General features: G+C 60.6%; 53 protein-coding genes, 3 tRNA genes and 1 other RNA gene (1 of these 57 cut by a window edge). 31 read left to right on the plus strand and 26 right to left on the minus strand.

The window, feature by feature from the left end; all coding sequences use genetic code 11:
- The 3 genes from ACZ5RT_RS07075 to ACZ5RT_RS07085 all read right to left on the minus strand — a co-directional run.
- Positions 1-251 carry the start of a TRAP transporter large permease gene (locus ACZ5RT_RS07075; protein WP_464454005.1) on the minus strand. Its footprint begins 1,549 nt before the window's first position, so only the first 251 of its 1,800 coding nucleotides appear in the window; its start codon is at positions 249-251; its stop codon lies beyond the left edge, outside the window.
- Positions 251-841: a TRAP transporter small permease subunit gene (locus tag ACZ5RT_RS07080; protein ID WP_464454006.1), complete on the minus strand. Its 591-nt coding sequence runs from the start codon at positions 839-841 to the stop codon at positions 251-253. The genes ACZ5RT_RS07075 and ACZ5RT_RS07080 overlap by 1 nt, the downstream gene beginning before the upstream one ends.
- A gap of 148 nt (positions 842-989) precedes the next feature.
- Positions 990-2,078 carry a substrate-binding domain-containing protein gene (locus tag ACZ5RT_RS07085; protein WP_464454007.1) on the minus strand — a complete coding sequence of 363 codons (1,089 nt, stop codon included), beginning with the start codon at positions 2,076-2,078 and terminating at the stop codon, positions 990-992.
- Positions 2,079-2,175: 97 nt separating this feature from the next.
- Between ACZ5RT_RS07085 and ACZ5RT_RS07090 the strand changes: the two genes are divergently transcribed.
- From ACZ5RT_RS07090 to ACZ5RT_RS07100, 3 genes are read left to right on the plus strand one after another with little or no spacing between them, the layout of a single operon-like run.
- Positions 2,176-2,919 (plus strand): ABC transporter permease, encoded by a 744-nt coding sequence (locus tag ACZ5RT_RS07090; RefSeq protein WP_464454008.1) that lies wholly within the window; start codon positions 2,176-2,178, stop codon positions 2,917-2,919.
- The gene (locus ACZ5RT_RS07095; RefSeq protein WP_464454009.1) at positions 2,916-3,638 is read left to right on the plus strand and encodes an ATP-binding cassette domain-containing protein; all 723 of its coding nucleotides are present in this window, start codon (positions 2,916-2,918) and stop codon (positions 3,636-3,638) included. Before ACZ5RT_RS07090 ends, ACZ5RT_RS07095 begins: the two co-directional genes overlap by 4 nt.
- Positions 3,635-4,450 (plus strand): ABC transporter substrate-binding protein, encoded by an 816-nt coding sequence (locus ACZ5RT_RS07100; RefSeq protein ID WP_464454010.1) that lies wholly within the window; start codon positions 3,635-3,637, stop codon positions 4,448-4,450. Before ACZ5RT_RS07095 ends, ACZ5RT_RS07100 begins: the two co-directional genes overlap by 4 nt.
- On the opposite strand, the gene ACZ5RT_RS07105 is transcribed toward ACZ5RT_RS07100, so the two are convergent.
- On the minus strand, positions 4,451-5,569 hold the full coding sequence (locus tag ACZ5RT_RS07105) for a helix-turn-helix domain-containing protein (protein ID WP_464454011.1): 1,119 nt from the start codon (positions 5,567-5,569) through the stop codon (positions 4,451-4,453). It abuts the gene before it with no gap.
- 159 nt (positions 5,570-5,728) lie between these two features.
- Between ACZ5RT_RS07105 and ACZ5RT_RS07110 the strand changes: the two genes are divergently transcribed.
- The 5 genes from ACZ5RT_RS07110 (at position 5,729) to ACZ5RT_RS07130 (ending at position 10,124) form a co-directional block, all read left to right on the plus strand.
- The gene (locus ACZ5RT_RS07110; protein WP_108427664.1) at positions 5,729-6,205 is read left to right on the plus strand and encodes a 4Fe-4S dicluster domain-containing protein; all 477 of its coding nucleotides are present in this window, start codon (positions 5,729-5,731) and stop codon (positions 6,203-6,205) included.
- Positions 6,206-6,230: 25 nt separating this feature from the next.
- Entirely contained in the window at positions 6,231-8,078 is a 1,848-nt protein-coding gene (locus tag ACZ5RT_RS07115; protein WP_464454012.1) for an aldehyde ferredoxin oxidoreductase family protein, read from the plus strand.
- 112 nt (positions 8,079-8,190) lie between these two features.
- Entirely contained in the window at positions 8,191-9,531 is a 1,341-nt protein-coding gene (locus tag ACZ5RT_RS07120; RefSeq protein ID WP_464454013.1) for an NAD(P)/FAD-dependent oxidoreductase, read from the plus strand.
- A gap of 30 nt (positions 9,532-9,561) precedes the next feature.
- On the plus strand, positions 9,562-9,816 hold the full coding sequence (thiS, locus tag ACZ5RT_RS07125; protein ID WP_464454014.1) for a sulfur carrier protein ThiS: 255 nt from the start codon (positions 9,562-9,564) through the stop codon (positions 9,814-9,816).
- An 8-nt stretch (positions 9,817-9,824) separates the two neighbouring features.
- Positions 9,825-10,124, plus strand: coding sequence for a hypothetical protein (locus ACZ5RT_RS07130; RefSeq protein WP_464454015.1), 300 nt, complete (start codon positions 9,825-9,827; stop codon positions 10,122-10,124).
- A gap of 4 nt (positions 10,125-10,128) precedes the next feature.
- Here the strand turns inward: ACZ5RT_RS07130 and crcB are convergent, their stop codons facing one another.
- From crcB to ACZ5RT_RS07155, 5 genes are all read right to left on the minus strand, one after another.
- Positions 10,129-10,518: a fluoride efflux transporter CrcB gene (gene crcB, locus ACZ5RT_RS07135; RefSeq protein ID WP_291929758.1), complete on the minus strand. Its 390-nt coding sequence runs from the start codon at positions 10,516-10,518 to the stop codon at positions 10,129-10,131.
- A 33-nt stretch (positions 10,519-10,551) separates the two neighbouring features.
- Complete coding sequence (locus tag ACZ5RT_RS07140) at positions 10,552-11,556, minus strand: recombination-associated protein RdgC (RefSeq protein ID WP_464454016.1); 1,005 nt, start codon at positions 11,554-11,556, stop codon at positions 10,552-10,554.
- A gap of 79 nt (positions 11,557-11,635) precedes the next feature.
- Positions 11,636-12,937 carry a TRAP transporter large permease gene (locus ACZ5RT_RS07145; protein WP_416560595.1) on the minus strand — a complete coding sequence of 434 codons (1,302 nt, stop codon included), beginning with the start codon at positions 12,935-12,937 and terminating at the stop codon, positions 11,636-11,638.
- A 6-nt stretch (positions 12,938-12,943) separates the two neighbouring features.
- The gene (locus ACZ5RT_RS07150; RefSeq protein WP_422172065.1) at positions 12,944-13,453 is read right to left on the minus strand and encodes a TRAP transporter small permease; all 510 of its coding nucleotides are present in this window, start codon (positions 13,451-13,453) and stop codon (positions 12,944-12,946) included.
- A gap of 4 nt (positions 13,454-13,457) precedes the next feature.
- Positions 13,458-14,432: a TRAP transporter substrate-binding protein gene (locus ACZ5RT_RS07155; RefSeq protein WP_464454017.1), complete on the minus strand. Its 975-nt coding sequence runs from the start codon at positions 14,430-14,432 to the stop codon at positions 13,458-13,460.
- A gap of 205 nt (positions 14,433-14,637) precedes the next feature.
- On the opposite strand from ACZ5RT_RS07155, the gene ACZ5RT_RS07160 reads away from it, so the two are divergent.
- Together ACZ5RT_RS07160 and ACZ5RT_RS07165 are read left to right on the plus strand one after the other, a co-directional pair.
- The gene (locus ACZ5RT_RS07160; protein WP_291927367.1) at positions 14,638-15,180 is read left to right on the plus strand and encodes a winged helix DNA-binding protein; all 543 of its coding nucleotides are present in this window, start codon (positions 14,638-14,640) and stop codon (positions 15,178-15,180) included.
- Between the two features lie 34 nt (positions 15,181-15,214).
- The gene (locus ACZ5RT_RS07165; RefSeq protein ID WP_464454018.1) at positions 15,215-18,895 is read left to right on the plus strand and encodes a hydantoinase B/oxoprolinase family protein; all 3,681 of its coding nucleotides are present in this window, start codon (positions 15,215-15,217) and stop codon (positions 18,893-18,895) included.
- 3 nt (positions 18,896-18,898) lie between these two features.
- Here the strand turns inward: ACZ5RT_RS07165 and ACZ5RT_RS07170 are convergent, their stop codons facing one another.
- From ACZ5RT_RS07170 to gyrA, 10 genes are all read right to left on the minus strand, one after another.
- Entirely contained in the window at positions 18,899-19,198 is a 300-nt protein-coding gene (locus ACZ5RT_RS07170) for a ComEA family DNA-binding protein (RefSeq protein ID WP_108427675.1), read from the minus strand.
- Positions 19,199-19,320: 122 nt separating this feature from the next.
- Positions 19,321-20,478 carry a lipopolysaccharide assembly protein LapB gene (gene lapB, locus ACZ5RT_RS07175; protein ID WP_291927358.1) on the minus strand — a complete coding sequence of 386 codons (1,158 nt, stop codon included), beginning with the start codon at positions 20,476-20,478 and terminating at the stop codon, positions 19,321-19,323.
- Positions 20,468-20,755 (minus strand): lipopolysaccharide assembly protein LapA domain-containing protein, encoded by a 288-nt coding sequence (locus tag ACZ5RT_RS07180; protein ID WP_416560601.1) that lies wholly within the window; start codon positions 20,753-20,755, stop codon positions 20,468-20,470. The genes lapB and ACZ5RT_RS07180 overlap by 11 nt, the downstream gene beginning before the upstream one ends.
- Before the next feature lie 108 nt (positions 20,756-20,863).
- Positions 20,864-21,178 (minus strand): integration host factor subunit beta, encoded by a 315-nt coding sequence (locus ACZ5RT_RS07185; RefSeq protein WP_108427678.1) that lies wholly within the window; start codon positions 21,176-21,178, stop codon positions 20,864-20,866.
- A gap of 112 nt (positions 21,179-21,290) precedes the next feature.
- Positions 21,291-22,970: a 30S ribosomal protein S1 gene (gene rpsA, locus ACZ5RT_RS07190; RefSeq protein ID WP_291940444.1), complete on the minus strand. Its 1,680-nt coding sequence runs from the start codon at positions 22,968-22,970 to the stop codon at positions 21,291-21,293.
- A gap of 177 nt (positions 22,971-23,147) precedes the next feature.
- Entirely contained in the window at positions 23,148-25,157 is a 2,010-nt protein-coding gene (locus ACZ5RT_RS07195) for a bifunctional 3-phosphoshikimate 1-carboxyvinyltransferase/cytidylate kinase (protein WP_464454019.1), read from the minus strand.
- Between the two features lie 3 nt (positions 25,158-25,160).
- Positions 25,161-26,057 carry a prephenate dehydrogenase gene (locus ACZ5RT_RS07200; protein ID WP_464454020.1) on the minus strand — a complete coding sequence of 299 codons (897 nt, stop codon included), beginning with the start codon at positions 26,055-26,057 and terminating at the stop codon, positions 25,161-25,163.
- A gap of 7 nt (positions 26,058-26,064) precedes the next feature.
- Entirely contained in the window at positions 26,065-27,165 is a 1,101-nt protein-coding gene (gene pheA, locus ACZ5RT_RS07205) for a prephenate dehydratase (RefSeq protein WP_291924429.1), read from the minus strand.
- A 36-nt stretch (positions 27,166-27,201) separates the two neighbouring features.
- A complete protein-coding gene (gene serC / locus ACZ5RT_RS07210; RefSeq protein WP_464454021.1) occupies positions 27,202-28,293 on the minus strand; it encodes a 3-phosphoserine/phosphohydroxythreonine transaminase in 1,092 nt (363 codons plus the stop codon).
- A 3-nt stretch (positions 28,294-28,296) separates the two neighbouring features.
- Positions 28,297-30,939: a DNA gyrase subunit A gene (gene gyrA / locus ACZ5RT_RS07215; RefSeq protein WP_464454022.1), complete on the minus strand. Its 2,643-nt coding sequence runs from the start codon at positions 30,937-30,939 to the stop codon at positions 28,297-28,299.
- Between the two features lie 236 nt (positions 30,940-31,175).
- On the opposite strand from gyrA, the gene ompA reads away from it, so the two are divergent.
- The 4 genes from ompA to ssrA all read left to right on the plus strand — a co-directional run bounded on the left by ompA (position 31,176) and on the right by ssrA (position 33,699).
- Positions 31,176-31,817, plus strand: a complete 642-nt coding sequence (ompA, locus tag ACZ5RT_RS07220; RefSeq protein WP_464454023.1) for an outer membrane protein OmpA — start codon at positions 31,176-31,178, stop codon at positions 31,815-31,817.
- Between the two features lie 92 nt (positions 31,818-31,909).
- Positions 31,910-32,629: a bifunctional 2-polyprenyl-6-hydroxyphenol methylase/3-demethylubiquinol 3-O-methyltransferase UbiG gene (gene ubiG / locus ACZ5RT_RS07225; protein WP_464454024.1), complete on the plus strand. Its 720-nt coding sequence runs from the start codon at positions 31,910-31,912 to the stop codon at positions 32,627-32,629.
- 2 nt (positions 32,630-32,631) lie between these two features.
- On the plus strand, positions 32,632-33,297 hold the full coding sequence (locus ACZ5RT_RS07230; RefSeq protein WP_291924418.1) for an HAD-IA family hydrolase: 666 nt from the start codon (positions 32,632-32,634) through the stop codon (positions 33,295-33,297).
- 13 nt (positions 33,298-33,310) lie between these two features.
- Positions 33,311-33,699, plus strand: a transfer-messenger RNA (tmRNA) gene (gene ssrA / locus ACZ5RT_RS07235).
- A 79-nt stretch (positions 33,700-33,778) separates the two neighbouring features.
- On the opposite strand, the gene ACZ5RT_RS07240 is transcribed toward ssrA, so the two are convergent.
- Positions 33,779-34,429 (minus strand): response regulator, encoded by a 651-nt coding sequence (locus ACZ5RT_RS07240; protein WP_108427688.1) that lies wholly within the window; start codon positions 34,427-34,429, stop codon positions 33,779-33,781.
- A gap of 237 nt (positions 34,430-34,666) precedes the next feature.
- Here ACZ5RT_RS07240 and ACZ5RT_RS07245 point away from each other — a divergent pair, with 237 nt between their 5' ends.
- The 4 genes from ACZ5RT_RS07245 to ACZ5RT_RS07260 all read left to right on the plus strand — a co-directional run bounded on the left by ACZ5RT_RS07245 (position 34,667) and on the right by ACZ5RT_RS07260 (position 39,297).
- Positions 34,667-36,382: a long-chain fatty acid--CoA ligase gene (locus ACZ5RT_RS07245; protein WP_464454025.1), complete on the plus strand. Its 1,716-nt coding sequence runs from the start codon at positions 34,667-34,669 to the stop codon at positions 36,380-36,382.
- Between the two features lie 43 nt (positions 36,383-36,425).
- Positions 36,426-37,445 carry an LLM class flavin-dependent oxidoreductase gene (locus ACZ5RT_RS07250; RefSeq protein WP_464454026.1) on the plus strand — a complete coding sequence of 340 codons (1,020 nt, stop codon included), beginning with the start codon at positions 36,426-36,428 and terminating at the stop codon, positions 37,443-37,445.
- Positions 37,446-37,469: 24 nt separating this feature from the next.
- Positions 37,470-38,489, plus strand: coding sequence for a methionine synthase (locus tag ACZ5RT_RS07255; RefSeq protein ID WP_464454027.1), 1,020 nt, complete (start codon positions 37,470-37,472; stop codon positions 38,487-38,489).
- A gap of 61 nt (positions 38,490-38,550) precedes the next feature.
- Positions 38,551-39,297 carry a 2OG-Fe dioxygenase family protein gene (locus tag ACZ5RT_RS07260; RefSeq protein ID WP_291925373.1) on the plus strand — a complete coding sequence of 249 codons (747 nt, stop codon included), beginning with the start codon at positions 38,551-38,553 and terminating at the stop codon, positions 39,295-39,297.
- Positions 39,298-39,319: 22 nt separating this feature from the next.
- Here the strand turns inward: ACZ5RT_RS07260 and ACZ5RT_RS07265 are convergent, their stop codons facing one another.
- Positions 39,320-39,805 carry a YajQ family cyclic di-GMP-binding protein gene (locus ACZ5RT_RS07265; protein ID WP_108427692.1) on the minus strand — a complete coding sequence of 162 codons (486 nt, stop codon included), beginning with the start codon at positions 39,803-39,805 and terminating at the stop codon, positions 39,320-39,322.
- Positions 39,806-39,845: 40 nt separating this feature from the next.
- Here ACZ5RT_RS07265 and murB point away from each other — a divergent pair, with 40 nt between their 5' ends.
- Positions 39,846-40,898: a UDP-N-acetylmuramate dehydrogenase gene (murB, locus tag ACZ5RT_RS07270; RefSeq protein ID WP_464454028.1), complete on the plus strand. Its 1,053-nt coding sequence runs from the start codon at positions 39,846-39,848 to the stop codon at positions 40,896-40,898.
- A 314-nt stretch (positions 40,899-41,212) separates the two neighbouring features.
- On the opposite strand, the gene argG is transcribed toward murB, so the two are convergent.
- From argG to ACZ5RT_RS07285, 3 genes are all read right to left on the minus strand, one after another.
- Entirely contained in the window at positions 41,213-42,553 is a 1,341-nt protein-coding gene (gene argG, locus ACZ5RT_RS07275; protein WP_464454029.1) for an argininosuccinate synthase, read from the minus strand.
- A gap of 13 nt (positions 42,554-42,566) precedes the next feature.
- Positions 42,567-42,884, minus strand: coding sequence for a pyrimidine/purine nucleoside phosphorylase (gene ppnP / locus ACZ5RT_RS07280; protein WP_353245425.1), 318 nt, complete (start codon positions 42,882-42,884; stop codon positions 42,567-42,569).
- A 264-nt stretch (positions 42,885-43,148) separates the two neighbouring features.
- Positions 43,149-43,493 carry an ArsC family reductase gene (locus ACZ5RT_RS07285; RefSeq protein WP_464454030.1) on the minus strand — a complete coding sequence of 115 codons (345 nt, stop codon included), beginning with the start codon at positions 43,491-43,493 and terminating at the stop codon, positions 43,149-43,151.
- Positions 43,494-43,543: 50 nt separating this feature from the next.
- Between ACZ5RT_RS07285 and folC the strand changes: the two genes are divergently transcribed.
- The 10 genes from folC to ACZ5RT_RS07335 all read left to right on the plus strand — a co-directional run bounded on the left by folC (position 43,544) and on the right by ACZ5RT_RS07335 (position 52,515).
- Entirely contained in the window at positions 43,544-44,833 is a 1,290-nt protein-coding gene (gene folC / locus ACZ5RT_RS07290; RefSeq protein ID WP_464454031.1) for a bifunctional tetrahydrofolate synthase/dihydrofolate synthase, read from the plus strand.
- 10 nt (positions 44,834-44,843) lie between these two features.
- Positions 44,844-45,632, plus strand: coding sequence for an SPOR domain-containing protein (locus ACZ5RT_RS07295; RefSeq protein ID WP_464454032.1), 789 nt, complete (start codon positions 44,844-44,846; stop codon positions 45,630-45,632).
- A gap of 1 nt (position 45,633) precedes the next feature.
- Positions 45,634-46,128 carry a CvpA family protein gene (locus ACZ5RT_RS07300; RefSeq protein WP_422169513.1) on the plus strand — a complete coding sequence of 165 codons (495 nt, stop codon included), beginning with the start codon at positions 45,634-45,636 and terminating at the stop codon, positions 46,126-46,128.
- A gap of 39 nt (positions 46,129-46,167) precedes the next feature.
- Positions 46,168-47,682, plus strand: coding sequence for an amidophosphoribosyltransferase (gene purF / locus ACZ5RT_RS07305; protein WP_464454033.1), 1,515 nt, complete (start codon positions 46,168-46,170; stop codon positions 47,680-47,682).
- A gap of 8 nt (positions 47,683-47,690) precedes the next feature.
- Complete coding sequence (locus ACZ5RT_RS07310; protein ID WP_464454034.1) at positions 47,691-48,902, plus strand: O-succinylhomoserine sulfhydrylase; 1,212 nt, start codon at positions 47,691-47,693, stop codon at positions 48,900-48,902.
- A 1-nt stretch (position 48,903) separates the two neighbouring features.
- Positions 48,904-50,298, plus strand: a complete 1,395-nt coding sequence (gene gltX / locus ACZ5RT_RS07315; RefSeq protein ID WP_464454035.1) for a glutamate--tRNA ligase — start codon at positions 48,904-48,906, stop codon at positions 50,296-50,298.
- A gap of 75 nt (positions 50,299-50,373) precedes the next feature.
- A tRNA-Ala gene (locus ACZ5RT_RS07320) sits at positions 50,374-50,449 on the plus strand.
- Between the two features lie 53 nt (positions 50,450-50,502).
- Positions 50,503-50,578, plus strand: a tRNA-Glu gene (locus tag ACZ5RT_RS07325).
- Positions 50,579-50,634: 56 nt separating this feature from the next.
- Positions 50,635-50,711: transfer RNA gene (locus tag ACZ5RT_RS07330), tRNA-Asp, on the plus strand.
- A 94-nt stretch (positions 50,712-50,805) separates the two neighbouring features.
- Positions 50,806-52,515, plus strand: coding sequence for a site-specific integrase (locus ACZ5RT_RS07335; RefSeq protein WP_464454036.1), 1,710 nt, complete (start codon positions 50,806-50,808; stop codon positions 52,513-52,515).
- Between the two features lie 30 nt (positions 52,516-52,545).
- On the opposite strand, the gene ACZ5RT_RS07340 is transcribed toward ACZ5RT_RS07335, so the two are convergent.
- Entirely contained in the window at positions 52,546-52,902 is a 357-nt protein-coding gene (locus ACZ5RT_RS07340) for a hypothetical protein (protein WP_464454037.1), read from the minus strand.
- A gap of 401 nt (positions 52,903-53,303) precedes the next feature.
- On the opposite strand from ACZ5RT_RS07340, the gene ACZ5RT_RS07345 reads away from it, so the two are divergent.
- Both ACZ5RT_RS07345 and qac read left to right on the plus strand, forming a co-directional pair.
- On the plus strand, positions 53,304-53,837 hold the full coding sequence (locus ACZ5RT_RS07345) for a TetR/AcrR family transcriptional regulator (protein ID WP_043008328.1): 534 nt from the start codon (positions 53,304-53,306) through the stop codon (positions 53,835-53,837).
- The gene (gene qac / locus ACZ5RT_RS07350) at positions 53,838-54,170 is read left to right on the plus strand and encodes a Qac-pB8 family quaternary ammonium compound efflux SMR transporter (protein WP_043008326.1); all 333 of its coding nucleotides are present in this window, start codon (positions 53,838-53,840) and stop codon (positions 54,168-54,170) included.
- A gap of 445 nt (positions 54,171-54,615) precedes the next feature.
- Here qac and ACZ5RT_RS07355 read toward each other — a convergent pair whose 3' ends face one another.
- Positions 54,616-55,359, minus strand: coding sequence for a hypothetical protein (locus ACZ5RT_RS07355; RefSeq protein ID WP_089957680.1), 744 nt, complete (start codon positions 55,357-55,359; stop codon positions 54,616-54,618).
- Positions 55,360-55,790 lie beyond the last annotated feature (431 nt).

Raw genomic sequence — 55,790 nt, forward strand, 5'->3', positions numbered from 1 at the left:
TCCAGCAAGATGCCCATGAAGGTGAAGAAGGGAATGGCCAGCAAGGTGTCGTTTTGCATGATGCCGAAGATGCGCAGGGGCAGGGCCTGGAACATGGTGGCTGGAAAGAGACCCGCCTCCATGCCGATGAAGCCAAACCCGAGACCGCATGCGGCCAGGGCAAACGCCACCGGAAAGCCGGTGATCAACAAGGCCAGCAGGCCCGCAAACATCAGGGGTACAAAGTTTTGCACCAGAAAAGAGGCTTCCATCATCGGGCTCCCTGGATTTCTTGCTGCAGTTCGGCAGCACGTTTTTCATCGTCGCTCTGGCTGTCTTCGTGGGCCAGGGTGTCTGGGCCCTGACCACGCAAAAAAGCCAGACGCTTGACCAACTCGGACAGGCTTTGCAGCAACAGCAGGGCAAAACCGACGGGGATCAGCAAATACACGGGCCAGCGAATCAAGCCACCTGCGTTGGATGACAGCTCGCCCGAGACAAAAGCCTGCATGAACATCGGCCATGACAAGGCGATGCTGAGCACGCAAAACGGGATCAAGGCCAGCACAATGCCGCCCACGTCGATCCAGTTGCGGGTGCGTGCACTCAGGCGGCTGGCCAGAAAATCAATCCGGACGTGCGCGTTGTTCAGCAAGCCATAACCGGCGCCGAGCAGAAACACAGCGGCAAACAGGTACCACTGGATTTCCAGCAAGGCGTTGGAGCTGCTGTCAAAAATTTTGCGCACGATGGCGTTGCCTGCGCTGATCAAGGTGGTGATCAGGACCAACCAGATCGTGATTTTCCCGATGGCGCGGTTGAGCGCATCGATCCAGCGGGACCATTGCAAAAGGGCATTCATAAGGGTTTTCCTCAGTCAAGAGCGGCGATTGTACGTGGGACGCAGACCGCGCCCGCATCGTGCATGCCTTGCAAGGGCTTGATGTTTTTTCAAAAAGCCCACACGGGTTAGGCGGCTGAAGCCAACCCTCGGGCGTTTTTGCTGGCGCTCACCACCAAGGCAGGCTCGCCTTGAGAGACTGCACCTGACCTGTGTCGGTGGGTACCTGATAACCCGCCAGGGTGTTGAGCTGAGTTTGCCAGCCTTCGCTGGACAACAGGGCCATGAGTTGCTGAACCGGATCGGTCGGCAAAGCGTCACGCAGACAAACCAGCCAGTAGCGCTCGGTCAACAGGGGAACGAAGTCCAAACCTTGGGCCCTTGCGGCTGCTTCGATGCCCAGACCTGTGTCGGCCTGTCCGGCGGCAATGGCGGCTGCTACAGCAGCATGCGAACTTTCTTCCCGGGTGTAGCCCGACACCTGCTCGGGTGCTGTGCCCTTGCTTTGTAACCAGTCATCCAGCAACAACCGGGTGCCTGTGCCCAGACTGCGGTTAACAAAGCGCAGACCTGTGCGCAGCAGGTCATCCCATCTGGTCAGCTGCAGGGGGTTGCCAGGGCGCACCATGAGGCCCTGGCTGCGCACGGCAAAGCTGATGAGTTTGTGTCGCCCTGTCTGCATCAGGGGTGCCAAGGTGCGGGCCATCAGGGAGTCAGCGCTTGGCTGGATAGGGGCATGGAAGCCAGCTACGGTGCACCGGCCCTCGTTCAAGGCCCGAATCGCATCCACACTGCCGCAAAACCGGATGTCCAGGTGCAGGCGTTGGCTGGCCGCGCGTTCGCGCAGCTGTACCAGTGCATCATCATGGCTGGCGTACAGAGCCAGCACCTGGCTGTCTGGGTCAAATGCGAGGGCAAAAGTTTTTTCCAGCTCCGCCTGCAGTGTGCTGATCTGCGGGGCCAGCCGCGCCTGTGCTTGACGTTCGGCCCACAGCAGCTTGTTGGCCAGCTCTGTCAGGCGGGCAGCTTGCCCTTTTTCCCAGACGATCAGATCTTGGCCCAGCACGCCTTCCCAGCGTTTGAGTTCCCCCCATACATGGCGGTAGGAAAGGCCCAAAGCTTTGGCGGCCATGGCGATGGAGCCGCTGCTGCGCACCGCTTGCAGCAAGTTCATGAGCGGGTGTTGCAGCGGCGAAGTGTCGGCGGTACGGTCGGACCCATCGGGCGACCATTGGTATGAAAGGTGAATATGAGGCACCACGCAAGTGTGCACCAAGAGCAACCTATGCACGGCATTTCATAACGGACATCCCTTATGCGCATGCGATCAAACGGCCCTTACCATCTGGCGCTTCATGAGCACTTTTACCGACAGCGCCCTGACGGCGCTGAACCTCGTCACTTCTTTCGATCCCGCCTTGTGGGTGGTCGTTTCCCGGTCTCTGGCCGTCAGCGCCACCGCCTGCCTGCTGGCCTATGGCGCGGGTGTCGCGCTGGGCGCCTGGCTGGCCGTGTCGCGCTTTGCCGGGCGCGGCGCGGTGCTGGTCGGCTTGAACACTTTGCTGGCGCTGCCCTCGGTGGTGGTGGGCTTGGTGGTGTATTTGCTGCTGTCGCGCACCGGGCCTTTGGGTTTTTTGGGCTGGATGTTCAGTTTTCAGGCCATGGTGCTGGCCCAGTTCATTTTGGTGGTGCCGGTGGTGGCCGCGCTGACGCGCCAGGTGGTCGAAGACGTGGAGCGTCAGCACGGCGAGCAGTGGGCCTCGCTGGGCGCAGGGCCCTGGGTGCGCAGCTTGCTGCTGGCCTGGGACGAGCGGCTGGCTTTGTTGACCATTGGCGTGACCGCTTTTGGCCGCGCCATCTCGGAGGTGGGCGCAGTGATGATCGTGGGCGGCAACATCGATGGCTTCACGCGCGTCATGACCACCGCCATCGCGCTGGAAACCAGCAAGGGCGATTTGCCGCTGGCGCTGGGTTTGGGCATGGTCTTGCTGGCGGTGGTGCTGCTGCTCAATGCGCTGGTGGCTGGGCTGCGCCTGTGGGGTGAGCAGCGGTATGCGCGGCCTGCCCCCCTGGACAGGACGTTGGGGGTGCAGCCATGAACACCGCTCAGATCAGCTTGGACGCAGTGAGCGTGCAGCTTGGGGCGCAAGCGGCCCTGACGGGTGTGAGCTTGCGCATCGCGGCGTGCGAGCGCGTAGCGCTGGTGGGTGCCAACGGTTCGGGCAAGAGCACTTTGCTGCGCACCTTGCATGGGCTGGTGCCTCCCACGCAAGGCCGGGTGCAACAAGCGCCGGGGGTGCGTCAGGCCATGCTGTTTCAAAGGCCGCATTTGTTGCGCCTGTCGGCTTTGAACAATGTGGCGCTGGGCTTGTGGCTGGACCGCACACGCGGCCTGTCTTGGGCCGCTGCCAAGGTCTTGGCGCTGCAGGCCTTGCAGCGCGTGGGTTTGTTGTCGGTGGCGCAGCAAAATGGGCGCCAGTTGTCGGGTGGGCAGCAGCAGCGCTTGGCCTTGGCCCGCGCCTGGGCGCGTCAGCCCGATGTGCTGCTGCTGGACGAGCCCACAGCCAGTCTGGACCCGCATGCGAAACGCGAAGTTGAAGCCTTGATGGCCGAATTTGCTTGTGCGTCAGAACGCCCTTTGACCTTGGTCTGGGCCAGCCACAACTTGGGCCAAGTCAAGCGCTTGGCCACCCGTGTCATTTATCTGGAGTTCGGCCAAGTGATGGCCGATATGCCGGTGGCCGATTTTTTCAACCTCGCCGTGCTGGCAGAGCACAGCCCGGCAGCCCATGCTTTTGTTCAAGGAGAACTTTCATGACCTTCCCATCTTCCATCACCCGTCGCGCTCTGGTGTGTGCGGTTTTGGCCACCACCTCGGTCTGGGCACAAGCCCAATCCATCGTCATGTCGTCCACCACGTCCACCGAACAGTCGGGTTTGTTTGCGCACTTGTTGCCCGCCTTCAAAAAAGTCAGCGGACTGGACGTGAAAGTCGTGGCCTTGGGTACGGGCCAAGCGCTGGACATGGCGCGGCGAGGTGACGCCGACGTCGTGTTTGTGCACGACCAGACAGCCGAAGAAAAATTTGTCGCCGATGGCTTCGGCATCAAGCGCTTGCCCGTGATGTACAACGACTTTGTGCTGATCGGCCCCAAGGCCGACCCAGTAGCCACCAAAGGCAAAGACATCGTGGCGGCCTTGGCCAAGTTATCGGCGGGTAATGCAGCGTTTGTTTCGCGTGGAGACAAGAGCGGCACGCACGCGGCCGAATTGCGCTTCTGGAAGATGGCCAACCGATTCGAGAACAAAGGCAGCGGCTACAAGGAATGCGGCTGCGGCATGGGGCCGGCGCTGAACATCGCCGCATCCACCGGTGCCTATGTGCTCGCCGACCGAGCCACCTGGCTGAACTTCAAGAACCGCGCCGATCTGGCCATTCTGGTGGAAGGGGACAAGCGACTCTTTAACCAATACGGCGTGATGGTGGTCAACCCCGCCAAACACCCGCACGTCAAGCAAGCCGATGCCCAGAAGTTTGTCGACTGGATCACCTCGCCCGCAGGCCAAGGTGTGATTGCCGATTACAAAATCGGCGGCGAGCAGTTGTTCTTCCCGAACGCAGGCCCGTGATCAGCTTTTGGGGTTGCCCAGCTTGCGGTACACCGTGGCACGGCTGATACCCAAGGCACGGGCGGCTTCGGCCACATTGCCACGCGCCTGACTCACCGCCTCACGGATCATGTCGGTCTGCACATCTTTGAGGGGCTTGGCCGCAGGGCCCGTCCGATGCGTGTGCCCATGGGGCTTGGCGTTTTGGGCCGAGGCCCCAGGGCGCATGGCCTGCGTTTGCAAACGCAGACCTGACCACAGCGGCAGCTCTTGTGCGCGGCCCTCGCGGCTGGCAGCATCGAACAGGTTTTCCCAAGGCGAGGCAAACACGTCGCTGGCGTGCAGGGCCTGACCGTGCGCGGCGGGTGACAAGGACAGCATTTGCCGAGCGGTGGGGTTGGCCCCCACGATGTGGCCGTCGGTGTCCAGGGTCAGCAGGCCGTCGCTGTCGTCTCCGGGCTGGTTGCCAGGCCAGTTCAGGCGCAAGACCAAGGCATGCGCGTTGGAGAGCAGCCAGCTGTTTTCGATGCTGCGGGCCGAGCGGCGCACCAGGTGTTTCAGGGCAGGGCGCTCGGTGGTCTCGATGCCGGTCAGGTCGAGCATGCCCGCGCACAGGCCATCGGGCCCGAACACTGGTGCACCCGCGCAACTGTAGACACTGGTGTCCTGAAAAAAGTGTTCGCCCCGGTGCAGCCAGACCGGTTGCAACTCGGTCAGGGCGGCGCTGATGGCGGTGGTGCCCACGGCTTTTTCGGACAAATCCACCCCCACCCGGGCGATCACCTCGGCGCGGCGGTCTTGCCGGTCCACCGGGCCGTGCACGTCGACCACGATGCCTTCGGCATTGGTCAGGATGGCGAAATAGCGTATGTCGGCAATGGCCCGGGCCAGCTCCACCAGCACCGGCTGGGCCGCCTGCACCAGGGGGCGGCTGGCTTCCTGCACGCGTCGCATGTGCTGGGCCGAGATGGCCTCAAAGCCCACGGGCTGCCCCGGCTGCAGGCCCATGCCCAGACAGCGCTGCCACGATTGGGCGATCCAGGGTGAAACACCCGCACCCTTGGCCTCAGCTTGTCCCTGAAAAACCAGTTGGCGTGCATGTGCGATGCGGTCGAGGCGGTCACTGGAAAGTGAAGTCATGGACATGTCAGGTGTGTATCAAGCTGAGAATTTTTACCACGACCCTGCCAAACCTAGGGTTAATCCGCATCGGTTTGCAAGGGCATGCGCCAACAATGGCTGTGCATTCTGATTCATCAGCGTGGGCTTGACCAGTCCGCCACACCACAGGAGATCCACATGCAGAAAGTCCTGCACATCAACCCGGACAAATGTACCGGCTGCTTGCAGTGCGAAATGGCCTGTTCTTTCGAGAACTATGGCTCCTACGCCACTTCCAAATCGCGCATCAAGGTGTTCGACTTCCACCACACCGGTAAAAAAGTGCCCTACACCTGCACCCAGTGCGACGAAGCCTGGTGCCTGCATGCCTGTCCTGTGGAAGCCATCACCGTGGACAAAGCCACCGGCGCCAAAGTGGTCAACGAGTCCACTTGCGTGGGCTGCAAGGTCTGCACCATCGCCTGCCCATTTGGCACCATCAACTACGTGCAAGAGACCGGCAAGGTGCAAAAGTGCGACCTGTGCGGTGGCGACCCGGCTTGCGTCGAGGCCTGCCCCACAGGCGCCATCACCTTCGTAGACGCCAACTGGACCGGCATCGACAAGATGAAGCAGTGGGCCGACAAGTTGGGCAATCAGCCCTCTGCCGCTTAATTCACCACCCATAAGGAGCTTCAACATGTCTTGGGCTGGAAAAATCCTCCGCGTCAACCTCACGGCTGGCACCGTCAAATCCGAACCGCTGAACATGGAATGGGCGCGTGCCTACATCGGTTCGCGCGGTCTGGGCAGCAAATACCTGATCAACGAAGTCGACCCCAAAGTCAACCCGCTGTCGGCCGACAACAAAATCATCTGGGCCACTGGCCCACTGACCGGCACCATGGCCTCCACCGGTGGCCGCTACACCGTCATCACCAAAGGCCCGCTCACCGGGGCGATTGCTTGCTCCAACTCGGGCGGCTATTGGGGTGCCGAGCTGAAGATGGCCGGTTGGGACATGATCATTTTTGAAGGCGCATCGGCCAAGCCGGTGTACCTCTACATCAACGACGATGTGGCCGAGCTGCGTGATGCGGGTCACCTGTGGGGCCAAAGTGTCTGGAAAACCGAGGAAATCCTCAAGACCAGCCTGCAAGACCCGCTGCTGCGTGTCTCGAGCATCGGCAAGGCCGGTGAAAACAAGGTGCTGTACGCCGCTGTGGTGAACGACCTGCACCGTGCGGCTGGCCGCTCGGGCGTGGGCGCCGTGATGGGCAGCAAGAACCTCAAGGCCATTGCTGTGCGCGGCACCAAGGGTGTGGGCAACATCCGCGACCCCAAGGCCTTCATGAAGGTGACCTTCGAGAAGAAGAAAATCCTCGCTGAAAACGCCGTCACTGGCCAGGGCCTGCCCGCTTACGGCACCCAGGTGTTGATGAACGTGATCAACGAGATGGGCGCCTTGCCCACGCGCAACCACCGCGACGTGCAGTTCGAAGGTGCGAAAGACATCTCCGCCGAAGCCATGGCTACACCACGCGAGACCGACGGCAAGAAGCACCTGGTGACCAACCAGGCCTGCTTCGGCTGCACCATCGCCTGCGGCCGCATCAGCAAGATGGACGAAGGCCACTTCACCGTGCAGAACAAGCCGCAGTACTGGGGCGCCAACGGTGGCCTGGAATACGAAGCGGCCTGGGCGTTGGGCGCGGCCAACGGTGTGAACGACCTGGAAGCTTTGCAGTACGCGAACCTGCTGTGCAATGAAGAGGGCTTCGACCCCATCAGCTTCGGCGCGACCGTGGGCGCGGTCATGGAGCTCTACGAGATGGGCGTCTTGACCAAAGAGCAGCTGGGCATCGACGCCAAATTCGGCTCGGCCCAAGCGCTGGCGCACTTTGCCGAAATCACGGCCAAGGGTGAAGGCTTCGGTGTCGAGATCGGCCAAGGCTCCAAGCGCCTGACGGCCAAGTACGGCCACCCCGACTTGTCGATGAGCGTCAAGGGCCAGGAATTCCCGGCTTATGACGGCCGCTCGATCCAGGGCATTGGCTTGGCGTATGCCACTTCCAACCGCGGTGCTTGCCACCTGCGCGGCTACACCATCGCTTCTGAAGTGCTGGGTATCCCGGTCAAGACCGACCCACTGGAGCACGAAGGCAAGCCCGAGCTGGTCAAGGCTTTCCAGGACGCGACCGCCGCTTTCGATTCGTCCGGTCTGTGCGTGTTCACCACCTTTGCTTGGGGGGTGGCCGATTTGGCCCCGCAACTGCAAGCCGCGTGCGATGACGCTTACACCACCGAAGAGCTGGAGAAAATCGGCGAGCGCATCTGGAACATGGAGCGCGAGTTCAACAACGCCGCAGGTTTCACCAAGGCCGATGACAACCTGCCCAAGCGCCTCATGACCGAAGCCGCCAAAACCGGTCCGTCCAAAGGCAAGGTGAGCATGCTGCCCGAGATGCTGCCCAAGTACTACGCCGCACGCGGCTGGGACAGCGAAGGCCGCCCCACTGCCGAGACCAAGGCGCGTTTGGGCCTGTGAGCCAAGTCCCTGTGGGAGCAATCCCCTGTTCGCGAAACTTTCGCAGCAGGGGCTTGCTTTTGCAGGTGTCCAAGCGGCCTGAGGGCCGCTCTTTGTTTCTGGAGTCCGATTCATGACCCACCACGTCATCTTGGGCGCAGGCCCTGCCGGCGTCATCGCCGCCGAGACCCTGCGCAAGCACGCCCCGAACGACACCATCACCCTGGTGGGCGATGAGCCCGATGCGCCTTACTCGCGCATGGCCATCCCTTACCTCTTGATCGGCAACATCGACGAACGCGGCACCTACCTGCGCAAGAGCGCCACGCACTTTGATGATTTGCGCATCACCCAGGTCAAGGCCAAGGTGACGCGTGTGGACGCGGCGGGCAAAACCGTTCAGCTGGACAACGGGCAGTCGATCAGTTTTGACAAGCTCTTGATCGCCACCGGCTCGCACCCGGTGCGCCCCCCCATTGCGGGCATGGACTTGCCCGGGGTGCACCCGTGCTGGACGCTGGAAGACGCCCGGGCCATCCAGGCGCTGGCCAAGCCCGGTGCCCGTGTCTTGCAAATGGGTGCGGGCTTCATCGGCTGCATCATCATGGAAGCGCTGGCCGTACGCGGTGTGAAGCTCAGCGTGGTGGAGATGGGCGACCGCATGGTGCCGCGCATGATGGGTCCGGTGGCGGGCGGCATGATCCGCGACTGGTGCGAGGCCAAGGGCGTGCAGGTGTTCACCGGCACCAAGGTGGAGGCGATCGAGTCGGGTGCAGAAAAAGGCTTGCTGGGCAAACTGGCGGCAGCGGTGGGCATGTCTTCTGACGATGCCTCTGGTGCATTGCGGGTGCGCCTGTCCAACGGCCAGACCGTCGAGGCTGATCTGGTTATCAGCGCCACGGGCGTGCGCCCGGCCATCGGCTTTTTGGAAGGCAGCGGGATCACTTGCCTGCAAGGCGTCTTGACGGACCAGCACCTGCAAACCAATGTGCCCGGCATTTACGCCGCGGGCGACTGCGCCGAAGCCTTTGACCTGGTCAGCGGCAAAACCATCGTGAGCGCCATCCAGCCCAACGCGGCCGAACAGGCCCGCGTGGCTGCGCTCAACATGCTGGGTCAAAAGACAGAGCTCAAAGGCGTCACGCAAATCAACGTGCTCGACACCCTGGGTTTGATCTCGACCAGCTTTGGCAATTGGGAAGGCGTGGCCGGTGGCCAGTCGGCCGTGTTGACCGACAAGGCGGCCGGACGGCACCTGAGCCTGCAGTTCAAGGACGATGTGATGGTGGGTTGCAACAGCGTGGGCTGGACCGAGCACGTGGGCGTGATGCGTGGTCTGGTCGAAGGCCAAATCCACTTGGGTGACTGGAAAGATCGGTTGATGCAGGACCCCACGAAGCTGATGGATGCCTACCTGGACTGCGCACAAGGACAAGGCCGCTGGAGCGGGGCGGCCGATGCCCGTCGCCGATGAAGTGATGGCCACTGAGGTCACAATCTGCGCATGAACATCACTTTCAAACTGTTTGCCACGCTGACCGATTATTTGCCTGCCGAAGCCCGGCGCAGCAACCAGGTCACGCTGGATGTTGCGCAGGATGCCAGCATCAGCCAGATCATCGAGCCCTATGGCATGCCGCCCAAGCTGGTGCACCTGGTGCTGGTGAACGGCAAATACATCGCGCCCGAAGACCGGGGCACCACCACTTTGACCGAAAGCGATGTGTTGGCCATCTGGCCACCTGTGGCGGGGGGCTGAAGCCGCGCATGCAATCGAGCTACGCCGAGCAATTTCAGCGCGACATGGGCTGCACCGAGGCCGAGTGGCTGGGCTGGCTGCCCGCTGCCATGGGCGACTGCCCTTGGCAGCGCACCGCCAGCACCGCTGTGGCCACCATTGGCGCAGGCCGCTTGCATCTGCGCTGGCAAGTCATGCCGCCCCGAGTCATCGCGCTCATGCGCATGCCGGTGCTGCGGGTGAATTTTGAGTTTGAAGGTTTGGATGCTGATCAGCGCTATGTCTTCATGAAGCGCTTTGACTTGTACATGCAGCGCGGGGGCGGTTGACCCGTCACCGTACCCAGAAGAGTTCCACCGTCCTGAGGCCCAGCAGCGTGAGGGCGAGCGAACCGAACAGGTGCAGCGATGCTGTGCCGAGTGCCAACGCCAAGCGCCCTTGCTGCAGCATGGCCACCACTTCGGCCGAGAAGCTGGAAAACGTGGTCAGCGCCCCCAGAAAACCGGTGACCATGGCCAGCCGCCAGACGGGGTCGAGTTCGGGGAGTTGCTGGAACACCCCCACGCACACGCCCACCAAGTAGCCGCCGATCAGGTTGGCCGCCAGCGTGCCCCAAGGCAGCAGACCCGCTGCGGCACTGCTGGGGTTGAGCCAGAGACCCAGTTGCCAGCGCGAGAGCGCTCCCACACAGGCACCCAGGCAGATCGCGATCACCGTGAGCATGGGGCAGGTCCTTTCGGCTGGGGCTTGGCGTGGTTAAAACGGCGGGTCTTCGTCGCTGGCTGCAGCCGTTGCCACGGTCGAATTCAACACGGTGCGCGTGGGGTTCGGCATGGCCTGATCAGCCGCCGCTGCGCCCAGTTCCATCTCGCCGCCCAGGGCTTCGATCAGGCTGTCGATCAGCGGCCCCAGCAAACCGGTGGACAAGGCCACGTCGGCGTCAAAGCGGTCTTCGTTTTTGTCGGTGCCCGACTCGTCCATCACCCCGTCGAGGAACTGCACTTTTTTCAGCTGCAGGGTGTCGGTCAACACAAAGGCCACGCGGCCGTCCCAGCTGAGCGCCAGTTGGGTGGGCAGTTTGCCTTCCAGCACATGCTTGCGCACATCGTCGTTGGCCAGGTGGTGGCGGGTAAAGCGCACGCTGGCGGCGTCTTCGCCTGTGGACTTGAGCACGGTTTCGCGCTCCACCGTCAAATCGGACGGCCATTCGTCGGGCGTGGGCGCCAAAAGCCACTGCGTCATGGCCGCCTGGGGCGAGGTCACGGTCTGGATCAGCGACACCGAGAGGCCACCCATCACGTTCATCAGCGCCGACATGACTTCGTCGGCCTTGCCCTGGCTGCCCGCGTTGAGCACCAGGCGGCGATTTTCCAGGTCCATCCACACCAGCACGGTGGACTGACGCGCAAAAGCCTGCGGGAGCAGCGACAGCAGCACGTCGTCCATCAGCTCGCGTTTTTCTTTTTTGCCGGGCTTGCGGCCGGTGACCGCTTCGATGTCGGCGATGCGTTCATCGACCTTGCGGCGCACCACGTTGCCGGGCACGGCTTTGGACTCGATCATGAGTTTCAAGATCCACTGTCCGCCGACCGATTCGACCAGTGGGCCGTGCGCCTCACCCCGAGGGGGCACCCAGCCAATAGATTTTTCCTGGCTGGCGCCACATTCCACAAACTGCACCGGCTCCAGCGCCGCCTGCACATCGGCCAGTGTGGGCGCAAAGCCCTCGCCGATGCGGTAAACCATCACATTCTTGAACACAGCATTCCTTCTCGTCCCAAATGAACAACCCGTCCTCTGGGGACGGGTTGAATCATAGAGGATGAACCCGACTCCAAACTCAGAGTTTCATCTGTGTGGGCAGCCAGGTCACGATGCCGGGTACAAAATAGATCAGCATCACTGCGCCCACCATCAGGAAGAACATGGGCATGGACACGCGGGCGATGTAGGGCAGTTGCTTGCCCGTCATGCCCTGCAGCACAAACAGGTTGAAGCCCACGGGCGGCGTGATTTGCGCCATCTCGACCACAAACACGATGAAGATGCCAAACCAGATCGGGTCGATGCCCGCTTTTTGCACCGTGGGCATGAGCACGCCCATGGTCAGCACCACCATCGAGATGCCGTCCAGAAAGCAGCCCAGGATGATGAAGAACACCATCAAGGCCATGATGAGTGCGAAGGGGCTGAGGCCCAGGCCGCCAATCCATTCGGCCAAATGGCGCGGCAAGCCGATGTAGCCCATCGACAAGGTCAAAAATGCAGCCCCCGCCAAAATCAGCGCGATCATGCAGTACAGCCGTGTGGCCCCCATCAGGGCGTCCTTGAACACAGCCCAGCTCATGGAGCCTTGCAGTGCCGACAAGACCAAGGCGCCGACCACACCCACCGCCGCCGCCTCGGTGGCGGTGGCCAAGCCGGTGTAGATCGAGCCCAATACCGCTGCAATCAGCAAGACCACGGGGATCAGGCTGCTCGATGCCTGCAGTTTTTGCATGAAACTCATCGGCGCGTCACGCGGTGGGATCTGGTCCGGGTGGCGCAATGACCAGTAAATGATGTAGCCCGAAAACAGCCCAGCCAGCAACAAGCCAGGCAACACCCCGGCGATGAAGAGCTGGGCAATCGACACATCGGCCGCCACGCCGTACACGATCATGATGATGGACGGCGGAATCAAGAGGCCCAGTGTGCCCGAGCCGGACAGGGTGCCTATTACCATGTTTTCAGGGTAACCGCGTTTTTGCAGCTCGGGCAAGGTCATCTTGCCGATCGTGGCGCAGGTGGCGGCGCTGGAGCCGGACACGGCCGCAAAGATGGCGCAGCCCACCACATTGGTGTGCAGCAAGCGCCCGGGCAGGGCCTGCATCCAAGGGGCCAGGCCCTTGAACATGTCTTGGCTCAGGCGGGTGCGAAACAAAATTTCGCCCATCCAGATGAACAGGGGCAGGGCCGTGAGCGTCCAGCTTGAGGCCGAACCCCAGATGGTGACCGCCATGGCGTCTCCAGCGGGCCTGGCGGAAAACATTTGCATGCCCACCCAAGCCACACCCGAAAGCGTGAGGCCAATCCACACACCGCTGCCCAAAATCAAAAACAAGGTCAGGACCAGCAGCCCTGTGATCATCAAGTCATTCATGGCGGCTCATTCGTTGCGCAGCATCTCGCCGCTGTCAGTGGCGGCACGTTGGCCCCGGATTTCCAACACCAGTTCATCGACAAAGGCCAGAGCAAAAATCACCGTCCCCAATGCCATGGCCAGCTGCGGAATCCACAAGGGTGTGGCGTCGTTGCCCGTGGAGATGTCGTGAAACTCGATGGATTGCCACACCAGGCGGCAGCTGTAGAAGGCGAACAAACAAGCCAGCAAGCTGGCCAGCGACAGGCTGAACACTTCCATGGCACGACGGGCCGTGCCTTTGAATAAGCCCAGCACCAAGGTCACGCGGATGTGTTCACCCCGCTTCAAGGTGTGGGCCAGTGCCAAAAAGCCCGCCCCGGCCATGAGGTAACCCGCATAGGCATCGGTGCCGGGCACATGGAAATGGAGCTGCCGGCTCAAGATCGACAGCAGCACCATGAACAGCAGGCCACACATGCACAGCGCCGCCAGGGCGGCGGTGCTGGCATAAATCGCGTTCAGCAGTCGGCGCATCGGCTCAGCGCTTGAAGGCGTCCACAATGGCCTTGCCCTCGGCGCCCGATTTCTCCAGCCATTCTTTCATGATGGTGTCGCCCACCTTCTTCATGTCAGCTTTGAGCTGAGCCGAAGGCGGAGCGATGGTCATTCCGTTGGCCTTGAGGGTTTCCAGGGTCGTGGAGTTCACTTTGCGTGACTCGGCCCAGCCCCGTGCTTCGGCATCGGCTGCGGCCTTGAGCAGGGCGTCTTGGGTGGCTTTGTCCAGCGCATCAAAGGCTTTCTTGTTGGCAATCACCGCGTTTTTGGGCAGCCAGGCCTGGACGTCGTAGTAGTACTTCAGGTGCTCGTACAGCTTGCTGTCCACGCCCGTGGCACCCGAGGTCATGGTCGATTCGACCACACCTGTGGCCAGGGCTTGCGAAAACTCGGCAGCCTGCACGGTCACAGGTTGGGCACCGACCAGTTCAGCGATCTTGGCGGTGGTGGGGCTGTAAGCACGCCACTTGATGCCTTTGAGGTCAGCCGCACTGTTGATCGGTTTTTTGCTGAAAATGCCTTGTGGAGGCCAGGCCACCGAGTACAGGAGCATCATGCCTTGCTCGGCCAGCTTTTTTTCCAGCAGTGGCTTTTGGGCTTTGTAGAGCTTCATGGACTCCTCATAGCTGTCGGCCAAAAAGGGCAGGCCGTCCGCGCCAAAGGGTTGCCATTCGTTCTGGAAGTTGACCAGCAAAATCTCACCCAGCTGGGCCTGACCGCCTTGCACGGCACGCTTGATTTCCGGGGCCTTGAACAGCGAGGCGTTGGCATGCACCGTGATTTTCAGTTTGCCAGCGGTGGCCTTGTCCACGTCGGCCGCAAACTGGGTCATGTTGACCGAGTGGAAGTTGGCGGCGGGGTAGGCGGCAGGCAGGTCCCACTTGGTTTGGGCCGAAACAAAACCGGAAACAGCGAGCAAGCCAGCCAACAGGCTGAGGTGAAGGGCACGACGTTGCATGAAAACTCCTGTGAAAGATGGAAATGAACGGTTCACTGGGCAGTGCAAGAAAGGTGCCCGCTTAGCGCGCGCATCGGGTGCATCTGTCAGGTGCTCACTGTAGGCAAGGCGGGCCCGATCCGTGATCGGTGTTTTCCCTTAATGTCAACAAATTGTTGGCAAATTGTCGGCATCGGGCATAGACTTTCTCATCTTCCAAGCCTTGATGGAACCCATGCCGCGCAAAAATTCCCTCAGCAACTCTGCCGCCAGCCCTATCGTGTCCTCGGCCCACCTCGTCTCGCCCGACAGCGCCGAGATGAGCGAGTTCGAGTTCGGCCTGATCGTGGCAGGCAACGCGTTTCACCGCTGGATCATCCACTGCATGGCGGCTGCCGGCCTCAAGGACCTGACGCCGCTGGATGTGCTGGTGTTGCACCACGTCACGCACCGCGCGCGTGACAAGCGCCTGGCCGACATCTGTTTCATCATGAACATCGAAGACACCCATCTGGTGAATTACGCCCTGAAAAAACTGCAAGGCCTGGGGGTGGTGATGTCGCAAAAACACGGCAAGGAAGTGACCTATGCGGCCACCGATGAAGGGCGCGGCTATGTGCAGCGTTACCGCGAAATCCGCGAGAGCTGCCTGATCGATGCGCTCAAGGCCGACGATGGCCTGAACCGCGACATTGGCGAGCTGGCCCGATTGCTGCGTGTGCTCTCGGGCATGTACGACCAGGCGGCGCGTGCCGCTGCTTCTTTGTGAAATTGTTTTTTGAATTCAGATTGTGGAGCGACCTATGACTGAACCCAACACCCCACCCGCTGGCAAAAACCGTTGGCAGTTCTGGATTGACCGGGGCGGCACCTTCACCGACGTGGTGGGCAAGCGGCCTGACGGCACTTTGGTCACGCACAAGCTGCTCTCTGAAAACCCCGAGCAATACCGCGATGCGGCGGTGGCGGGCATCCGCCATTTGCTGGGCTTGAAGCTTGGTGAACCCGTCACACCTGAACAGGTTGAATGCGTGAAGATGGGCACCACCGTGGCCACCAACGCGCTGCTGGAGCGCAAGGGCGAGGCCACGCTGCTGGTGACCACACAGGGTTTTGGCGACGCGCTGCGCATCGCCTACCAAAACCGCCCGCGTTTGTTTGACCGCCAGATCGTGCTGCCCGAATTGCTCTACAGCGCGGTGCTTGAGGCGCAAGAGCGTGTGGCGGTGGATGGCGAGGTCTTGCAGCCGCTCGATGAAGTGCATTTGCGCACCCAATTGATGCATTGGCACAGCCAAGGCGTGCGCTCGGTGGCGGTGGTTTTCATGCACGGCTGGCGGCACACGGCGCACGAGCAAGCGGCGGCGCGGCTGGCGCATGAGCTGGGCTTCACGCAGGTCAGTACCTCGCACCAGACCAGCCCGATGATGAAGCTGGTCAGCCGGGGCGACACCACGGTGGTGGACGCGTATTTGTCGCCTATCCTGCGCCGCTATGTGGACCAGGTGGCCAGCGAAATGCCGGGTGTGAAACTGATGTTCATGCAGTCTTCGGGCGGTTTGACCGACGCCCAGGTGTTTGCGGGCAAGGACGCCATCTTGAGCGGTCCGGCGGGCGGCATTGTGGGCATGGCCCGCACGGCGCAGCTGGCGGGGCATGACAAGGTGATCGGTTTTGACATGGGCGGCACGTCCACCGATGTGTCGCACTTTGCCGGGCAGTTCGAGCGCGAGTTCGAAACCCAGGTGGCGGGTGTGCGCATGCGTGCGCCCATGATGAGCATCCACACCGTGGCGGCAGGCGGCGGCTCCCTGCTGGCCTATGACGGTGCGCGGTTTCGGGTGGGGCCGCAAAGCGCGGGGGCCAACCCGGGTCCGGCCAGTTACCGCCGGGGCGGGCCGCTGGCCGTGACCGATGCCAACGTGATGGTGGGCAAGGTGCAGCCGAAGTTTTTCCCCTCGGTGTTTGGACCGGATGCGAACCAGCCGCTGGATGCCGAGGTGGTGCGCGGGCACTTTGAAAAACTGGCCCAGCAAACCGGTCGCGCCGCCGAAGATGTGGCGCATGGTTTCATCCAGATCGCGGTGCAGCAGATGGCCAACGCGATCAAGAAAATCTCGGTGGCGCGGGGCTACGACGTGACGCGCTACACCTTGCAATGCTTTGGCGGCGCAGGCGGGCAGCACGCTTGCCTGGTGGCCGATGCCTTGGGCATGTCGCAGGTGCTGGTGCACCCGCTGGCAGGTGTGCTCTCGGCCTATGGCATGGGCCTGGCCGACCAGAACGTGATGCGCGAGGAATCGGTGGAACGGCGCCTGGACGCTGAGGCCATGCCCCTGATGGCCGCGCGTTTGCAGGCCTTGGGCGAATCCACCCGCCAGGCTTTGCTGGCGCAAATGGGCGGGGATGCGGGCAGCGCCCACCGCATCGAGCTGCGCCAACGTGTGCATTTGCGCTACGAAGGCACCGACTCGGCGCTGGTCGTGCCCTGGGGCGATCAAGCCCAATTGGTGGCCGGTTTTGAAGCGGCGTATCGCCAACGCTTTGCCTTTTTGATGCAGGGCAAGGCCCTGGTGGTCGAAGCGGTGTCGGTCGAGGCCGTCTTGCCTGGCGATGCGCCCGAAGAAGCGGCGCACACCTTGCACCCCGAGCGCGAAGTGCCGCGCCGCGACACGGTGCAGGTGTACGCAGCCAATGCGCAAGGCGTGGCCCAGTGGCAAGACGCTGCCCTGGTGGTGCGCGAAGACATGCGCCCCGGCGATGTGATCAACGGCCCGGCCATCATTGCCGAGAAAAATGCCACCACGGTGGTAGAGCCGGGCTGGCAAGCCCGACTGACCTTTCTGGACCACTTGTTGCTGGTGCGCGTGCAGGCGCGGGCGGTACAGCATGCGGCGGGCACACAGGCCGACCCGGTGCTGCTCGAAGTGTTCAACAACCTGTTCATGAACATCGCCGAGCAGATGGGCTTGCAGCTGCAGAACACCGCCTACTCGGTCAACATCAAGGAGCGCCTGGACTTCTCCTGCGCCTTGTTCAGCGCCGAAGGGCACTTGATCGCCAACGCGCCCCACATGCCGGTGCACCTGGGCTCCATGGGCGAGAGCATCCAGACGGTGATTCAGGAAAACAAAGGCCGCATGCAGCCGGGTGATGTGTTTGTACTCAACGATCCGTATCACGGCGGCACGCATTTACCCGACATCACCGTCATCACCCCGGTGTATCTGGACGGCCACGACGAACCGGTGTTTTATGTGGGCTCTCGCGGGCACCACGCCGATGTGGGTGGGCTCACGCCCGGCTCCATGCCGCCGTTTTCCACGCGCATCGAAGAAGAGGGTGTGCAGATCAACAACGTCAAACTGGTCGAAGCCGGGCGTCTGCGCGAAGCCGAGATGGTGGCGCTGCTGCAAAGCGGTGAATACCCCTCGCGCAACCCACAGCAAAACATGGCTGACCTGAAAGCGCAGATCGCCGCCAACGAAAAAGGGGTGCAGGAGCTGCGCCGCATGGTGGAACAGTTTGGCCTGGACGTGGTGCAGGCCTACATGCGCCATGTGCAGGACAACGCTGACGAATCGGTGCGCCGCGTCATCACGCGCTTGAAAGACGGTGCGTTCACTTTGCCGCTGGACAACGGCGCTCAGATTCAGGTGGCGGTGCGTGTGAACGCGCAGCAGCGCACGGCCGAGATCGACTTCACCGGCACCAGCGCCCAGTTGCCGAACAACTTCAACGCGCCGCGGGCGGTGTGCATGGCGGCGGTGCTGTACGTGTTCCGCAGTTTGGTGGACGACGACATCCCACTGAACGCGGGTTGCCTGAAGCCGCTCAAGGTCATCATTCCCCAGGGCTCCATGCTCAACCCCAACCCGCCCGCTTCGGTGGTGGCGGGCAATGTGGAAACCTCGACCTGCATCACCAACGCGCTGTTTGGTGCTTTGGGTGTGATGGCGGGCAGCCAGCCGACCATGAACAATTTCACCTTTGGCAATGCGCGGGTGCAGTACTACGAAACGATTTCGGGCGGCAGCGGGGCGGGCGGGCGCTTCGATGCGCAAGGTAACTTGGTGGGTGGTTTTGCTGGCACTTCGGTGGTGCAAACCCACATGACCAATTCGCGCCTGACCGACCCCGAGGTGCTGGAGTTCCGTTTTCCGGTTCGGCTGGACAGCTATGCCATCCGCCAAGGTTCAGGCGGCGCGGGGCGCTGGCGCGGCGGTGACGGCGGTGTGCGTCGCGTGCGTTTTCTGGAGCCGATGACGGCGGGCATTTTGTCCAACGGGCGCGTTCACCCGGCCTTTGGCATGGCGGGTGGGCACAGCGGCCTGCCGGGCATCAACCGGGTGGTACGCCGAGATGGCACCGTACAAGAGCTCGCGCACATCGGCCAGGTCGAGGTGCAAGTGGGTGATGTGTTCGAGATCCACACCCCGGGCGGCGGCGGTTTTGGCGTGGCCGAGTCTGACGCTGCTACCTGAGGCTCAAGGCTTTTTCATGGGGGATGCAGGGGCTTGGCCATAGGACTGGCCTTGCACCCTAACCCCCTGCTCTGACAGGCTGGCCGCTTTTTTGGGACCGATGCCTTTGACGCGTTGCATCACGTCTGTCCAGTCCCGGAAGGGGGCTTTTTGGCGTTCGTTCATGATGGCCCGAGTCATGGTCGGCCCTAGGCCATTCAGGCCGTCCAGTTCTATTTCCTGGGCCTTGTTCAGGTCCACTTGTGCCCAGGCGATGCCCGTCAGGAGCATGGACACAATCCCCGTGCTGATGGTGTGGCGCATACCGATTTCTCCCTGCGTTGGCGCTGCAGTTCTCTGCAGCGGCGTTCATTGTGCTGGGGGAGGTCGGATGGGTGAAGGGCGTTGCTGGCATGACTTGAAACAAGGTGTTTCAAGCCAGACCTTCACAACTCTTCAATGCGTCTGGGCGGGTAGCTGTCCCAGGCCTGGCAACCCGGGCAATGCCAGAAGTGTTCTTTGGCCTCAAATCCGCAGGCAGCACATCGGTATCTGGCAAGGGGTCGAATGGCCTGTTCCAGTGCTTTTTGCACCGGGGCGGGCAAGGGCTTGGTGGCGCTGTGTTCGTCAACCAACCAACGGGTGGCCGCCATCAGGGAGGCGTGTTGGTTCAAATGGTCCAGGTAGCGCTGGTGTGATGCCGCAGCATGCTCCGCCGAGTCTGAGGTCAGTGCTGTGATGGCGTCGAGCACATCGATGCAGGGCAGCTTGTCGTAATGTGCCTTGAGAACTTGCGTCGCGGGTCCGGACAAGTCGGCCGCTTGAGCGGCTTTGACCAAACTGGCTGCCGCCAAGGGAGCGGCCACGTCCACGCGTTCAAACAGCACCGACAGGGTCTCAAACGCTTGTGCAGCCTGTCCTTGCGACAGCTGCAATTGCCCAAGCAAGATGCGGGGTCTGGCGGCTTCGGGGGTGGTCTGAATGGCGGCGGTCAACAGTTCCGTGGCTTTGGCCGTGTCACCTTGTTGAACGGCTTCGCGTGCTTGCTCGCATTGGTAATGGGCCAGGCGCATGTCGAAATTGGCTTCGCCTGACTTCTCCAACAAACCGGCCACCCGGGCTGCTTCAGGCCATTCGCGCGATCGCTCGTAAATCGCCAGCCGTGCCAGCCGGGCTTGACCTTCGTAGGAGGTGCCCTCCAGTTTGCGCAGTGCTTCTTCAGCGCGGTCCAGCAATCCCGCCTTCAGGTAGTCGAGTGCCAGGCCATGTTGGGCGCGTTGCCGATCGGCCCCACTCAGGTCGGCGCGTGACAGCAGGTGTTCGTGCACACGCACGGCGCGGTCGTATTCACCCCTGCGGCGAAACAGATTGCCCAGTGCAAAGTGCAACTCAGACGTGTCGGGATCGTTTTGAACGGCCTCGATGAAGGCGTCGATCGCCTTGTCTTGCTGTTCATTGAGCAGGTAATTCAGACCTTTGAAGTAGGCCCGCGGTGCCTGGCGGTTGGCGATGCGCATCTGGCGCAAATCGAGGCGCGATGCGATCCAGCCCAAGGCAAAGGCTGCAGGCAGGCCCAGCAAAATCCAGGTCAGATCAAGTTCCATGGGAGGCTTCTGGTGCAGGTTTCGGCTCTGCGTTGGCGGCTGAATTCAGGCGCATGGCGTGACGGTGCCGCCACCACCGGGGCACCATGCCCAAGACGCCCACCACCACCCCCAGACTGAATGCGGACAGCACCACCAAAACAGTGGGTGCCGACCAAAACGTGCCGAAAAAGAAGTTGACACGTGTTTCTTGCTGGTTGTTCAGCGCAAAAGCAAACAGGGTGAAAAAGACGGCGGCTTTCAGTAGCCACTGAAGCAGCCGAAGCAGACGTTTCATGGAAGACCTCGGAATCTGGCTTCATTCTAACGGGCCGGTCGATGCCACGAGGGTCGCTGCGGCAGACGGGCGGGCTGACGCTGCTTGCAGCGTGGTCCGCAGCACGCATCAAGGTTTGGCTTGACCTGTGGCGGGGTTGGCGGTGCCAGCGTCCACGGCTTCGCGCAGGGCTTTGCCGGGCTTGAAATGGGGTACGCGTTTTTCAGGAATCTGAACGCTTTCGCCAGAGCGGGGGTTGCGGCCGATACGGGGTGGGCGGCGGTTGATGGAGAAGCTGCCAAAGCCGCGGATCTCGATGCGGTGACCTTTGACCAGCGCATCGCTCATGGCGTCGAGCACCGTCTTGACCGCCAGTTCGGCGTCACGGTGGGTCAGCTGCGCAAAGCGGGCGGCGAGTTCTTCAACCAGATCGGAGCGGGTCATGATGTCAATGTGTTGGGTGGCTTGTGGCTGACTCAGGCACGGACCTGAAAAAAGCCTGCCCCCATGACAGGGGCAGGCTTTTCAGACAGCAAGCGTCTTCAGATCACGAGGATCAGTTGTTGTCGAGCTTGGCACGCAACAAAGCGCCCAGGCTGGTGGTGCCAGCGTTTTCGGTCTTGGCCTGCTGCGACAGCGAAGCCATGGCTTCTTGCTGGTCAGCCTGGTCCTTGGCCTTGATGGACAACTGGATGTTGCGGGTCTTGCGATCCACGTTCACCACCACAGCAGTGACTTCGTCGCCGACTTTGAGCACATGGCTGGCGTCTTCCACGCGGTCACGCGAGATTTCGGACACACGCAGGTAACCCACGATGTCTTCGCCCAGGTCGATTTCAGCGCCCTTGGCATCCACAGACTTGACTTTGCCGGTGACGATCTGGCCTTTGTCGTTGATGGAAGTGAAGGTGGTGAAAGGATCGGAGTCGAGCTGCTTGATGCCCAAGCTGATGCGCTCGCGGTCCACGTCCACGGCCAAGACCAAAGCCTCGACTTCTTGACCCTTCTTGAATTCGCGCACGGCGTTTTCGCCGGTTTCGTTCCAGGACAGGTCGGACAGGTGCACCAGGCCGTCGATGCCGGCAGCCAAGCCCACGAACACGCCGAAGTCGGTGATCGACTTGATCGGGCCCTTGACGCGGTCGCCGCGTTTGGTGTTCTGAGCGAACTCTTGCCATGGGTTGGCACGGCACTGCTTCATGCCCAAGCTGATGCGGCGCTTGTCTTCGTCGATCTCGAGGACCATGACTTCGACTTCGTCACCCAGAGCCACGATCTTGGAAGGGGCCACGTTCTTGTTGGTCCAGTCCATTTCAGACACGTGCACCAAGCCTTCGATGCCGGGCTCGAGTTCCACAAACGCGCCGTAGTCGGCGATGTTGGTGATCTTGCCGAACATGCGGGTGCCCTGTGGGTAGCGGCGGTTCACGCCCATCCAAGGATCGTCGCCCATTTGCTTGAGGCCCAAGGACACGCGGTTTTTCTCGGTGTCGAACTTGAGGATCTTGGCAGTGATTTCCTGACCAGCGGTCACCACTTCGGAAGGGTGACGGACACGGCGCCAGGCCATGTCGGTGATGTGCAGCAAGCCATCAATGCCGCCCAGGTCCACGAATGCACCGTATTCGGTGATGTTCTTGACCACACCGTGAACGATGGAGCCTTCGCGCAATGTTTCCATCAGCTTGGCGCGCTCTTCGCCCATGGAGGCTTCCACCACAGCGCGGCGGCTCAGCACGACGTTGTTGCGCTTGCGGTCGAGCTTGATGACCTTGAATTCCAGGGTCTTGTTCTCATAGGGTGACAGGTCTTTGGTAGGACGTGTGTCGACCAAAGAACCGGGCAAGAAAGCGCGGATGCCGTTGACCAACACGGTCAGGCCACCCTTGACTTTGCCGCTGGTCACACCAGTGACGAACTCGCCGGATTCCAGAGCTTTTTCCAGAGACATCCACGAAGCCAGACGCTTGGCGGTGTCGCGGGACAAGATGGTGTCGCCGTAGCCGTTTTCGATGGAGCCAATGGCCACGGAGACAAAGTCGCCGACCTGGACTTCGACTTCACCCTGGTCGTTCTTGAACTCTTCGAGGGGCACGTAGGACTCGGACTTGAGACCGGCGTTGACCACAACGAAGTTGTGTTCGATGCGCACCACTTCGGCGGTGATGACTTCACCAGGGCGCATTTCGGTACGTTGCAGGGATTCCTCAAAGAGGGCGGCAAAAGATTCAGACATGTGATTTCCTCATCCACAAGTGCAGGACTGACGAGCGCGACATGCGTCGTTTCCAGGAGCTGACTGTGGCGGTTTCGTTTTGCGGTGTGAACCGCGGTCAGGTTAAACAACCCACACCGCCGATGTGCCTGTCGGCACGGAAGGGAGCGGTGTGGACCACTGTGAGCCGCTGACAGGTCAGCAGCTCTTGCTTTGCCACCAGTCCAGAACCTGCGCCACCGAGGCTTCGATGGAAAGGCTGGAGTTGTCCAGTTGCAAGGCATCTTGCGCGGGCATCAAAGGCGCCACGCTACGGGACATGTCCCGGGCGTCACGTGCTTCCAAGTCAGCGCGAAGACTGTCGATATTAGCCGAAAAACCCTTAGAAATCAATTGCTTATGCCGTCTTTCGGCCCGTTGGGCGGCGCTGGCGGTCAAAAAAACCTTCAAAGGGGCGTTCGGGAAGATCACGGTGCCCATGTCGCGGCCGTCGGCCAAGAGGCCGGGCAGTCGGCGAAAGCTGTGTTGCAGCTGCACCAAAGCCTCGCGCACGGCAGGCAAAACAGACACTTTGGAGGCGTTCATGCCGCCTTGTTCGCTGCGGATGGCGTCGGTCACGTCCACGTTGTTCAGCAGGACCTGCTCGCCTTCAAAGCGCACGGGCAGGTTGCGGGCCAGCTTGGCGATGGCGGCTTCGTCGGCGGCTTCGAGCGTCAGGCCCGCCTGCAAAGCGGCATGGGCCGTGACGCGGTAAAGCGCACCTGAGTCCAGGTAGTGGTAACCCAAAGCAGCGGCCACGCGGCTGGCCAGCGTCCCCTTGCCCGAGGCGGTGGGGCCGTCGATGCAGATCACCGGAATGTTGTGGGCCGCTGTGTGCGCCACCGAGAACAGGGCTTCAAAGTAGTCCGGGAAGGTCTTGGCGACGCACTTGGGGTCTTCGATGCGCACCGTGACCTGGTCGGCGTTGAAGGCCGCCAGCGAGAAGCACATGGCCACGCGGTGGTCGTCGTAAGTGTGGATGATGGCGCGTTGCCATTTTCCCGCAGGCAGGGGGTGGATGGTGATCCAGTCCGGGCCTTCTTCGACGGTGGCTCCGAGCTTGCGGCTTTCGTTGGCCATGGCCGCAATGCGGTCGGTTTCTTTCACGCGCCAGCTGGCGATGTTGCGCAGCGTGGTGGGGCCGTCGGCATACAGCGCCATCACGGCCAGCGTCATGGCCGCGTCGGGAATGTGGTTGCAGTCGAGCGTGATGCCCTTCAGAGGCCAGGCACCTCGCTGAATTTCGAGCCAGTTGGGGCCGCTGGTGATTTGGGCACCCATTTGCGCTGCGGCGTCCATGAAGCGGATGTCACCCTGGATCGAGTCAGCGCCCACGCCCTGAATGCGGATGCCCTTGCCTTCGGGGCCTTTGGATGGATCGCCTGCGGCGATGGCCCCCAGCGCGATGAAGTAGCTGGCCGAAGACGCATCGGCTTCGACGTGGATCGTTCCGGGTGACTGGTAGCAGCTGCCCGCCGGGATGACAAAACGTTCCCAGCCTTGGCGCTCCACGGCGATGCCGTAACGGGCCAGCAGGTTGAGTGTGATCTCGATGTAGGGCTTGCTGATGAGTTCGCCCACAACTTCGATGGTGATGGCCCGGTCTTTGGCCGCTAAGGGCAGGGCCATCAGCAGCGCGGTGAGGAATTGGCTGGACACATCGCCGCGCACGGGAATGGGTTTGTCCAGTTGGAGTGTGGGCTGGCGCACGTGCAGGGGCGGGTAGCCCTCGTTGCCCAGGTATTCGATGGCGCAGCCCAACTCACGCAGGGCGTCAACCAGGTCGCCAATGGGGCGCTCGTGCATGCGGGGCACGCCTTTGAGCGTGAAGTCGCCACCCTGCACGGCCAGTGCAGCCGTGAGCGGACGCATGGCCGTGCCCGCGTTGCCCATGAAAAACTCAATCGCTTCGGTGGGCCAGGCGCGGCCGCCCAGGCCGGTGATGGTCACCGTGGTGCCTTTTACCTCGACGCCGCAGCCCAGTTGACGCAGCGCAGCCAGCATCACACGGGTGTCGTCCGAGTCCAGCAGGTCGTGGACCATGGTGGTGCCTTGGCACAGGGCCGAGAGCAGCAGCACGCGGTTGGAGATGCTTTTGGAGCCGGGCAGGGTGACGGTGCCGGATGCGCCTTGCAGCGCTGGAAGGTCAAGAAAGGCGGTGGAGAACATCGGTCAGTCTTCAGAGGCGTTGTTGCAAGCGTTGCCCGCTTGCAGCGTCCAGCCCGAGCGCACATCGCTGGCTTGTTGAATCAGCTGTTGCAGCGCGGTGGTGTTGCCCGAAAGAAGGGCGGTTTCAAATTGGTCGAGTGCGGCACGAAAGTGCGCCACTTGCGTGAGGACTTCGGCCTGGTTGGCGCTCAGGATGTCGCGCCAGACCGATGCGTCGCTGGCGGCGATGCGCGAGAAATCACGGAAGCCGGGACCCGCCATATCCAGAAATGCCGCGCCCTGTGGCTGGGCTGTGAGGGCGTTCACCGCTGCAAAAGCCAGCATGTGCGGCAAGTGACTGACGGCCGCAAACGTGGCGTCATGGGCTTCTGGCGTCATGCTGCTGACGTGGCTGCCCAAAGCTGTCCAGACATCATTTGCGGCATGCGTGAGGTGGAGGCTGGTTTCGGGCAGCGGCGTGAGGATGGTGCGGCGGTTTTGGTAGAGCGTGGCCTCGGCGTGTTCGATGCCCGCGACTTCCTTGCCCGCAATCGGATGAGCCGGGACAAAGCAGTTCAGGCGTTCGCCCAAGGTGGCTTGCGCAGCAGCCACCACGTCGCATTTGGTGGAGCCCACGTCCATCAGCAAGGCGCTTGGTTGCAGTGCATCGCGCATGGCGGCAAAGCTGTCGTGCATGGCACCCACGGGCACAGCCAGCAAGACCAGATCGGCCCCTTGCACGGCTTCTGCTACTGAAGTGCAGGCCTGGTCGATGACTTTCAGATCGACAGCGCGTTGGCGGGTTTTTTCTGAAGCGCTGAAACCAGTGATGTGTTGCACCCCACCTGCTTTGCGCAGGGCGAGCGCGAAAGAGCCCCCCATCAGGCCGCAGCCGATCAGCGCGAGGCGTTGGAATGTCACGCTGCGCTCACTCGGATACAGGGTAGGAACCCAGCACCTTGTAGAACGCGCACAGGCCTTGCAACTCTTGCAGGGCCGCCGCCACATGCGGTTCGCTGATGTGGCCCTGCAGGTCGATGTAGAAGTAATACTCCCACTGGCCCGATTTGGCGGGTCGTGACTCAAAGCGCGTCATCGACACGCCGTTGTTTTTGAGCGGTACCAGGAGGTCGTGCACCGCGCCGGGGCGGTTGGGCACCGACACCACCAAGCTGGTGCAGTCCTTGCCCGATGCCGGGGGCGTGGCCAGGGTCTGGGGCAGGGTGATCACGGCAAAACGCGTGCGGTTGAAGGCTTCGTCCTGGATGGCGTGGTGCACGATGTGCAGGCCAAACTGGCTGGCCGCGCGTTCGCTGGCCAAAGCCGCCCACGCCGGGTTGGTGGCGGCCAGGCGGGCGCCTTCGGCGTTGCTGGACACGGCGCGGCGCTCCACATGCGGCAGGTGTTTGGACAGCCAGCCCTGGCACTGGGCCAGCGCCTGCGGGTGGGCCATCACGACCTCGATGCCTGCGTCCGAGTTGAGCTGGCGCAGCAAATTGAAGCGCACCTGCAAACTGACTTCTCCCACCACATGCACGGGCGAGCGCAGGAACAAGTCGAGCGAGCGGGCCACCACGCCTTCGGTGGAGTTTTCCATGCCCACCACGCCGTATTGGGCGGTGCCTGCGGCGGTGGCGTGGAAGACTTCGTCGAAGTTGGCGCAGTAAATCAGGTTGGCGGCACTGCCAAAAAATTCAATGGCCGCCTGTTCGCAGAACGTGCCTTGGGGCCCAAGCACCGCCACGCGCTGCGGGGCTTCCAGCGCCAGGCAGGCCGACATGATTTCGCGCCAGATGGAGGCGACGTGTTCGTTTTTCAGGGGGCCGGGGTTGGCGCTGGTGATCTTGTCGATGACCTGCGCCACGCGGTCGGGTCGGAAGAAGGGTGAGCCTTCAGCGCGTTTGATCTCGCCGACCTGTTCGGCTACGTGGGCGCGTTGGTTCAGCAGGCTCAGCAGCTGCTTGTCCAGTGCATCAATTTGCACACGCAAAGCGCCCAAGGCGTCCGACTGAATGGGTTGTTGGCTCATGTCTCTTGTACTTTCTGGCGGCCTGGTTGAGGGACCTCAGGCCTGTGTTTTTTCAAATTCGCGCATGTAGGCCACCAGAGCCTGCACACCTTCAAGAGGCATGGCGTTGTAGATGCTCGCGCGCATGCCGCCGACCGATTTGTGGCCCTTGAGTTGCAGCAGATTGGCCGCTTTGGCACCCGCCAAAAAGGCTTCGTTGCGCGACTCGTCACGCAAATAGAAGGGCACGTTCATGCGTGAGCGGCAGTCCTTGGCGACCTTGTTGACGTACAGGCTGGAGCTGTCGAGAAAGTCGTAAAGCAACTGGGCCTTGGCGATGTTGCGTTGCTCCATGGCGGCAATGCCGCCGTTTTTCTTGAGCCACTGGAACACCAACCCGGCAATGTAGATGCTGTAAGTGGGCGGCGTGTTGTACATCGACTGGTTGTCATTCACCAGTTTGTAGTCAAAGGCGCTCGGGCAATGTGGCAGGGCATGGCCGATCAGGTCTTCGCGCACGATGACCAAGGTCAGGCCCGCAGGCCCCAAATTTTTTTGCGCACCACCAAAGGCCAGGCCCACGCGAGACCAATCCACCGGGCGCGAAGCGACATGCGAAGAAAAATCCACCACCAGCGGGGCGTCACACCCCAGGGCTTTCAGGTCGGGCAGTTCGTGGAACTCCACGCCGTGGATGGTTTCGTTGCCGCAGATGTGCACATAGCGACTGTCCGCACCGATCTGCCACGTGGCGGGGGCAGGCAGGCTGGTGAACCCGTCGGTCTGGGACGAAGCGGCCACGCGTGCAACACCGTATTTACCGGCTTCTTTGTGCGACTTCTGACTCCAGCTGCCCGTCAGCACAAAATCCATGGCCCCGCCTTGCGACAGGTTGAGCGGCACGATGGCATTCTCGGCCAGGCCGCCGCCTTGCATGAACAAAATCCTGAAGTGGGCGGGCACGGTCAACAGCTCGCGCAAGTCCGCTTCGGCCTGCTCGTAGATGCTGATGAACTCCTTGCCGCGGTGGCTCATCTCCATCACGCTCATGCCCGAGCCGTGCCAATCCAACATTTCGGCCGCAGCTTGCTGCAAAACGGCCTCGGGCATGACGGCGGGCCCCGCCGAAAAATTGAACGCTCTGCTCATGCCTTATTCCGCTGCGGGCGCGCTGTCATCGGTCGAAGCATCCGCATCGCCCTCGGCGGCATTCGCGTCGTTTTCGACGATGCGTTGCAGGCCTGAGAGTTTGGCCCCTTCGTCCAGACCGATCAGGGTCACGCCCTGTGTGGCGCGGCCCAGCTCGCGGATTTCGGCCACGCGGGTGCGCACCAAAACACCTGTGTCGGTGATCAGCATGATCTCGTCATCGGCGTGCACCAAGGTGGCGGCGACGACTTTGCCATTGCGCTCGGATTGCTGGATGGCGATCATGCCCTTGGTGCCACGGCCGTGGCGGGTGTATTCGGTGATGCTGGTGCGTTTGCCGTAGCCGTTTTCGGTGGCGGTGAGCACGCTTTGTGTTTCATCTTCGGCCACCAGCATGGCGATCACGCTCTGGCCTTCTTCGATCATCATGCCGCGCACACCACGGGCACTGCGGCCCAGCGGTCTGACATCGTTTTCGTCAAAGCGCACGGCCTTTCCGCCGTCGCTGAACAGCATCACATCGTGTTGGCCGTCCGTCAGGGCTGCGCCAATCAAGAAGTCGCCTTCGTCCAAATTGACGGCAATGATGCCGCCCTTGCGTGGGTTGCTGAATTCATCCAGCGAGGTTTTCTTGACCGTGCCCATGGAGGTGGCCATGAACACGTATTGGTTATCGGGGAATGTGCGCGCCTCGCCGGTCAGGGCCAGGACCACGTTGATCTTCTCGCCCTCTTGCAGCGGGAACATGTTGACGATGGGGCGGCCGCGCGATCCGCGTGAACCCGCAGGCACTTCCCAGACCTTGAGCCAATACAAGCGGCCGCGGTTGGAGAAGCACAGCAGGTAGTCGTGGGTGTTGGCGATGAAGAGTTGGTCGATCCAGTCGTCTTCTTTCGTGACGGCGGCTTGCTTGCCCCGGCCGCCGCGTTTTTGCGAACGGTATTCACTCAGCGGTTGACTCTTGATGTAGCCGCTGTGCGAGAGGGTCACCACCATGTCGGTGGGCGTGATCAGGTCTTCGGTCGAGAGGTCTTGTGCGCTGTGTTCGATCTCGCTGCGGCGAGCGCCAATCTTGGTCTGACCAAATTCCTGACGCACGGTGCCCAGCTCGTCGCCAATGATGGTCGAGACACGCTCGGGCTTGGCCAGGATGTCCAGCAGGTCTTCGATCTCGGCCATGACCTCTTTGTACTCGGCCACGATCTTGTCTTGCTCCAGCCCGGTCAGGCGTTGCAGACGCATTTGCAAAATCTCTTGCGCTTGCGTGTCGGACAGACGGTACAGGCCGTCTTGGCCCAATCCGTATTCGCGCTCCAGACCTTCTGGTCGGTAATCGTCGGCGTTGACCACCGAGCCGTCATCGCGTGCACGGGTCAGCATGGTGCGCACCATCTGGCTGTCCCAGGCACGGGTCATCAGCTCGACCTTGGCCACGGGGGGGGTGGGTGCACCACGAATGATGGCGATGAAATCGTCGATGTTGGCCAAAGCCACCGCCAGGCCTTCGAGCACATGGCCGCGGTCTCGCGCTTTGCGCAGCTCGAACACGGTGCGGCGTGTCACCACTTCGCGGCGGTGTTGCAGGAAGACCTGGATCAGGTCTTTCAGGTTGCACAGCTTGGGCTGGCCGTCAATCAGGGCCACCATGTTCATGCCAAAGGTGTCTTGCAGCTGAGTCTGTTTGTACAGGTTGTTCAGCACCACCTCGGGCACCGCGCCGCGCTTGAGTTCGATCACCAGGCGCATGCCCGACTTGTCGGATTCGTCCTGGATGTGGCTGATGTCCTCGATCTTCTTCTCGTGCACCAGCTCGGCCATGCGCTCTTGCAGGGTCTTTTTGTTGACCTGGTAGGGCAGCTCATCGACCACGATGCACTGGCGCTGGCCTTTGTCGATGTCTTCAAAATGGCACTTGGCCCGCATCACCACGCGGCCACGGCCTGTGCGGTAGCCTTCCTTGACACCGGTCATGCCATAAATGATGGCGCCCGTCGGGAAGTCGGGCGCAGGCACGATTTCCATCAGTTCATCGATCGAGGCTTCGGGGTTGCGCAGCAGATGCAGGCAGGCGTCCACCACTTCATTGAGGTTGTGCGGCGGGATGTTGGTGGCCATGCCCACGGCAATGCCGCCCGAGCCGTTGATCAGCAGGTTAGGCAGGCGTGAGGGCAGCACCAGGGGTTCTTTTTCCGAGCCGTCGTAGTTGGGGCCAAAGTCAACCGTTTCCTTGTCGATGTCGCCCAGCATCTCGTGGGCGATCTTGGCCAGGCGGATTTCGGTGTAACGCATCGCCGCTGCGTTGTCGCCGTCCACCGAACCGAAGTTGCCCTGGCCGTCCACCAGCATGTGGCGCATCGAAAAGTCCTGCGCCATGCGCACGATGGTGTCGTACACCGATTGGTCGCCGTGCGGGTGGTATTTACCGATCACGTCGCCGACGATACGTGCCGACTTCTTGTAGGGGCGGTTCCAGTCGTTGTTCAGCTCGTGCATCGCGAACAAAACACGGCGGTGCACGGGTTTGAGACCGTCGCGCGCATCGGGCAATGCACGACCCACGATCACGCTCATGGCGTAATCGAGGTAGCTGCGCCGCATTTCCTCTTCCAGACTGATGGGCAGTGTTTCTTTGGCGAACTGGGTCATAAAAAGAGTGAGGGATAAATGGACGCAATGTGAATCCACGATTTTAGGTGCAAGCCGATGTCGCGTATATGCAACATTTAGGATTCATCCGAATCGTTGACGGACATGCACGTGCACCAATTAACGAACAGGCCTTCCGTCTATGGCACAATATTTATCAACGGTTCAGGTGACGGTCATCTGAAACGTATTTTTTTCGCAGCGAGTCTGCGGCTTTATCCCTCAAGAGGAAGACCATGAAGAAATTCAACAAAGTGGCGATGTTGTTTGCCTCCGCAGCTCTCGTAACAGCCGCAGGCGCACAATCGGTTGACAACTGGCGTAACGGTTCCGGCGACCTCGTCTGGAAAAACGGCACCCAAGAACTGTGCTGGCGCGATGCCAACTGGACACCCGCTACTGCAGCAGCTGGTTGCGATGGCGCCATCGTGGCTCCCAAGGCTGCTCCAGCTCCAGCCCCCAAAGCTGCTCCAGCACCTGCTCCCAAGGCCGCTGCACCTGCACCAGCACCCGCTGCGGCCACCAAGGTGACCTACGCTGCTGACGCTTTCTTTGATTTCGACAAAGCCGTGTTGAAAGCCGAAGGCAAAGCCAAGCTGGACGACCTGGTCGGTAAAGTCAAAGGCATCAACCTGGAAGTCATCATCGCTGTGGGTCACACCGACTCCGTGGGCTCCGATGCTTACAACCAGAAGCTGTCTGTCAAGCGCGCTGACGCTGTGAAGGCTTACTTGGTGACCAAGGGCATCGAGAAAAACCGTGTTTACACCGAAGGCAAAGGCGAGAAGCAGCCAGTCGCCGACAACAAAACCTCTGCTGGCCGTTCCAAGAACCGCCGCGTGGAAATCGAAGTGGTGGGCACACGCGCCAACAAGTGATCCTGTTTCAGGTTCGCCCAAAAGCCCCAGCAATGGGGCTTTTTTTTGGCCGTTTTTTCTGGACAAGCCCCTGTTGATCGACAATTCAGCCCATGACTTCACCCATTACCTACGTTTCCAATGTTGATCCGGCCGAATTGGCCAAGTTCTCTGATCTGGCCCACCGATGGTGGGACCCTGAAAGCGAATTCCGTCCCCTGCACCAGATCAATCCGCTGCGCCTGGAGTGGATTCATGGCTTGGTGCCCCTGGGGGACTTGAAGGTGGTGGATGTGGGTTGCGGTGGTGGCATCCTGGCCGATGCCATGGCCCGCAAGGGTGCGCAGGTGCTGGGCGTGGACCTGGCCACCAAATCCCTCAAAGTGGCCCAGTTGCATGCGCTCGAGGCCGGAACACAAGGTGTGCAATACCGCGAAATCAGCGCTGAGGCGCTGGCCGCAGAGCAGCCCGAGCAGTTCGATGTGGTCACCTGCATGGAAATGCTGGAACACGTGCCCGACCCCGCGTCGGTGGTCAAGGCCTGTGCCCAAATGGTCAAGCCCGGTGGCTGGGTGTTTTTTTCCACGCTCAACCGCAACCCCAAATCCTTCCTGTTTGCCATCGTCGGGGCCGAATACATCCTGAAACTCTTGCCCAAAGGCACGCACGAGTTTGCGCGCCTGATCAAACCCAGCGAACTCACGGCTTGGGCACGTGAAGCCGGGCTGGATGCGCAAGGGTTCAAAGGCATGGAATACAACCCCTTCACCAAGCGTTACTGGCTCAGTCAGGACACCAGCGTGAACTATTTGCTGGCTTGCCGGAAAGCCTGACCATGTTCCACAACGTACAAGCTGTTCTGTTTGATCTGGACGGCACACTCATCGACAGTGCCCCGGACTTGGGTGCGGCGGCAGACAAAATGCGCACCGATCGCGGTTTGCCGTCTTTTCCCCTTGATCACTACCGACCCATGGCTGGCGCCGGGGCACGGGGCATGCTGGGCATCGCCTTCGGCATGACGCCCGAACACCCCGACTTCGAGGCCATGAAGGAGGAGTTTTTCGTCAATTACGAAAGTTGCATGACCGAGCGCACCCGCATCTTTGAGGGCGTGGCCGACATGGTGGCCCGTTTGGTCGCGCAAGGATTGCCTTGGGGGGTGGTGACAAACAAATCCAGCCGCTTTACCGATCCCTTGACCCAGGCCATGGATCTGTTTGCCACAGCCGGGGCGATTGTCAGCGGCAACACCACGCCCCATGCCAAGCCACACCCTGAACCCCTGTTCGAAGCTGCGCGGCGTTTGTCGGTCGACCCGTCGCGTTGTGTGTACGTGGGCGACGACGAACGCGACATCGTGGCGGGCTTGGCTGCAGGCATGGGCACCGTGGCGGCCACCTACGGTTATTTGGGCCAACAGGCTGATATTTCTCGCTGGAATGCCCATCTGCACATTGATTCTCCGATGGACCTCTTGAAATTCCTCCAGAGCGCCTAAAATAGGAGGCTCAGGGGCTGCACTGGTTTCGACATGGGTTCGGACGCGTGGCAGGGCATGTCGAGGTTCTGATCCTCGTTAATCTTCGGAAAAAAAACTAACTGCAAACGACGAACGTTTCGCACTCGCCGCTTAATCCGGTGAGCCTTGCAACAGTTGGCCGATAGGCTGGGTTAGGGTGATGGGGGTGTCAAAGCCTCCAAAGTCCTAGCTGCAAGGTAAAACATATGGGCTGGCATCACCTCGGGTACCTTGGGGTGGTGTGAGAAAAAAGGGTGCTGGCTGGATGTTCAGCGTGTCGCTGCGCGGTGCATTTGGCGAGACTCAAATCAGACGACTACACATGTAGAACTGTACGAAAAAGGCTTATGGACGGGGGTTCAAATCCCCCCAGCTCCACCATATGCAAGCAAAAAAGCCGCTGGGTTAATACCCAGCGGCTTTTCTTTTTGGGTGGTTGGGCTTGCCCTGGTGGGGCTGATCAGGCTTGAGCAGCCGCAGTTTTGTTGTTGTCCTGCGTGTGCAGTTCAATGTACCTGCCGGCCAGGAAGGCGGTGAAGAAGCCGTTGAACCAGTCCATGTTGATGGGCTTGGCCATGAAGATGGTGCCTTCTGGCAGGCCGCCTTTGGCTTCAACTTCTTCTGGAGTCAAGGCAGACAACACCAAGGTGGTCATGCGGTTGAATTGCTGGTTTTGACGCAGGGTTCGCAGCAATTCAAAGCCGTCCACGCCGGGCATGTCCAAATCGGTGATCAGCACATCGGGCTTGATGCTGGAGATGTCGATCAAGGCCTCCAAGCCGGATGACATGGCCGTGCAGTCGACCGGCATGCTGGAACGGTTGCAGTAGCCGCGCAGCATTTCACGGGTGACCGCATCGTCTTCGACGAGCAGTACGCGAAGACGGTTGTCGCGTGGCTCGTTGGGGATGGTCAGCATGTTGTGCTTGCGTTGGTATTCGCGGATAGAGGGCATCGATATCCGGCGATGGCCTCCTTGCGTCTTCCAAGCTTGCAGCTCATTTTTTTCGACCAATGTTTGAATCGTACCGACCGACAGCCCCAGCAGTTTGGCTGCATAGGTGGTGCCGCAGTAGTCTTCCGGGGTGTCAGGTGTGGTGTTTGTTTGCATGATGGTTTATTTTAGTAATAAAAGTATAAAAACCAATCCACGAATAATCTTAAAAGTTGTTAAAAAATGTGCTTTACGGCAAAAATTGTTGAAGTGCTTCGGTTTTCTCGTGAAAAGTCCCAAATCGTACACGGTGTTCTGTGGTTGGGGCTTGGTCTCCGCCGCGACAAAGTCACACCGACGCCAAAGGGGTTGGGCGATTAACATGCAGCACCACCTTCATAGAGGAGTTTGCTGATGCCCGCACACGCTGCTGTCTGGCCTGCGCGCCTGCCCTTCCGGATCATTGCGCCTGCCACGTCCCTGTGGATGAACCTGGCGATCAGCGCCTTGCGATACCCCGACAAAGCCGCGTTGGTCTTCATGGGCCGGGTCTGGACTTACCGTGAGTTGATGGCCAGCGCCGAGCAGCTGGCCGGGCAGCTCAAAGCCTTGGGCGTACAAGCGGGCGACCGCGTGGTGCTGGACATGCAGAACTGCCCGCAGCTGGTGATCACGCACTTTGCCATTTTGCGCATCGACGCGGTGGTGGTGCCGGTCAACCCGATGAACCGGGCCGAGGAGCTCAAGCACTACATCACCGACCCGGACACGAAGGTGGCGGTGACCACGGCCGATTTGGCCCCGGACTTGGCGCAGGCCAGCGAGGCCTTGCCGCCCGAGCAGCGCCTGAAACACCTGGTGGTGACGCAGTTCACCGATGTGTTTGACCCTGCAGCCGTGGGTCCAGAAGACATGCCCGACGCCTGGCGGCCTTGGTTGCTGCCCGTGCGCGACTTGCCGGTTTTGAGCTCGGGTCAGGTGCATGCCTGGGCTGCTGTGATGGCGCAGTCCGCTGTGGCTTTGCCGCCGCCCCAGGCCAAACCTGACGACCTGGCCATCTTGCCCTACACCAGCGGCACCACCGGGCTGCCCAAGGGCTGCATGCACACACATGGCACCATCATGCACAACGCCATGTCCAGTGGCCTGTGGGGCAATGGCACGCCGGAAAACGTGACCCTGTGCGTGGTGCCCATGTTCCACATCACCGGCATGGTGAGCGTGATGCACACCAGCATCTTGCTGGGTGCCAGCCTGGTGGTGATGCCGCGCTGGGACCGCGATGTGGCGGGGCATTTGATCTCCAAATGGCGCGTGACGCACTGGACCAACATCCCGACCATGGTGATCGACCTGCTGGGCAGCCCGCACATGGACCGCTATGACTTGACCAGCTTGACCTACATTGGTGGTGGCGGTGCGGCCATGCCCGAGGCGGTGGCCCAGCGTTTGCTGGACCAGTTTGGACTGCGTTATGTGGAGGGCTATGGCCTGACCGAGACCGCCGCGCCTTCGCACACCAACCCGCCCGATGCGCCCAAAAAACAGTGTCTGGGCATCCCCTTCATGAGCGTGGAGTCGCGCATCGTTGACCCCGAGACCCTGGCCGAATTGCCGCCCGGCGAGTCGGGCGAGATCGTGATCAGTGGGCCGCAGGTGTTCAAGGGCTATTGGAAGCGGCCGGAGGCGACCGCGGCGGCGTTCTTTGAGCGCGATGGGTTCCGGTTTTTCCGTTCGGGTGACATGGGCCGGGTCGATGAGCAAGGTTACTTTTTCATGACCGACCGCTTGAAGCGCATGATCAATGCCAGCGGTTTCAAGGTCTGGCCAGCCGAGGTCGAGGCCTTGATGTTCCGCCACCCTGCCATCCAGGAGGCCTGCATCATCGCCACTCGCGACGCCTACCGGGGCGAATCGGTCAAGGCGGTGGTGGTTTTGCGGCAAGACCACAAGGGCAAGGTGTCCGAGCAGGACATCATCGATTGGTGCCGTGAGAATATGGCCGTTTACAAAATGCCCCGCGCTGTGAGTTTTGTCGATGCCTTGCCCAAGAGCGGCAGCGGCAAAGTCATGTGGCGGGCACTGCAAGAGGCCGAAATGGCCGCCTTGGGCGCACCAGCAAAAGCGTGAACGCCCGGTGGGCACAAGCCCGAGTTCCTATTTGAAACACCGAATGAGTCTGAGACTTTCCATCCTTGACCAATCGGCCGCTGCCTCCGGGCGCGGTCAGGACGCGACCATTCGCCAGACTTTGGCGCTGGCGCAAAAGGCCGAGGCCTGGGGTTATGACCGTTTCTGGGTGAGCGAGCACCACAGCCACCCCAGCATCGTGGGCAGTGCCCCCGAGGTTTTGATGGCCGCCATCGCTGCCCGCACCCAGCGCATCCGCATCGGCAGCGCGGGGGTGATGTTGCCGCACTACGCGCCGCTGAAGGTGGCTGAGCAGTTTCGCGTGCTGGACGCGCTGGCCCCGGGACGCATCGATCTGGGGGTAGGCCGCGCCCCCGGCAGCGACGGTCGCACCGCGCAACTGCTCAACCCCGACCGCAGCGCCTCGGAGCGCTTTCCGCAGCAGGTCATGGAGCTGCAAGCCTGGGTGAGCGGGCAGAACCTGCCACCGGGCCACCCGGGGCACAACGTCTACGCTTACCCGCAATCGGGCAGCGCGCCCACGGTGTGGATGCTGGGCAGCTCGGACTATGGTGCGCAATTGGCCGCGCACTTGGGTCTGCCCTATGCGTTTGCCTACTTCATCACCGACGGGCAGGGCGCTGACGAAGCCCTGCAGATTTACCGCGAAACCTTCCGCCCCAGCGCGGGCTTGGCCAAACCCTGCGCCGCGCTGTGTGTCTGGGCGCTGGCCGCCGACACCGACGAAGAGGCGCTGCGCCTGTTCGAAAGCCGTGCCCGCTGGAAGATGGACCGGAACTTGGGCCGCATCGGGCCTCTTTTGCCACCCGAGGAAGCGGTGCGTGATTACAGCCCGGCTGAGCAGTTCGCCCTGCAGCGCCTGCGCGAATCGGCCCTGATCGGCTCGGCCGCCACCGTGGGCCGCAAGTTGCGCCAACTGGCCGCGCGGCTGCAGGTCGATGAGCTGGTGGTCATCACCTGGACACATGACCCTGCAGCCCAAATGCGTTCTTACGAGCTGCTCGCCCAGGAATTTGCATTGGCGGCAAACTCTGCCCTTTGATTTTTAACCCCAAGGATTTTTGACATGTTCACCACCGCGATCGCTGGCAGCTTGCCCAAACCCGCCTGGCTGGCCGAGACCGAAAAACTCTGGCCCCAGTGGAAAACCCAAGGCCCCGAGTTGCAACAAGCCAAGGCCGACGCCACGCTGCTGTGGATCAAGCAGCAGGAAGACGCAGGTCTGGACGTGATCGGTGACGGCGAGCAAGCCCGCCAGCACTTTGTGCACGGCTTTGTCGAGCAGGTTGAGGGCATCGACTTTGTGAACAAGGTCACCATGGGCATCCGCAACAACCGCTACGACGCGCAGGTGCCACAAGTCATCGCGCCGCTGCGCCTCAAGGGCCGTGTGCATGCTTTTGAGGCCCAGCTGGCCCGCGCCCATACGAAAAAGAAACTGAAATTCACCTTGCCCGGCCCGATGACCATCGTGGACACCTTGGCCGACCGCTTTTATGGCGACAAGGTCAAGATGGCCATGGCTTTTGCCGAGCTGCTCAACCAGGAAGCGCTGGCGTTGCAAGCCGATGGCGTGGACATCATCCAGTTCGACGAACCGGCCTTCAACGTCTACATGGACGAAGCGGCCGACTGGGGTGTCAAGGCCCTGGAGGTGGCTGCGCGTGGCCTGACCTGCACCACGGCGGTGCACATTTGCTACGGCTACGGCATCGAAGCCAACAACAAATGGAAAGAGACACTGGGCGAGGAATGGCGCCAGTATGAAAAGGTGTTTCCGGCCCTGGCCAAGAGCAGCATCCAGCAAGTGAGTCTGGAGTGCATGCACTCGCATGTGCCGATGGAGCTGATGAAGTTGCTCGAAGGCAAGGACGTGATGGTCGGCGTGATCGACGTGGCCAACCCGGCCATCGAAACGCCCGAGGAAATCGCCGACACGATTGGCCGCGCGCTGCAGTTTGTGCCCAAGCAACACCTGATTGCCTGCACCAACTGCGGCTTGGCCCCGATGAGTCGCGCGGTGGCGGAAGCCAAGCTCAAGGCCCTGGCCGAAGGGGCCAAGCTGGCCAGCCAGCGCTACGCCTGAAGGTGTCCAGTCTGGGGGCGCGTTATGCTTGCATCCTTTGCCTGATTTCTCGGACGTTTTCATGCCCCAACAAACCCTGCAGCCGCCTTTGACCTCAGCCGACCAGCTCAATGCCACTTTGGCGACACAGGGCTTTGCGGTGCTTGGGGCCGCCACTGTCTGCGCTTTGGCAGGTGTGCAGATTGAGGACTTGCAGGCACTGGAGCCCAGCTGGAGCGATTTGCCACCGGACCAGTACCTCAAGGACGGTGGACGCTACCGCCGCCGCCGCCATGCCAGCTTTGAAGTCACGGCTGACCGGGCCATGGCCGTGGCGCACCGTGCCCATTGGCAACCCCTGTCTTACAACGCTTTGCATGGCGGCATGCAGCGCTGGTTTGAGCCGATGGCCCCTGCGGTTGTTCAACAAGATGCTTGGCAGAAACTTTTGTGCTGGTTGGCGAAGGTGGCTTCCGATGCCCAAGGCGACCAGACCTGGTTCACCGAGGCGCATCAGTTCCGCATCGACACCACCGACGGCATTGGCCGCCCCACACCCGAGGGCGCGCACCGCGATGGTGTGAATTGGGTGGCGGTGTTTTTGGTGGGCCGCCACGGCATCAAAGGCGGCGAAACCCGGGTGTTTGACATGGACAGCCCGCGTGGCCAGCGCTTCACCTTGACCGAGCCTTGGTCATTGCTCCTGCTGGACGACAGCCGGGTGATTCACGAAACCACGCCGATCCAGCCCGAGCAAGCAGGCGGCTGGCGCGACACCCTGGTGGTCACGCTCCGCGCGGGTGGTTTTTTGGACGAGCCCAAGCGCTGAATCAGGGCGGGCTCAACCCCGATCAGTCACGGAAGTTGTCAAACGACAGCGGCAACTCGGTCATGTCCTTGCGCAGCAGGGCCATGGCAGCCTGTAGGTCGTCGCGCTTGGCACCGGTCACGCGCACCGCATCGCCCTGGATGGACGCCTGCACCTTCAGCTTGCTTTCCTTGATCACTTTGGTGATCTTCTTGGCGTCTTCGGTCTCGATGCCATTTTTCACCTTGATCACCTGCTTGACCTTGTCGCCGCCGATTTTCTCGACTTTGCCAATGTCCAGAAAGCGCACGTCCACGTTGCGCTTGGTCAGCTTGTTGCGCAGGATGTCTTCGACCTGCGTGAGCTGAAACTCGGCATCGCCGAACATCGTGATCTCTTTGTCCTTGAGCTCGATGGCGGCCGACGTGCCTTTGAAGTCAAAACGGGTGCCGATTTCTTTGGCAGAGGTGTCAACGGCGTTGCGCACTTCGACCATATTGGGTTCGCAAACGGTATCAAACGAGGGCATGGCAGAAAAAATCCGAGGTTGAGAATGCGACAATTCTCCCATGAACCTGGAGAAAAATGTCCCCCTGCAGCCGTACAACACGTTCGGCATCGCCGCCAAGGCCCAGGCTTTGGTGCGGGTACGCTCCGAAGCCGATCTCTTGGCTGTTTTAGCCGACCCGCAACTGGCCACCTTGCCTCGGCAGGTGCTGGGCGGCGGCAGCAACATCGTTCTGACCGGGGACGTCAAGGCCCTGGTGCTCAAGATGGAGGTGCCCGGCATTCGCCTGGCTTCCGAGACCGACAAACACTGGATCGTTGAAGCGGGTGCTGGTGTGGACTGGCACGCATTGGTGGCCTGGACCCTGGACAACGGCTACCCGGGTCTGGAGAACATGGCCCTGATTCCCGGCACCGTGGGCGCATCGCCCGTGCAGAACATTGGCGCCTATGGCGTGGAGCTGCAGGACCGCTTCGATTCGCTGGACGCCATGGACATGCTCACGGGCGAGCTGTTCAGCCTGAACGCCGCGCAGTGTGGCTTCAGCTACCGCGATTCGGTGTTCAAACACGCATCGGGTGGCGCGGATGGCCTGGGTCTGGCGGGCCGTGCGGTGATTTTGCGGGTGAGGTTCGCGCTGCCCAAGCGCTGGAAGCCCGAGCTGGGCTACCTGGATCTGGAACGCAAGATGGCCGAGACCGGCATCCACAACCCCGATGCCCGGCAGATTTTTGATTGGGTGGTGGCGATCCGCCGTGCCAAACTGCCCGACCCGGCCGTGGTCGGCAACGCGGGCAGCTTTTTCAAGAACCCCACCGTGACGCAGGAGCAATGCGCCGACATCATCGCCCGCGACCCCAAGGTGGTGCACTACCCCATGCCCGACGGCACCATCAAGCTGGCAGCGGGCTGGTTGATCGACGCCTGCGGCTGGAAAGGCAAGACGGTGGGCCATGCCGGGGTGTACGAAAAGCAGGCGCTGGTGCTGGTGAACCGGGGTGGGCGCGAGAACCCTTGCACGGGGGGCGAGGTGATGACCTTGGCCCGGGCGATTCAAACCAGTGTGTACGAGCGGTTTGGGATTCGGCTGGAGCCTGAGCCTGTTGTGATTTGATTTTTGCTTCTGTGGTGCTGTTCCGCGCCGGGTTGTGGCCTGAGCGGTCGGCCTCATCACTCGCTTCGCTCGCCAAATCGGCCGATCCGCTCAGGCCACAACCCGGCGCTGCGAAGCCAAAGACCTCAAAAACTGCTTGTGTTTCAACGGACGCAGCCTTGTTGCGGGTGCCTGCCGGACTCGCCGATTTGGCGAGCGAAGCGAGTGATGAGGCGAGCCGGCAGGCACCCGCAACAAGGCGGAAAATACCCACAATGCAAGAAAAGACAACAAAAAACGGCCCGAAGGCCGTTTTTCAATGGAGCAGCAAAAAATCACTTCTTGCCGTTGCCATCCAGCTTGTAGATGTGCGGACCTTCGCCCACCGACAGCAGGCCCGTGTGGGCGTAGATGCCCAACTTGGCGCGGGTGTCGGTGATGTCGAGGTTGCGCATGGTCAATTGGCCGATGCGGTCCAGCGGGCTGAACGGGGCGTCTTCCACTTTCTCCATGCTCAGACGCTCGGGCGCGTAGGTCAGGTTGGGGGACTCGGTGTTGAGGATGCTGTAGTCGTTGCCGCGGCGCAGCTCCAGCGTCACGGTGCCGGTCACGGCGCGGGCCACCCAGCGCTGGGCGGTTTCGCGCAGCATGATGGACTGCGGGTCGAACCAGCGGCCCTGGTACAAAAGGCGACCCAGGCGCAGGCCGTTGATGCGGTACTGCTCGATGGTGTCTTCGTTGTGGATGCCGGTGACCAGACGCTCGTAGGCGATGTGCAGCAGCGCCATGCCGGGGGCTTCGTAGATGCCGCGGCTCTTGGCTTCGATGATGCGGTTTTCGATCTGGTCGCTCATGCCCAGGCCGTGGCGACCGCCGATTTCGTTGGCCTTGAGGAACAGCTCGACCGGGTCGGCGTATTCCACGCCGTTCAGCGCCACGGGCATGCCTTCTTCAAAGCGCACGCTCACTTCTTCGGCCTTCACTTCGACTTCGGGCTTCCAGAACGCCACGCCCATGATGGGGTTGACGATGCGGATACCACTGTTCAGATGCTCCAGGTCTTTGGCTTCGTGCGTCGCGCCCAGCATGTTGCTGTCGGTGCTGTAGGCCTTTTCGGCGCTCATCTTGTAGCCAAAGCCGTTGGCGGTCATGAAGGCGCTCATTTCGGCGCGGCCACCCAACTCGTCGATGAACAGCTGGTCCAGCCAGGGCTTGTAGATTTTGAGGCTCGGGTTGGTCAGCAGACCGTAGCGGTAAAAGCGCTCGATGTCATTGCCCTTGAAGGTGCTGCCGTCGCCCCAGATGTTGACGTCGTCTTCCTTCATGGCGGCCACCAGCATGGTGCCGGTCACGGCGCGGCCCAGGGGGGTGGTGTTGAAGTAGGTGATGCCCCCTGTGCTGATGTGGAAAGCACCGCACTGGATGGCGGCAATGCCTTCGTGCGCCAGCTGGGTGCGGCAGTCGACCAGGCGGGCTTTTTCTGCGCCGTATTCCATCGCCTTGCGGGGAATCTCGTTGTAGTCGGCTTCGTCAGGCTGGCCCAGGTTGGCGGTGTAGGCGTAGGGCAGGGCGCCCTTTTGCTTCATCCACAGCAGGGCGGCAGACGTGTCCAGGCCGCCCGAGAAGGCGATACCGACTTTTTGCCCTTTGGGCAGGTTTTGCAGGATGGTGCTCATGTTCTGAATCCGATCAACCAAAGTGGCAGATGTAGTGGTAAGGCTCGGTCACGCGGATCTCGAACTTGGAATTGCCGGGGATGCTGAACTCTTCGCCTGCGCTGGACTTGATCCATTCGGTGCTGCCGTCGAGCTTGTATTCGCAGGAGCCACCCACGCATTCCATGATTTCGGGGGCACCGGTGTTGAAGGTCAGGGTGGCGGGCAGGATCACGCCGACCGACAGCTTGGTGCCGTCGGGCAGGGTCAGGCCGTGGCTGACGCATTTGCCGTCAAAGTAAACATTGGCTTGGGTGTTGACGGAGACGCCGTCGATTTTTTCGGTGGTCATGGAGTGTGCTTTCTGGGGCGGTGGTTGCCGCGTCAATGCAAAAGGGCGTCTTGAGACGCCCTTTGCGGCAAATCAACCCGGCATTTTAGGCCAGACGCCGGGTCTGACCGCAGGCGGATGGGGAAGGGCCTGCTCAGCGCCAGTGCCCATGTCGGTGCGCAGGGGGCCATCCCCAGCCCATGGTCACGTGGCTGTAGACGGGTGGGTGGCTGCGGTACACAGGAGCGGGCACATTAGCCGAGCACCGATTCACCGGTTCGCGGTTCAGGCAGGCCACTGCTCGGGTGTAAACCCGACGGTGACTTGCCCCGAAGGCCAGGCAATGACCGGCCGCTTGATGGTGCTGGCATGTTCGAGCATGACTTTTTTGGCGCTGGCGCTGTCGGTCACGCTGGCTTGCACCGCGGCGTCCAGCTTGCGCCAGGTGGTGCCTTTGCGGTTGAGCAGGGTTTCCCAGCCCAACGCCGCCAGCCAGGTGTCCAGCTGCGCCTCGGGCACGCCTTGTTTTTTGAAATCGTGAAATGCCGCGTTCAAGCCCTGGTCGGTCAGCCAGGTGCGGGCTTTTTTGACGGTGTCGCAGTTGGGAATGCCGTAAACAATGGGGTCCATGGGGATTTGATCCAAGGGAAAGTGACAAGACTGGGCGACAATCGCCGCCTATGAAGACTCTACAGGAATGGCTCGACTGGTGCGAGCAGTTACACCCCGTGGCCATCGACATGGGGCTGGACCGTGTGAAAACCGTGGCCGACCGCATGCAGCTGCGTTTTGACTGCCCCGTCATCACCGTGGCGGGCACCAACGGCAAGGGCTCGACCTGCGCCATGCTCGAAGCCGTTTTGCTGCAAGCCGGATACCGCACAGGCGTCTACACCTCGCCGCACTTGGTGCATTTTGAAGAGCGCTGCCGCCTGCATGGCGAATCGGCTTCGGCCGAAGTGTTTGCAGAGGCTTTTGCGGCCGTGGAAGCGGTGCGGGGCGACGTGAGCCTGACCTATTTCGAGTTCAGCACACTGGCCATCCTGCACCTGATGGCCCGCGCCAACCTGGATGTGGCGATTTTGGAGGTCGGTTTGGGCGGGCGTCTGGACGCGGTGAACATCATCGACGCCGATTGCGCGGTGATCACCAGCATCGACATCGACCACACGGCCATTTTGGGCAAAGACCGTGAGAGCATCGGTTTTGAGAAGGCGGGCATCATGCGGGCCGGTCGGCCTGTCATCGTGAGCGACCCGGTGCCGCCGCAAAGCGTGATTGACCATGCGTCTGCCGTCGGCGCCGATCTGTGGCAGTTTGGCCGCGATTTCAATTTTTCGGGCGACAAGCAGCAGTGGGCCTGGGCAGGGCGCGACCGCCGCTACAGCGGCATGGCCTACCCGGCCTTGCGCGGGGCCAATCAGCTGATCAACGCTTCGGGCGTGCTGGCCGCGCTGGACGCCTTGCGCCAGCGCATTCCCGTCACGGCCCAGGCGGTGCGCAACGGTCTGGCCATGGTGGAGTTGCCCGGGCGCTTCCAGATCGTGCCGGGCCAGCCGGTTTTGGTGCTGGACGTGGCGCACAACCCGCATTCGGTGGCGGCGCTGGCGGCCAACCTGGATGCCATGGGCTTTTACCCCACGACCCACGCGGTGCTGGGGGCCATGGCCGACAAGGACCTCTTGCCCATGCTGCAAAAGGTCAACCCGATGGTGGACAAGTGGTATTTCACCGATTTGCCCTTGCCCAGGGCTGCCAAAGCGGCCGATTTGCAGCAGGCCTGGCAAACGCAAAACACCCGCACCGACACCGCCTCGAGCGTGCATGCCGACCCCATGCAGGCCCTGCAGGCGGCCATCGATTCGGCAGACCCGGCTGATAGAATCGTGGTCTTTGGCTCCTTCTATACCGTGGGCGGTGTTTTGAAAGACGGCATCCCGCGTCTGCAAGCCAAACACCTGAGCCCGTGAGCACCACGCCATGGCCTTTTTCAAGTTCCGATTTCCTGGTCAAACCGCTTCGGGTGAAGCGGTGACAGCCGGCCCCAACGAAAACATCGAAGTGGTTCGCCGCCGCGCGCGGCACCGTTTGATGGGGGCTGTGGTGCTGGTGCTGGTGGCCGTGGTGGGATTTCCCCTGCTGTTCGATACCCAGCCCCGACCTGTCGCGGTGGACACGCCCATCGTGATCCCTGACCGGCAAAGCATACCCCCCTTGTCGAGCGGCACCCCGGTGCCCGCAAGCCAGGCCCCAGCCAAACCTTTGCTGCCTGCCTCCGAGCCTGTGACGGCCCAAGCCAGTCTGGATGCCCGTGAAGAGGTGGTCCCTGCGCCCGCGCCCACCGCGCCAGCCCCCCAGGCAGAGCCTGCCAAAGTGGCTCCACCTGTTGCAAAAGCCCCAGACAAAGAACCCGTGGTTAAGCAGGATGCCCCTGCCGCGGCCCCTGTAAAGGCCGACAAGCCCGCACCCGTGAAGCCCAAGGACGATGGCGACAAGGCCCAGGCACTGCTGGAGGGTAAGCAACCTGTCAAGGCATCCGCTGGGCGCGTCGTGATCCAGGTGGGCGCGTTCAGCGATCCTGCCAAAGTGCGTGAAGTGCGCAGCAAGCTGGAGCAAGCGGGCGTGAAAACCTACACCCAGGTGGTGGAGCGCGACGGCAAGAGCACGACCCGCATCCGCGTGGGTCCTTTCGAAACGCGTGAAGAGGCCGACAAGGTGGCCGCCCGCATTCGCAAGCTCGACTTGCCTGTGTCTTTCTTGAAGATCTGACATGGCGGTCAGCCTCACCGATTGGGTTTTGTTGGGGGTGTTGTTCGCCTCCATGCTGGTGGGGCTTTGGCGCGGACTGGTCTACGAGGTGTTGTCCCTGGCGGGCTGGGTGGCTGCTTTTGTGGTGGCGCAGTGGCTGGCAGCCGATGTGGTCGGGTGGCTGCCCATGATTCAGGGCGCACCCCAATCGGTGCAGTACGCGGTGGCTTTTGCGGTGGTTTTCATGGCCACGGTCTTTGCCGCTGGCCTGTTGTCCTGGTTGATCAAGAAGTTGGTGGAAACGGTCGGTTTGCGTCCGGTCGATCGCACGCTGGGCGGTGTGTTCGGCTTGGCGCGTGGACTGGTGCTGTTGTTGGCTTTGACCGTCATCCTGCAATTGACGGGCATGGCGCGTGACACCTGGTGGACGTCGGCCCAAGGCCCGGTTTGGCTGGACCTCATCCTGACGGGCCTGAAACCCCTTTTGCCCCAGACCTTTGTGGAATATTTGCCCTGAGTTTTTCGGGACAGTTCGATTTTTGAACGGATTAAAAGTATGTGTGGAATTGTCGGCGTTGTCAGCAGCGCACCGGTCAATCAGTTGATTTACGACGCCTTGTTGCTCCTGCAGCACCGGGGCCAGGATGCCGCAGGCATCGTCACGCAACTGGACCGCAAGTTTTTCATGCACAAGGCCAAGGGCATGGTGCGCGACGTGTTTCGCACCCGCAACATGCGCAGTCTGCCCGGCAACTGCGGTCTGGGCCAGGTGCGCTACCCGACAGCGGGTAACGCCTTCAGCGAAGAAGAGGCGCAGCCGTTTTATGTGAACGCCCCCTTTGGCCTGGTGCTGGTGCACAACGGCAACCTGACCAATGCGCACGCGCTCAAGGCCGAATTGTTTTCCAACGACCACCGCCACATCAACACCGAGAGCGACTCCGAGGTGCTGCTCAACGTGCTGGCCCATGAGCTGGAAAAAACCACGCGCGGCTTGCCTCTGAAGCCGGTGGACGTGTTCGAGGCCGTGCGCGGCGTGAACCGCCGTGTCAAAGGCTCTTACGCGGTGATCGCGCTGATCGCGGGCCATGGTCTGGTGGCTTTCCGAGACCCGCACGGCATTCGTCCCCTGTGCATGGGCCGCAGTGCCGACGGTACCGTCATGCTCGCCAGCGAGTCGGTGGCCCTGGACGGCACAGGCCACCAGTTTGAACGCGACGTGGCGCCAGGCGAGGCGATTTTTGTCGACCTGCAGGGGCAGATGCACACCCAGCCATGCGCCGACAAGGCGCAGCTGAGCCCCTGCATTTTTGAATACGTCTACCTGGCCCGACCCGACTCCACCATGGACGGCATCTCGGTTTACCAGGCCCGCCTGAACCTGGGTGAGACCCTGGCCAAACGTGTCATCTCCACGGTGCCACCGAGCGACATCGATGTGGTCATTCCAATCCCCGAGTCCAGCCGCCCCAGCGCCACGCAACTCGCACACCTGCTGGGTATCCCCTACCGCGAAGGTTTTGTGAAAAACCGTTATGTGGGCCGCACCTTCATCATGCCGGGTCAGGCGGTCCGCAAGAAGTCGGTTCGTCAAAAGCTCAACGTCATCGTGAGCGAATTCAAGGGTCGCAATGTGCTGCTGGTGGACGATTCCATCGTGCGCGGCACCACCAGCCGCGAGATTGTGCAAATGGCGCGAGACGCTGGTGCCCGCAAGGTCTACATGGCCAGCGCCGCGCCGCCCGTGCGCTACCCCAACGTGTACGGCATTGACATGCCTACCAAAGAAGAGTTGGTGGCGCACGGCCGCAGCATCGAAGAAATCCGCGAGATCATCGGTTGCGACGCCCTGATTTACCAGGACGTGGACGCCATGAAAACCGCCGTGGCCCAAGCGCGTGTCAACGCTGCCGGGGCGCTGTCCAACTTTGATGCGTCCTGTTTCGACGGTGTGTACGTGACAGGCGACATTTCCATCGACGACATCACCCGCTTGAACCAAACCCGCCCCCAGGTGGAAGAGGGCGACGACGACCATTCGCGTTTGGCTTTGCCCAACGCCAGCGAGTGAGCCCAGCCATGACGCAAGCCAAGCAATTTGACGATCTGCACATCGAAACCCTGGCGGTGCGTGCCGCCGTGGAACGCAGCCAGTACGGTGAAAACTCCGAGGCCCTGTTCCTGACCAGCGGTTATGTGCAGCCCACGGCCGCCGCCGCCGCCGCCCGATTTGCGGGCGATGAGGAAGGCTACACCTATGGCCGCTACGGCAACCCCACCGTGGCCAGCATGGAGATGCGCCTGGCCGCACTCGAGGGCACTGAAGCGGCCATGGGCACGGCCTCGGGCATGTCTGCCATCTTGATGATGTGCCTGGGGCTGCTCAAAGCAGGCGACCATGTGCTGTGCTCGCGCTCCATGTTTGGCTCAACGATCAAGCTGATTGGCTCTGACCTGGCCAAGTTCGGTGTGGAGTCCAGCTTTGTGTCGCAGACCGACTTGAAGGAGTGGCAAGCCGCCATTCGCCCGAACACACGCTTGTTGTTTGCCGAAACGCCCACCAACCCCTTGACCGAGGTGTGCGACATCCAGGCGCTGGCCGACATGGCGCACAACGCAGGCGCGTTGTTTGCCGTGGACAATTGCTTTGCCACGCCCGCCCTGCAACGCCCTGTGGCCATGGGGGCCGACATCATCATGCATTCGGGCACCAAGTACCTGGACGGCCAGGGCCGCGTGATGGCGGGTGCCTTGTGCGCGCCGCAGCAAATGATCACCGAGAAGTTTTTGCCGGTGCTCAAAAGCGGCGGCATGACGCTCGCGCCCTTCAACGCCTGGGTGGTGCTCAAGGGGCTGGAAACACTGGACCTGCGCATGCGGGCGCAGAGCGCCCGTGCGCAAATTTTGGCCGAGTGGCTCGAAAAGCACCCCTCGGTGGCCCGCGTTCATTACCCAGGCTTGGCCAGTCACCCGCAGCACGACTTGGCGATGCGCCAGATGTCCGGCTTGGGCGGTGCGGTGTTGTCTTTCGACGTGAAAGCCGATGGCCCCGAGCAAGCCCGCGCACGGGCATTCCATGTGCTCGATTCGATGCAAATGTTGTCCTTATCGACCAACCTGGGGGACACCAAAACCCTGGTGGCCCACCCGGCCAGCACCTCGCACGGCCGCCTGACCGAAGCCCAGCGCCAAGCGGCCGGCATTGGCCAGGGCCTGATCCGCGTGGCCGTCGGCCTCGAATACCCGCAAGACATTCAAAAAGACCTCTCCCGTGGTCTCGACACCCTCTGATATGACCCTTTCTGTACGCACGCGCACCCGCTTTGCCCCATCGCCCACGGGCTTCATTCATCTGGGCAACATCCGCTCGGCTTTGTACCCCTGGGCCTTTGCCCGCGCCACGGGCGGCGACTTCATCTTGCGCATCGAAGACACCGACCTGGACCGCTCTACGCAAGCGTCTGTTGACGTGATCATCGAAGGCATGGCCTGGTTGGGGCTGGACCACGACGAAGGTCCGTTCTACCAAATGCAACGCATGGACCGCTACAAAGCGGTGCTGGCCGACTTGATTGCCGCGGGCCATGTCTACCCTTGCTACATGAGCATGGCAGAACTCGACGCCTTGCGCGAACGCCAGATGGCCAACAAGGAAAAGCCCCGTTACGACGGCACCTGGCGTCCGGCAGAGGGCAAAAACCTGCCCGCGATTCCCGAGGGTGTGAAGCCCGTGCTGCGCTTCAAGAACCCGATCGGCGGTGTGGTCGCTTGGGACGACAAGGTCAAAGGCCGCATCGAGATCAGCAACGACGAGCTCGATGACCTGGTGATCGCCCGCCCTGACGGCACGCCCACCTACAACTTTTGCGTGGTGGTGGACGACATCGACATGCAGATCACCCATGTGATCCGTGGCGACGACCATGTGAACAACACGCCGCGCCAGATCAACATCTTCAAAGCCTTAGGCAAAGAGCCTCCGGTGTATGCCCACTTGCCCACCGTGCTGAATGAGCAGGGCGAGAAGATGAGCAAGCGCAACGGGGCCAAGGCGGTCACGGCTTACCGTGACGAAGGCTATTTGCCCGATGCCATGGTCAACTACCTGGCGCGTCTGGGCTGGAGCCACGGCGACGACGAAATCTTCAGCCGTGCACAGTTCCTCGAGTGGTTCAACCTGGACCATCTGGGCCGCAGCGCCGCACAATTTGACGAAGCCAAGCTCAAGTGGGTCAATGCCCAGCACCTCAAGGCCATGCCTGATGATGCGCTGGCCCAGCATGTTCAGCCCTTCCTGGCCAAACTGGGTGTGGTGGCCGATGAGCGCCTGGCCAACATTTGCGGCCTGTTCAAGGACCGCTGCGACACGCTGGTGGTTTTGGCCCAATGGATTTCGGCGTTTTATTTGGACGTGGTGCCCAATGCCGAAGAGAAAGCCCAGCATGTGACCGATGCGGTCAAGCCTGCTTTGGCTGTGTTGGCGGGCAAGCTGTCCAGCTGTGCGTGGGACAAGGCATCCATTGCGGCGGCGATCAAGGAAACCTTGGTCGAAACCGGCCTCAAGATGCCTCAAATCGCCATGCCTGTTCGGGTGTTGGTGATGGGCACGGCCCAGACACCATCGCTCGATGCGGTGCTCGCTTTGAGCCAGAGAGAAAAAATTCTGGAGCGCTTGAAAAACGCCTGAAATTCTGTCTATAATTCAAGTCTCGACACCAACGAGGCATAACGAAAAAGCAGCAATGCTCGACGTTTTACCAAAGGGGGTATAGCTCAGCTGGGAGAGCGCTTGCATGGCATGCAAGAGGTCAGCGGTTCGATCCCGCTTACCTCCACCAACGTGTTGAGAATGTTCGCAAGAACAAGTTTCGAAAGAAACAGTCCAGGTTATGACCCTATCGTCTAGAGGCCTAGGACATCACCCTTTCACGGTGAGTACCGGGGTTCGAATCCCCGTAGGGTCGCCAAGTTTTGTAGCACTTGGTCAGTTGCACAAGCAGCTTGACAAAAGTTACAGCTACCAGGAGTGGTAGTTCAGTTGGTTAGAATACCGGCCTGTCACGCCGGGGGTCGCGGGTTCGAGTCCCGTCCACTCCGCCAAAATAGAAAAAGCCGTTGATTTTCAACGGCTTTTTTCTTTTGGGTCTCGCAAGCAGTGTCACATTTAGGTGTCCCATTTCATGGGAAAACCACAATGAAACTGCCTTCCTATCTGGTCAAGTCCAGACATGGGGTCTTCTACTTCCGTTTGACTGTGCGAAATGAGTCAGGTGTTCACGAGAGACGGTTCTCTTTGGGAACCCGTGAACCACATCAGGCCAAGCTCAAGGCACTGTATATTTCAGCAGAGTTAAAGGGATCAAGAGTGAGCACAGATTACGACCCGAACAAGCTCAATCTGGATGATCTGAGCACCTACCCAAGTGATGAGCGACTCAGGCAAGAAATTGCCAAGGGGGATGCCATCGCCAAAGTCCTGCTGGACATCAAAAGCAGGCATCTAAGCAATGCTGGCCGTGCTGTCCGTCCATCCCCAGTGCTTACTGCTGAGGATGCTCGCTCACTCCAAATCATCGTTGGCAATTCCACCTTGATTGCCGATCCCAACGATCCTGCCGATCTCAATGCTGCTCTTGCGATGGCCAGAGCTCTTGGTGCAGATGCCAAAGCAATCACCCCCCAAGAATTTGACATCACCAAACAAATAGGCACCAGCGAAGAACAGCCCAAAAACAAGCCATCCGGCTTCACCTTGGATGAGATGATTGGCCGCTACCTGGCTCGCTCAAAGGGAAGGTTGGCAACCAAGACTCACTATGAGTACGAACGGATGCTCAAGAAATTTGAGGTCTGGTTGTATGCCAAAAAGAGTGCCAGTCCCTATGCCGTTCGCCAAATCACAAGATTGGACATCGCAGATTTCATTGATGATTTGATGGCTGAAGGATTGACGGCCAGTGTCATCCAGAAAAAATATCTGGCTGTGCTCAATGGTGTTTTTGGGCTTGCTCAAACCCTCTCTGCCATTCCTGCTGGTGACTTGCCAACCAGCAGCCATAAGATTTTCACGAAGAGGGACCAGAAGAAGTCACATCACCTCAACGGCTACAAGCCCTACAGTGATGATGAGTTGGCACAAATCTTCAACCATGAGAGCTTGCTGGCCTTGGAGCAACCGGCAGACTTTTGGCTGCCCTTGCTTGGATTGCATACAGGGGCAAGGATTTCTGAGCTCACACAGCTATTGCTCACTGACATCAAGATGGTTGATGGCATTTGGACCATTGACATCAATGAAGAGACTCAGGCTAAACGAACATCAGTCAGGTCATCAGGCAAAGAGAGCAGACCAAGAGAGGAACTGTCCAAGAGCCTTAAAAACAGTGCCTCTGTGAGAAAAATTCCCCTGCATCCGACACTCATCAAGATTGGATTTTTGGACTATGTGGAGTTGGTCAGGCCTTACAGGGGGGACCTGTTTCCATATCTCAATGCCGACACTTTTGGGAACAAGAGTGGCAGGCCCAGTGAGCGGTTTGGCAAGTACCTGGACAGTCTGAAAATCACCAGCAAGAACAAGGTGTTTCACTCATTCAGGTCAACAGCCAATGACCTTCTCAAGCAAGCTGGGGTGCCAGAGGAAACCAGATGCCAATTTGTGGGCCATGAGCACAACACCGTGAATTCTCGTGTTTACAGCCAGAGGCACACCGTAGAGTTCTTGCTCAACAATGTTGCAGACAAGCTGGTATTCCCTCACCTGAAACTGGATGACTTGAAGGCTCCCATTGAGAAGCAAAAAGCCGTTCTAGCTCATGAGGTCAGGAAGAGCGAAAGAATCATGAATCACAAGGCCAAAAGTCAGGATATGGTCAAGAGGCTGGACAAGCAACGAGCACAGTGAATAGGGCCGTAGGCTGCTGAAAATGCCCAGTCATCGCGGTTTTATTTTCTTAGTTGGTGTGGGTGCGCCATACTGAGACTGCCTGATGCCCTGAAGGACGTTCAACTGGTCTGTGATGGCTTTTGCCTCCAGTGAACCTACTTCACAGTCATTGAGCTGAATGCTCAGCGCCCTAATTTGCTCAGCGATTTCTGCAAGTGGGTTGAAAGCGGTGATTGCTCTTCCCCCCCTCCATTGCCCCCCTCGTCCTGATCCGTTTTGATATGGGTCTTGACGAAGTGGGACAGCTTGTTGTGATTGATCTGAAGCATCTCCAAATCCTTTGCCATCTTTCGGATGATCCCAGCCATGTGAATTACCCCACTGTCCTCCACGCGTTTGAAGCATGTTTCGCTCCAAGCCACCTGTGACATGAGTGTGTTTATGTGCCCTGTGAGGAGGTTCAGACGCTCTGAGTGGAGGAATACCACTTCGTGCATTAGCTTTCTCGGGTCCTGCTGTGGACCTCCTGTTGGTTGATTGTTGTCCATACACACGCTCCTTTCTTGTTGTTGTTTTGGGTGTTGCGTATTCCAGTGATGTTGACCAATCAATCCAGCAACGTGACCAACTAGTCCAATCGTTGTAACCATCGACAGCTATCGGCCATAAGCGGTCCTTGGCGCACTGCGAACACCTCAGCGTTCTTGCTCACGAAAAGAAGAAACCGTCACGCGCACCTGACGTTGCCCTATGTCTCATGCAAGGGCATACCCTAAACATTGCGTTCGTAATGTTATGATTATCCCATGTCTCAAGGTGTCCATCGGCCGAAGCGGCCCGAACTCGTCAAGGCGCTCCTGCTCGACGCATGCGCGCAGCAACTTCTAAGCGGAGGCCCGCTTTCCATCGGTGTGGTCGCCGATATTGCCGGTGTCACCAAGGGCGCTGTTCAACACCACTTTCCGACACGTGAAGACCTGGTGCACGCCCTCTACGACCATTTGGCTGAGGAGTTTCAAGCGCAAGTTGCAGACGACGGTTCCGGCGCTTCGGCTGCGTGGCGGTATGCCCGAATAGCCCTTCAAGGTCCCTGCGCTGATTCGGCTAAGAGAGGCAAGGCTCTCCTTGCGGCATGCGTCTCTGAACGGACAGTGAATTCGAAGTGGGTTGATTGGGTGCGCGGGGACCGCGTGCATGACGGAACCGACATAAACAAGCTACTGGCCCGTCTCGCCGCAGATGGACTTTGGCTTTCTGAAGTTTTGGGCATCTATGACCTGTCCTCAGGGGAGCGCGAAGCACTCAAACGTTTGATTCATCAACTAGCCGAAGGAACTTGAATGTCCCCCTATCTGCCCCTCTCTGTTGCCATCGTTGCAGAAGTCGTTGCCACCACTGCCATGAAGTCGTCAGACGGATTTACCCGGCTTTGGCCAAGCCTGATCGTCGTGGCCGGATACATGGTTGCGTTCTATTTCCTCTCGATGACCCTCAGGACATTGCCGACCGGCATCGCCTACGCAATTTGGGCAGGCGCGGGGATTGTGCTCATCACACTCGTGGGGTGGATCATTCACAAGCAGACCCTAGACCTCCCTGCACTTCTCGGCATGAGTTTGATCGTTAGCGGTGTGCTGGTCATCAACATCTTTTCTAAGTCAGGCGCTCACTAAATCGTCAAGGCCCGCTTTGGGTCGGAAGCTGACTGACAAAATTTGTGTTGCGAAATAGGAATTTGACATTAAATGCGGGGGGGGGGCTACCGTCCAACCCATGGAAGAGTTAGTGTTAAAGCCATTGATCTCATTGACTGTCCACTGACACTAATTTTGGAACCCACACACGCAGAAACACGTTTAAGAATGGCTGAGGCACAACGCGGCAAACCAATCTGGGAGACGTGGGTTGACCGGGCTGGGCCTGTCAAGCTCTTGAAACGAGCCGACTATGGTCAGACTGCTTTTGGCTGGGGTGGGAGCAACGGCCCTTGAAGAAAGACGGCGGTAATGGGGGCCTCGCTGGTTGAAAACCAGGTTGACCAAGGTCGGTCCAGAGAAAAACCATTGACCAGATGCCCAAGTTTCAGATGTCGGTTTGATTTGATGTGCGACCAAGGGGTCATCGATTGATCTCACGGGAGAAGATGACCACTTCCATTCGCCATTCAGGGGATGGGTAGATCCAGTGTTTGCACTTGAGATCAATTTCATGGAATAGATCGAGTGCGATAGGCGCAATCTCTGGCAACACCTTCACCCAAGACTGGCAATGGTGATAAGCGTTAAGCGCCAACTCTCGTAACTCTTGAGAGGAAATCAATTCTGATTTTTTGACGAGCAAGATGAGCGCAACCAACGCTTCAAATGTTCCGATTTCTGCCAACCGATAGGCCGTTTTTTCATCAAATTTCTGGAAACGATCTGGTTGCGGGATGGCCTGAAGCATTGGAGGTGCTGAAACCATCAGGAGATCCGTGATAGCAGGGGCTAATGCTTTCAGCTGATCGTCAATCCATCTCTGATTGAGCTGATCCCCACGCAACACAGCCCAAATAGGCGAATCAAAGTAGGACGCAGTACCGGGATAGTTTTGATCGGCAATATCAACTGAATATGGCTTGCCGACCATTCTTCGCGGGACACGCAAACCCGTTTGATAGCCATCCCATTTACGCGGGCGTACCACCCCTGCCTCTTTGTGTTTAACGATGGACGGCTCTATTGCCAACTCAATGGCGTAGGCACTTGGCAAACCCGACCTGGCTTTGACGGCATAAAACCAGACCTTCGTGCGCAAGACATCAATCGGATTTCGCTTGGGGCGACCCGGCTTTGGCGGTTGCAAAAAGGTGGGCATGGTCATGGTGTACAGAAACTCCGATTATCCGTTCGGGTTCCACAATTGCTAACTTTCGGAAACACTGCGTGACAACCGTAGAGAGACCCGAACAAATGACCACGAGTTCATGCGAGCCAGGCACCTTGGCTGAAAAGTTGAAAACAGAAATGGAGCAAACCCATGGCCCACTGCTGGGAGGCCTGCGGTTGGCCAACGCTCTGGGACACGCCAGTGTGGCGGGGCTACGACAAGCCAGATACCGTGGTCAAGTCGCCGTAACGCTGTTCACGTTGCCACATCGACGAGGTTTTTATGCACTCACCAGAGATGTCGCCCACTGGCTTGCGCAGGCACGAATCACGTCTAGCGCTGAATAAAACAAGGAGGGAAAAACCAGAACGACGCTAAATCTAGCCACCCAGAAACGCAAAAGCCCGAGGCGGACACCTCGGGCC

The sequence above is a fragment of the Limnohabitans sp. TEGF003 genome, assembly GCF_055395455.1.

Coding starts and splice junctions, on each gene's coding strand:
- ppnP (WP_353245425.1), bottom strand. CDS start 42,884: ATGACCACCGAAAAAATCGACGGCGTCTCCGTCAACACCCAAGCCAAT.
- ACZ5RT_RS07345 (WP_043008328.1), top strand. CDS start 53,304: ATGTCTCAAGGTGTCCATCGGCCGAAGCGGCCCGAACTCGTCAAGGCG.
- ACZ5RT_RS07090 (WP_464454008.1), top strand. CDS start 2,176: ATGAGCACTTTTACCGACAGCGCCCTGACGGCGCTGAACCTCGTCACT.
- ACZ5RT_RS07160 (WP_291927367.1), top strand. CDS start 14,638: ATGGAACCCATGCCGCGCAAAAATTCCCTCAGCAACTCTGCCGCCAGC.
- ACZ5RT_RS07185 (WP_108427678.1), bottom strand. CDS start 21,178: ATGACCCGCTCCGATCTGGTTGAAGAACTCGCCGCCCGCTTTGCGCAG.
- ACZ5RT_RS07340 (WP_464454037.1), bottom strand. CDS start 52,902: ATGCTTCAAACGCGTGGAGGACAGTGGGGTAATTCACATGGCTGGGAT.
- ompA (WP_464454023.1), top strand. CDS start 31,176: ATGAAGAAATTCAACAAAGTGGCGATGTTGTTTGCCTCCGCAGCTCTC.
- ACZ5RT_RS07250 (WP_464454026.1), top strand. CDS start 36,426: ATGAGTCTGAGACTTTCCATCCTTGACCAATCGGCCGCTGCCTCCGGG.
- ubiG (WP_464454024.1), top strand. CDS start 31,910: ATGACTTCACCCATTACCTACGTTTCCAATGTTGATCCGGCCGAATTG.
- ACZ5RT_RS07230 (WP_291924418.1), top strand. CDS start 32,632: ATGTTCCACAACGTACAAGCTGTTCTGTTTGATCTGGACGGCACACTC.
- ACZ5RT_RS07120 (WP_464454013.1), top strand. CDS start 8,191: ATGACCCACCACGTCATCTTGGGCGCAGGCCCTGCCGGCGTCATCGCC.
- serC (WP_464454021.1), bottom strand. CDS start 28,293: ATGAGCAGAGCGTTCAATTTTTCGGCGGGGCCCGCCGTCATGCCCGAG.
- ACZ5RT_RS07310 (WP_464454034.1), top strand. CDS start 47,691: ATGACGCAAGCCAAGCAATTTGACGATCTGCACATCGAAACCCTGGCG.
- ACZ5RT_RS07335 (WP_464454036.1), top strand. CDS start 50,806: ATGAAACTGCCTTCCTATCTGGTCAAGTCCAGACATGGGGTCTTCTAC.
- ACZ5RT_RS07180 (WP_416560601.1), bottom strand. CDS start 20,755: ATGAAACGTCTGCTTCGGCTGCTTCAGTGGCTACTGAAAGCCGCCGTC.
- ACZ5RT_RS07170 (WP_108427675.1), bottom strand. CDS start 19,198: ATGCGCCACACCATCAGCACGGGGATTGTGTCCATGCTCCTGACGGGC.
- ACZ5RT_RS07150 (WP_422172065.1), bottom strand. CDS start 13,453: ATGCGCCGACTGCTGAACGCGATTTATGCCAGCACCGCCGCCCTGGCG.
- ACZ5RT_RS07255 (WP_464454027.1), top strand. CDS start 37,470: ATGTTCACCACCGCGATCGCTGGCAGCTTGCCCAAACCCGCCTGGCTG.
- murB (WP_464454028.1), top strand. CDS start 39,846: ATGAACCTGGAGAAAAATGTCCCCCTGCAGCCGTACAACACGTTCGGC.
- ACZ5RT_RS07265 (WP_108427692.1), bottom strand. CDS start 39,805: ATGCCCTCGTTTGATACCGTTTGCGAACCCAATATGGTCGAAGTGCGC.
- lapB (WP_291927358.1), bottom strand. CDS start 20,478: ATGGAACTTGATCTGACCTGGATTTTGCTGGGCCTGCCTGCAGCCTTT.
- ACZ5RT_RS07195 (WP_464454019.1), bottom strand. CDS start 25,157: ATGTTCTCCACCGCCTTTCTTGACCTTCCAGCGCTGCAAGGCGCATCC.
- ACZ5RT_RS07130 (WP_464454015.1), top strand. CDS start 9,825: ATGCAATCGAGCTACGCCGAGCAATTTCAGCGCGACATGGGCTGCACC.
- ACZ5RT_RS07110 (WP_108427664.1), top strand. CDS start 5,729: ATGCAGAAAGTCCTGCACATCAACCCGGACAAATGTACCGGCTGCTTG.
- crcB (WP_291929758.1), bottom strand. CDS start 10,518: ATGCTCACGGTGATCGCGATCTGCCTGGGTGCCTGTGTGGGAGCGCTC.
- ACZ5RT_RS07245 (WP_464454025.1), top strand. CDS start 34,667: ATGCCCGCACACGCTGCTGTCTGGCCTGCGCGCCTGCCCTTCCGGATC.
- ACZ5RT_RS07285 (WP_464454030.1), bottom strand. CDS start 43,493: ATGGACCCCATTGTTTACGGCATTCCCAACTGCGACACCGTCAAAAAA.
- ACZ5RT_RS07295 (WP_464454032.1), top strand. CDS start 44,844: ATGGCCTTTTTCAAGTTCCGATTTCCTGGTCAAACCGCTTCGGGTGAA.
- thiS (WP_464454014.1), top strand. CDS start 9,562: ATGAACATCACTTTCAAACTGTTTGCCACGCTGACCGATTATTTGCCT.
- pheA (WP_291924429.1), bottom strand. CDS start 27,165: ATGAGCCAACAACCCATTCAGTCGGACGCCTTGGGCGCTTTGCGTGTG.
- ACZ5RT_RS07355 (WP_089957680.1), bottom strand. CDS start 55,359: ATGACCATGCCCACCTTTTTGCAACCGCCAAAGCCGGGTCGCCCCAAG.
- ACZ5RT_RS07115 (WP_464454012.1), top strand. CDS start 6,231: ATGTCTTGGGCTGGAAAAATCCTCCGCGTCAACCTCACGGCTGGCACC.
- rpsA (WP_291940444.1), bottom strand. CDS start 22,970: ATGTCTGAATCTTTTGCCGCCCTCTTTGAGGAATCCCTGCAACGTACC.
- gyrA (WP_464454022.1), bottom strand. CDS start 30,939: ATGACCCAGTTCGCCAAAGAAACACTGCCCATCAGTCTGGAAGAGGAA.
- ACZ5RT_RS07155 (WP_464454017.1), bottom strand. CDS start 14,432: ATGCAACGTCGTGCCCTTCACCTCAGCCTGTTGGCTGGCTTGCTCGCT.
- gltX (WP_464454035.1), top strand. CDS start 48,904: ATGACCCTTTCTGTACGCACGCGCACCCGCTTTGCCCCATCGCCCACG.
- purF (WP_464454033.1), top strand. CDS start 46,168: ATGTGTGGAATTGTCGGCGTTGTCAGCAGCGCACCGGTCAATCAGTTG.
- folC (WP_464454031.1), top strand. CDS start 43,544: ATGAAGACTCTACAGGAATGGCTCGACTGGTGCGAGCAGTTACACCCC.
- ACZ5RT_RS07105 (WP_464454011.1), bottom strand. CDS start 5,569: ATGACTTCACTTTCCAGTGACCGCCTCGACCGCATCGCACATGCACGC.
- ACZ5RT_RS07080 (WP_464454006.1), bottom strand. CDS start 841: ATGAATGCCCTTTTGCAATGGTCCCGCTGGATCGATGCGCTCAACCGC.
- ACZ5RT_RS07240 (WP_108427688.1), bottom strand. CDS start 34,429: ATGCAAACAAACACCACACCTGACACCCCGGAAGACTACTGCGGCACC.
- ACZ5RT_RS07145 (WP_416560595.1), bottom strand. CDS start 12,937: ATGAATGACTTGATGATCACAGGGCTGCTGGTCCTGACCTTGTTTTTG.
- ACZ5RT_RS07165 (WP_464454018.1), top strand. CDS start 15,215: ATGACTGAACCCAACACCCCACCCGCTGGCAAAAACCGTTGGCAGTTC.
- ACZ5RT_RS07260 (WP_291925373.1), top strand. CDS start 38,551: ATGCCCCAACAAACCCTGCAGCCGCCTTTGACCTCAGCCGACCAGCTC.
- ACZ5RT_RS07300 (WP_422169513.1), top strand. CDS start 45,634: ATGGCGGTCAGCCTCACCGATTGGGTTTTGTTGGGGGTGTTGTTCGCC.
- ACZ5RT_RS07095 (WP_464454009.1), top strand. CDS start 2,916: ATGAACACCGCTCAGATCAGCTTGGACGCAGTGAGCGTGCAGCTTGGG.
- qac (WP_043008326.1), top strand. CDS start 53,838: ATGTCCCCCTATCTGCCCCTCTCTGTTGCCATCGTTGCAGAAGTCGTT.
- ACZ5RT_RS07100 (WP_464454010.1), top strand. CDS start 3,635: ATGACCTTCCCATCTTCCATCACCCGTCGCGCTCTGGTGTGTGCGGTT.
- argG (WP_464454029.1), bottom strand. CDS start 42,553: ATGAGCACCATCCTGCAAAACCTGCCCAAAGGGCAAAAAGTCGGTATC.